At 34.5% G+C, this 57,671-nt stretch carries 53 protein-coding genes, 2 tRNA genes and 2 riboswitches (2 of these 57 only partly in view); of the genes, 26 read left to right on the forward strand and 29 right to left on the reverse strand.

The window, feature by feature from the left end:
* On the forward strand, positions 1-330 hold the 3' portion of the coding sequence (arfB, locus tag B0M43_RS08105) for an alternative ribosome rescue aminoacyl-tRNA hydrolase ArfB (protein ID WP_078006221.1). Its footprint begins 75 nt before the window's first position; 330 of the gene's 405 nt are visible here — the last part of the coding sequence; its start codon lies beyond the left edge, outside the window; its stop codon occupies positions 328-330.
* 124 nt (positions 331-454) lie between these two features.
* A riboswitch (TPP riboswitch) is annotated at positions 455-549 on the forward strand.
* 81 nt (positions 550-630) lie between these two features.
* Positions 631-2,820: a TonB-dependent receptor gene (locus B0M43_RS08110; protein WP_078006220.1), complete on the forward strand. Its 2,190-nt coding sequence runs from the start codon at positions 631-633 to the stop codon at positions 2,818-2,820.
* 54 nt (positions 2,821-2,874) lie between these two features.
* Here B0M43_RS08110 and B0M43_RS08115 read toward each other — a convergent pair whose 3' ends face one another.
* Positions 2,875-3,288 carry a hypothetical protein gene (locus B0M43_RS08115; RefSeq protein ID WP_078006219.1) on the reverse strand — a complete coding sequence of 138 codons (414 nt, stop codon included), beginning with the start codon at positions 3,286-3,288 and terminating at the stop codon, positions 2,875-2,877.
* 155 nt (positions 3,289-3,443) lie between these two features.
* Here B0M43_RS08115 and greA point away from each other — a divergent pair, with 155 nt between their 5' ends.
* Complete coding sequence (greA, locus tag B0M43_RS08120; protein ID WP_065448058.1) at positions 3,444-3,920, forward strand: transcription elongation factor GreA; 477 nt, start codon at positions 3,444-3,446, stop codon at positions 3,918-3,920.
* A gap of 67 nt (positions 3,921-3,987) precedes the next feature.
* The gene (locus B0M43_RS08125; RefSeq protein WP_078006218.1) at positions 3,988-4,377 is read left to right on the forward strand and encodes an HIT family protein; all 390 of its coding nucleotides are present in this window, start codon (positions 3,988-3,990) and stop codon (positions 4,375-4,377) included.
* A gap of 69 nt (positions 4,378-4,446) precedes the next feature.
* Here B0M43_RS08125 and B0M43_RS08130 read toward each other — a convergent pair whose 3' ends face one another.
* Complete coding sequence (locus B0M43_RS08130; RefSeq protein WP_078006217.1) at positions 4,447-5,595, reverse strand: PAS domain-containing sensor histidine kinase; 1,149 nt, start codon at positions 5,593-5,595, stop codon at positions 4,447-4,449.
* A 161-nt stretch (positions 5,596-5,756) separates the two neighbouring features.
* On the opposite strand from B0M43_RS08130, the gene B0M43_RS08135 reads away from it, so the two are divergent.
* From B0M43_RS08135 to B0M43_RS08150, 4 genes are all read left to right on the forward strand, one after another.
* On the forward strand, positions 5,757-6,632 hold the full coding sequence (locus B0M43_RS08135; RefSeq protein WP_078006952.1) for a flavin reductase family protein: 876 nt from the start codon (positions 5,757-5,759) through the stop codon (positions 6,630-6,632).
* Positions 6,633-6,661: 29 nt separating this feature from the next.
* A complete protein-coding gene (locus tag B0M43_RS08140) occupies positions 6,662-7,033 on the forward strand; it encodes a DUF3127 domain-containing protein (RefSeq protein WP_065448055.1) in 372 nt (123 codons plus the stop codon).
* A 192-nt stretch (positions 7,034-7,225) separates the two neighbouring features.
* Positions 7,226-7,867 carry a leucyl/phenylalanyl-tRNA--protein transferase gene (gene aat / locus B0M43_RS08145; RefSeq protein ID WP_078006216.1) on the forward strand — a complete coding sequence of 214 codons (642 nt, stop codon included), beginning with the start codon at positions 7,226-7,228 and terminating at the stop codon, positions 7,865-7,867.
* Positions 7,867-8,661: an MOSC domain-containing protein gene (locus tag B0M43_RS08150; RefSeq protein ID WP_078006215.1), complete on the forward strand. Its 795-nt coding sequence runs from the start codon at positions 7,867-7,869 to the stop codon at positions 8,659-8,661. The genes aat and B0M43_RS08150 overlap by 1 nt, the downstream gene beginning before the upstream one ends.
* Here the strand turns inward: B0M43_RS08150 and B0M43_RS08155 are convergent.
* From B0M43_RS08155 to B0M43_RS08210, 12 genes are all read right to left on the reverse strand, one after another.
* Positions 8,658-9,368: a HesA/MoeB/ThiF family protein gene (locus B0M43_RS08155; protein ID WP_078006214.1), complete on the reverse strand. Its 711-nt coding sequence runs from the start codon at positions 9,366-9,368 to the stop codon at positions 8,658-8,660. The two genes, B0M43_RS08150 and B0M43_RS08155, sit on opposite strands and share 4 nt — an antisense overlap.
* Before the next feature lie 64 nt (positions 9,369-9,432).
* A complete protein-coding gene (thiH, locus tag B0M43_RS08160; protein WP_078006213.1) occupies positions 9,433-10,545 on the reverse strand; it encodes a 2-iminoacetate synthase ThiH in 1,113 nt (370 codons plus the stop codon).
* A 37-nt stretch (positions 10,546-10,582) separates the two neighbouring features.
* Positions 10,583-10,960 (reverse strand): GxxExxY protein, encoded by a 378-nt coding sequence (locus B0M43_RS08165; RefSeq protein ID WP_078006212.1) that lies wholly within the window; start codon positions 10,958-10,960, stop codon positions 10,583-10,585.
* 157 nt (positions 10,961-11,117) lie between these two features.
* Positions 11,118-11,894: a thiazole synthase gene (locus B0M43_RS08170; protein WP_078006211.1), complete on the reverse strand. Its 777-nt coding sequence runs from the start codon at positions 11,892-11,894 to the stop codon at positions 11,118-11,120.
* Complete coding sequence (locus B0M43_RS08175) at positions 11,875-12,513, reverse strand: thiamine phosphate synthase (RefSeq protein WP_078006210.1); 639 nt, start codon at positions 12,511-12,513, stop codon at positions 11,875-11,877. Before B0M43_RS08175 ends, B0M43_RS08170 begins: the two co-directional genes overlap by 20 nt.
* Positions 12,506-13,258, reverse strand: coding sequence for a hydroxymethylpyrimidine/phosphomethylpyrimidine kinase (locus tag B0M43_RS08180; protein WP_078006209.1), 753 nt, complete (start codon positions 13,256-13,258; stop codon positions 12,506-12,508). Before B0M43_RS08180 ends, B0M43_RS08175 begins: the two co-directional genes overlap by 8 nt.
* Complete coding sequence (locus B0M43_RS08185) at positions 13,225-13,815, reverse strand: thiamine phosphate synthase (RefSeq protein WP_078006208.1); 591 nt, start codon at positions 13,813-13,815, stop codon at positions 13,225-13,227. Before B0M43_RS08185 ends, B0M43_RS08180 begins: the two co-directional genes overlap by 34 nt.
* 72 nt (positions 13,816-13,887) lie before the next feature.
* On the reverse strand, positions 13,888-15,711 hold the full coding sequence (gene thiC / locus B0M43_RS08190) for a phosphomethylpyrimidine synthase ThiC (RefSeq protein WP_078006207.1): 1,824 nt from the start codon (positions 15,709-15,711) through the stop codon (positions 13,888-13,890).
* 283 nt (positions 15,712-15,994) lie between these two features.
* Positions 15,995-16,201 (reverse strand): sulfur carrier protein ThiS, encoded by a 207-nt coding sequence (gene thiS / locus B0M43_RS08195; RefSeq protein WP_078006951.1) that lies wholly within the window; start codon positions 16,199-16,201, stop codon positions 15,995-15,997.
* Positions 16,202-16,287: 86 nt separating this feature from the next.
* Positions 16,288-16,385, reverse strand: a riboswitch (TPP riboswitch).
* 119 nt (positions 16,386-16,504) lie between these two features.
* On the reverse strand, positions 16,505-17,071 hold the full coding sequence (locus B0M43_RS08200) for a DNA-3-methyladenine glycosylase I (RefSeq protein ID WP_078006206.1): 567 nt from the start codon (positions 17,069-17,071) through the stop codon (positions 16,505-16,507).
* Positions 17,071-17,745, reverse strand: a complete 675-nt coding sequence (locus B0M43_RS08205; protein WP_078006205.1) for a hypothetical protein — start codon at positions 17,743-17,745, stop codon at positions 17,071-17,073. Before B0M43_RS08205 ends, B0M43_RS08200 begins: the two co-directional genes overlap by 1 nt.
* Positions 17,746-17,759: 14 nt before the next feature.
* Complete coding sequence (locus tag B0M43_RS08210; RefSeq protein ID WP_078006204.1) at positions 17,760-18,422, reverse strand: queuosine precursor transporter; 663 nt, start codon at positions 18,420-18,422, stop codon at positions 17,760-17,762.
* Between the two features lie 180 nt (positions 18,423-18,602).
* On the opposite strand from B0M43_RS08210, the gene B0M43_RS08215 reads away from it, so the two are divergent.
* Positions 18,603-20,720 carry a M3 family metallopeptidase gene (locus tag B0M43_RS08215; RefSeq protein WP_078006203.1) on the forward strand — a complete coding sequence of 706 codons (2,118 nt, stop codon included), beginning with the start codon at positions 18,603-18,605 and terminating at the stop codon, positions 20,718-20,720.
* A 559-nt stretch (positions 20,721-21,279) separates the two neighbouring features.
* Here the strand turns inward: B0M43_RS08215 and tsf are convergent.
* From tsf to B0M43_RS08245, 6 genes are all read right to left on the reverse strand, one after another.
* On the reverse strand, positions 21,280-22,242 hold the full coding sequence (gene tsf, locus B0M43_RS08220) for a translation elongation factor Ts (protein WP_065448040.1): 963 nt from the start codon (positions 22,240-22,242) through the stop codon (positions 21,280-21,282).
* 136 nt (positions 22,243-22,378) lie between these two features.
* Positions 22,379-23,179, reverse strand: coding sequence for a 30S ribosomal protein S2 (gene rpsB, locus B0M43_RS08225; protein ID WP_065448039.1), 801 nt, complete (start codon positions 23,177-23,179; stop codon positions 22,379-22,381).
* Between the two features lie 173 nt (positions 23,180-23,352).
* Entirely contained in the window at positions 23,353-23,739 is a 387-nt protein-coding gene (rpsI, locus tag B0M43_RS08230; protein WP_007808909.1) for a 30S ribosomal protein S9, read from the reverse strand.
* A complete protein-coding gene (rplM, locus tag B0M43_RS08235; RefSeq protein ID WP_065448038.1) occupies positions 23,739-24,194 on the reverse strand; it encodes a 50S ribosomal protein L13 in 456 nt (151 codons plus the stop codon). Before rplM ends, rpsI begins: the two co-directional genes overlap by 1 nt.
* Positions 24,195-24,386: 192 nt before the next feature.
* Positions 24,387-25,199 (reverse strand): ferritin-like domain-containing protein, encoded by an 813-nt coding sequence (locus B0M43_RS08240; RefSeq protein WP_065448037.1) that lies wholly within the window; start codon positions 25,197-25,199, stop codon positions 24,387-24,389.
* Positions 25,200-25,225: 26 nt separating this feature from the next.
* Entirely contained in the window at positions 25,226-25,972 is a 747-nt protein-coding gene (locus B0M43_RS08245) for a ferritin-like domain-containing protein (protein ID WP_078006202.1), read from the reverse strand.
* A 195-nt stretch (positions 25,973-26,167) separates the two neighbouring features.
* Between B0M43_RS08245 and B0M43_RS08250 the strand changes: the two genes are divergently transcribed.
* Positions 26,168-27,193 carry a LacI family DNA-binding transcriptional regulator gene (locus B0M43_RS08250; RefSeq protein WP_065448035.1) on the forward strand — a complete coding sequence of 342 codons (1,026 nt, stop codon included), beginning with the start codon at positions 26,168-26,170 and terminating at the stop codon, positions 27,191-27,193.
* A 46-nt stretch (positions 27,194-27,239) separates the two neighbouring features.
* Here the strand turns inward: B0M43_RS08250 and B0M43_RS08255 are convergent, their stop codons facing one another.
* Together B0M43_RS08255 and polA are read right to left on the reverse strand one after the other, a co-directional pair.
* The gene (locus tag B0M43_RS08255; RefSeq protein ID WP_123921765.1) at positions 27,240-28,373 is read right to left on the reverse strand and encodes a hypothetical protein; all 1,134 of its coding nucleotides are present in this window, start codon (positions 28,371-28,373) and stop codon (positions 27,240-27,242) included.
* A 9-nt stretch (positions 28,374-28,382) separates the two neighbouring features.
* Entirely contained in the window at positions 28,383-31,229 is a 2,847-nt protein-coding gene (gene polA / locus B0M43_RS08260) for a DNA polymerase I (RefSeq protein WP_078006200.1), read from the reverse strand.
* 326 nt (positions 31,230-31,555) lie between these two features.
* Between polA and B0M43_RS08265 the strand changes: the two genes are divergently transcribed.
* From B0M43_RS08265 to B0M43_RS08295, 7 genes are all read left to right on the forward strand, one after another.
* A complete protein-coding gene (locus B0M43_RS08265) occupies positions 31,556-31,753 on the forward strand; it encodes a hypothetical protein (protein WP_078006199.1) in 198 nt (65 codons plus the stop codon).
* Positions 31,754-31,804: 51 nt separating this feature from the next.
* The gene (locus B0M43_RS08270) at positions 31,805-31,987 is read left to right on the forward strand and encodes a hypothetical protein (RefSeq protein ID WP_065448031.1); all 183 of its coding nucleotides are present in this window, start codon (positions 31,805-31,807) and stop codon (positions 31,985-31,987) included.
* A gap of 188 nt (positions 31,988-32,175) precedes the next feature.
* The gene (locus tag B0M43_RS08275) at positions 32,176-32,850 is read left to right on the forward strand and encodes a response regulator transcription factor (protein WP_065448030.1); all 675 of its coding nucleotides are present in this window, start codon (positions 32,176-32,178) and stop codon (positions 32,848-32,850) included.
* A 10-nt stretch (positions 32,851-32,860) separates the two neighbouring features.
* Positions 32,861-34,198, forward strand: coding sequence for a cell wall metabolism sensor histidine kinase WalK (locus B0M43_RS08280; RefSeq protein WP_246860210.1), 1,338 nt, complete (start codon positions 32,861-32,863; stop codon positions 34,196-34,198).
* 106 nt (positions 34,199-34,304) lie between these two features.
* Positions 34,305-34,493 (forward strand): hypothetical protein, encoded by a 189-nt coding sequence (locus B0M43_RS08285; protein WP_065448131.1) that lies wholly within the window; start codon positions 34,305-34,307, stop codon positions 34,491-34,493.
* Between the two features lie 172 nt (positions 34,494-34,665).
* Positions 34,666-35,901, forward strand: coding sequence for a metallophosphoesterase (locus tag B0M43_RS08290; RefSeq protein ID WP_078006197.1), 1,236 nt, complete (start codon positions 34,666-34,668; stop codon positions 35,899-35,901).
* 74 nt (positions 35,902-35,975) lie between these two features.
* Positions 35,976-36,278 carry a co-chaperone YbbN gene (locus B0M43_RS08295; RefSeq protein ID WP_026728605.1) on the forward strand — a complete coding sequence of 101 codons (303 nt, stop codon included), beginning with the start codon at positions 35,976-35,978 and terminating at the stop codon, positions 36,276-36,278.
* 25 nt (positions 36,279-36,303) lie between these two features.
* Here B0M43_RS08295 and B0M43_RS08300 read toward each other — a convergent pair whose 3' ends face one another.
* Positions 36,304-36,939 (reverse strand): polysaccharide deacetylase family protein, encoded by a 636-nt coding sequence (locus tag B0M43_RS08300; protein ID WP_065448024.1) that lies wholly within the window; start codon positions 36,937-36,939, stop codon positions 36,304-36,306.
* 95 nt (positions 36,940-37,034) lie between these two features.
* Positions 37,035-40,313, reverse strand: coding sequence for a DUF2723 domain-containing protein (locus B0M43_RS08305; RefSeq protein WP_078006196.1), 3,279 nt, complete (start codon positions 40,311-40,313; stop codon positions 37,035-37,037).
* Between the two features lie 245 nt (positions 40,314-40,558).
* On the opposite strand from B0M43_RS08305, the gene B0M43_RS08310 reads away from it, so the two are divergent.
* Both B0M43_RS08310 and B0M43_RS08315 read left to right on the forward strand, forming a co-directional pair.
* Positions 40,559-40,629 (forward strand) — tRNA-Gln (locus tag B0M43_RS08310).
* 97 nt (positions 40,630-40,726) lie between these two features.
* A tRNA-Gln gene (locus B0M43_RS08315) sits at positions 40,727-40,797 on the forward strand.
* Between the two features lie 319 nt (positions 40,798-41,116).
* Here B0M43_RS08315 and B0M43_RS08320 read toward each other — a convergent pair.
* The 4 genes from B0M43_RS08320 to B0M43_RS08335 form a co-directional block, all read right to left on the reverse strand.
* The gene (locus B0M43_RS08320; protein ID WP_078006195.1) at positions 41,117-42,154 is read right to left on the reverse strand and encodes an IS110 family transposase; all 1,038 of its coding nucleotides are present in this window, start codon (positions 42,152-42,154) and stop codon (positions 41,117-41,119) included.
* A 766-nt stretch (positions 42,155-42,920) separates the two neighbouring features.
* Positions 42,921-43,727: an AraC family transcriptional regulator gene (locus B0M43_RS08325; RefSeq protein ID WP_078006194.1), complete on the reverse strand. Its 807-nt coding sequence runs from the start codon at positions 43,725-43,727 to the stop codon at positions 42,921-42,923.
* Between the two features lie 64 nt (positions 43,728-43,791).
* On the reverse strand, positions 43,792-45,207 hold the full coding sequence (locus tag B0M43_RS08330) for an aldehyde dehydrogenase family protein (protein WP_078006193.1): 1,416 nt from the start codon (positions 45,205-45,207) through the stop codon (positions 43,792-43,794).
* A 186-nt stretch (positions 45,208-45,393) separates the two neighbouring features.
* Positions 45,394-46,218, reverse strand: coding sequence for a universal stress protein (locus tag B0M43_RS08335; protein WP_078006192.1), 825 nt, complete (start codon positions 46,216-46,218; stop codon positions 45,394-45,396).
* A 175-nt stretch (positions 46,219-46,393) separates the two neighbouring features.
* On the opposite strand from B0M43_RS08335, the gene rimP reads away from it, so the two are divergent.
* The 4 genes from rimP to B0M43_RS08355 all read left to right on the forward strand — a co-directional run bounded on the left by rimP (position 46,394) and on the right by B0M43_RS08355 (position 51,720).
* Positions 46,394-46,858: a ribosome assembly cofactor RimP gene (gene rimP, locus B0M43_RS08340; RefSeq protein WP_065448130.1), complete on the forward strand. Its 465-nt coding sequence runs from the start codon at positions 46,394-46,396 to the stop codon at positions 46,856-46,858.
* A gap of 13 nt (positions 46,859-46,871) precedes the next feature.
* Positions 46,872-48,119, forward strand: coding sequence for a transcription termination factor NusA (nusA, locus tag B0M43_RS08345; RefSeq protein ID WP_065448016.1), 1,248 nt, complete (start codon positions 46,872-46,874; stop codon positions 48,117-48,119).
* 48 nt (positions 48,120-48,167) lie between these two features.
* A complete protein-coding gene (gene infB, locus B0M43_RS08350; RefSeq protein WP_078006190.1) occupies positions 48,168-51,053 on the forward strand; it encodes a translation initiation factor IF-2 in 2,886 nt (961 codons plus the stop codon).
* Between the two features lie 157 nt (positions 51,054-51,210).
* Positions 51,211-51,720, forward strand: a complete 510-nt coding sequence (locus B0M43_RS08355) for a DUF4920 domain-containing protein (protein WP_078006189.1) — start codon at positions 51,211-51,213, stop codon at positions 51,718-51,720.
* Positions 51,721-52,007: 287 nt separating this feature from the next.
* On the opposite strand, the gene B0M43_RS08360 is transcribed toward B0M43_RS08355, so the two are convergent.
* A complete protein-coding gene (locus B0M43_RS08360) occupies positions 52,008-52,397 on the reverse strand; it encodes an SPOR domain-containing protein (RefSeq protein WP_078006188.1) in 390 nt (129 codons plus the stop codon).
* A gap of 219 nt (positions 52,398-52,616) precedes the next feature.
* On the opposite strand from B0M43_RS08360, the gene B0M43_RS08365 reads away from it, so the two are divergent.
* The 3 genes in view from B0M43_RS08365 to nrfD are tightly spaced (at most 34 nt apart) and all read left to right on the forward strand, a layout consistent with a single transcriptional unit that may run on beyond the window.
* Positions 52,617-53,945, forward strand: coding sequence for a c-type cytochrome (locus B0M43_RS08365; protein WP_078006187.1), 1,329 nt, complete (start codon positions 52,617-52,619; stop codon positions 53,943-53,945).
* 32 nt (positions 53,946-53,977) lie between these two features.
* The gene (locus B0M43_RS08370) at positions 53,978-57,043 is read left to right on the forward strand and encodes a TAT-variant-translocated molybdopterin oxidoreductase (RefSeq protein ID WP_078006186.1); all 3,066 of its coding nucleotides are present in this window, start codon (positions 53,978-53,980) and stop codon (positions 57,041-57,043) included.
* Positions 57,044-57,077: 34 nt separating this feature from the next.
* A protein-coding gene (gene nrfD / locus B0M43_RS08375; protein ID WP_055096849.1) for an NrfD/PsrC family molybdoenzyme membrane anchor subunit crosses the window boundary here: on the forward strand, positions 57,078-57,671 show its 5' portion. The gene runs 807 nt beyond the window's last position; only the first 594 of its 1,401 coding nucleotides appear in the window; its start codon is at positions 57,078-57,080; its stop codon lies beyond the right edge, outside the window.

Below are 57,671 nucleotides of genomic sequence, written 5' to 3' on the forward strand. Positions count from 1 at the left end.
AATAAAGTTTCTTCGAAAGTAGTACTGACTTTTGACCTGAATACTTCTCAGGCTTTGTCTGAAGAAGAAAAATTACTTTTGCTAACGAATATTTCCTCCCGATTAACAACAGAAAACGTCTTGATTTTAAACTGTGATGAAGACAGAAGCCAGATTAAAAACAAAGATATTGTGATAAAACGCTTTCTGGAAATCATCAAAAAAGGATTATTCGTTCCTAAAATCCGTAAAGCAACCAAAATACCAAAATCGGTAATTAAGAAAAGAATAAAGGACAAAAAGAATATTTCTGAGAGAAAGCAATCTCGTAGGAAACCTGATTTAGATTAAAATTCCAATTTTTTAAATTCCAAATTCCAATTGCAAACTATACATGACGTGAGTTTTTGGAATTTGGAATTTTAGTTTTTTGGAATTTCATTCTTGTAATTTGATTTTTAAAGTTTACATTTGCACTGTCTCAAAGGGGTGCTCTAAATAACGAGCTGAGATCATACCCAACGAACCTGAGCGAGTAATGTCGCTAAGGGAAATAAACGACAATTTTGGCGTGCACACTATATTTTGTCGTGAAACATTTATTAATTTTAACAAAGAATAATTCCCCCTTTTATTCGTAATTCTTTACGAATGAAAACTATTATTAAAGGTACTGAGGTACTAAGTTGCAAAGGTTCTAAGGCTCAAAAAATGCGCAGAACCAAATCTATTTTCTTTATTCTATTTTCTTTACTCTATTCTCTTTCTTCTATTTCACAGGAACAAGATTCAACCAAAGTCAATAAACTTGACGATGTGTTAGTTTCGGCGGTTCGTGTTACTACAAAAACTCCGGTTACTTTTAGTAATATGGATAAAAAGGAAATTAAATTTAGAAACTTAGGACAGGATATTCCTGTTTTAATGAACTATTTGCCATCTGTTGTTACTACTTCTGATGCAGGAGGTGGAATAGGGTATACTGGAATCAGAGTCCGCGGAAGCGATGCTACAAGAGTAAACGTAACCATCAACGGAATTCCGTATAATGATTCTGAAAGCCAGGGAACTTTCTGGGTAAACATGCCGGACTTTGCTTCGTCTGTAGAAAGTTTGCAGTTGCAGCGTGGTGTAGGAACTTCTACAAATGGTTCAGGAGCTTTTGGTGCGAGTTTAAACATGCTTACAGATAGTTACGCTTCAAAACCAACCGGAGAAATTTCGAGTTCTTTCGGAAGTTTCAATTCAAATAAAAACACGGTAAAATTCAGCACAGGTTTATTAAACGATCATTTTGAATTGGCGGGACGTTTGTCTACCATTAAATCTGATGGTTATGTAGATCGTGCCAGTTCTGATCTTAAATCCTATTTTCTGCAAGGAACTTACGTAGGAAAAACAACTTTAATTAAAGCATTGGTTTTTGGTGGAACTGAAAAAACCTACCAATCCTGGAACGGAATTGATGCTGAAACTTTAAATTCAGATCGAACTTACAATTCTGCAGGGAAATATAAAGATGAAGCAGGAAATGTTCATTTCTACGACAATGAGACCGATAATTACAAACAAAACCATTATCAATTACATTGGAGCGAATCATGGTCTGATAAATGGAGCAGCAACTTCGCTCTTCATTATACAAAAGGACAAGGATTTTATGAAAATTATAAATACAATGAACCAGTAGAAGGATACGGACCAATTCAGCCAACAAAAATGGTTGAAAATGATTTGGGTGAATTAGTTCCCGGAACAGATTTAATTCGTCAGAAATGGTTAGACAATGATTTCTACGGAACAACTTTTTCTGTAAAATACAAAGAAGAAAAGCTGGATGTTATTCTTGGTGGAGGCTGGAACAAATATGAAGGCGATCATTACGGAAAAGTAATCTGGGCAAGAAATTCTGATCTGTCGGAATTAGGCGATCATTATTATGATGATTATTCAACCAAAACAGATGGAAACATCTTCGCAAAAGCCAATTATCAATTTACAGAAAAATTTAGCTTTTACGGGGATTTACAATATAGAAGAGTTCAGTACAAAGCCAATAGTGCCGAAACAGGTTTAGTAAACGATACTTTTAATTTCTTTAATCCAAAAGCGGGTTTAAATTACGAAATCAATCAAAAAAACACACTTTATTTTTCATACGCCCGTGCGAATCGTGAACCCAACAGAACCGATTACGAAGGCGGAAATGTAAAACCTGAAAAATTAAATGATTTTGAATTAGGATGGAGATTCAATTCAGAGAAATTTCAACTGAATTCTAATTTCTACTATATGGGTTACAAAGATCAATTGATTTTAACCGGAAGATTAGATGATGTTGGAGCGCCAATTCGTGCCAATACTGAAAAAAGCTACCGTTTAGGTTTTGAAGTAGATGCAACGATCAAGCTTTCTGAGAAATTTCTTCTTAGACCTAATTTTACTTTAAGCAGCAATAAAAATGTCGATTTAGCTGTTGAAGGACAATACTACGGAACAACAGATATTGCTTATTCGCCAAATGTGATTGCCGGAAATATTATTGTGTACAGCCCAATGGAGAGTTTACACATTTCGTTATTGCAAAAATTTGTTGGAGAGCAATACATGAACAATATCGAATTGCCCGAAGCGAAGCTGGCGGATTATTTTGTAAACGATTTGAATATTTCTTACGAAATAAAACCAAAATCAGTTTTCAAATCGATTATGATTACCGGTTTAGTAAACAATATTCTGGATAAAAAATATGTTTCAAACGGAGCCATGTGGGATATTTATCCTTACTACTATCCGCAGGCAGGAATTAATTTCCTTGCCGGACTGACATTGAAATTTTAATAAGCGTAAAAGTAAAAAAGCCTGAAAATGTAAACTTTCAGGCTTTTTTTTATATTAATTATAAACGTGAATTACACTTCCGCTTACTTCAACTCGATATTGTTTTAATGGATATTCTTGTCCTCCAAGTCCCGTAAATAAGCTATACTCTGTTTTGTCGCAGGAACAAACCGCATTGATGCCATTAATTGTCATAGCAATACATGAAGTCACAGCTTGATTAGGACAAGCAGCATCAAATGCATTATAGCCACTTCCGGCATTAAAAATGATAATTCCTTTTGCTCCGTAATTAGGAACGATAACGCCGTTACTTACAAATTTAAGATTAGAATAAGCAGGTAAATTCATGTCAACGGTCAGGTTGACAGGGTAACTTGGTATGTTTGGGTTTTTGTTGCTGTTATTATTATCACTGCAGGAAATAAGTAGCGAAACAAAGACGATTAATAGCCAGAATTTTTTCATTATTTTAATAAGAATTAGTGAAACAAAAATAATTTATTTAGATTTGATTTTTATATGATTAACATATAATTATGTACTATAAAAAATAATAGTATATTTGTAATACAAAATCCCGTCCCGATGGGATTTTTTGTATTTATATAAACGACGAAGTTATGAGTAAAGTATCTTATTATACAGCAGAAGGATTAAAAAAATTAAAAGATGAGTTGGAGCATTTAAAAAGTGTAATGCGTCCAAAGGCATCTCAAGATATAGCAGAAGCAAGAGACAAAGGTGATTTATCTGAAAACGCCGAATATGATGCCGCAAAAGAAGCACAAGGTTTACTTGAAATGAGAATTTCTAAGCTGGAGGAAGTATATTCTAATGCAAGATTAATAGACGAATCGCAATTAGACGTTTCGAAAGCGTTGGTACTTTCTAATGTGAAAATTAAAAACCAAGGCAACGGAATGGAAATGAAATATACGCTTGTTGCTGAAAGTGAAGCCGATTTGAAAACAGGAAAAATCTCTGTAACATCTCCTATAGGGAAAGGCTTACTGGGAAAATCTGTTGGAGAAGTAGCTGAAATCACAGTGCCAAACGGAGTTTTGAAATTTGAGATTCTTGAAATTACAAGAGACTAATTTTTTTAAAAGTTTAATGTTTAATCGTTAAATCGGTTAAACGATTAATCAAATAAACGAATAAACGATGAGTTCAATATTCACGAAAATAGTAAACGGAGAAATTCCTGCATATAAAATTGCTGAAGACGACAATTACCTGGCTTTTTTAGATGTAAATCCAAATGCAAAAGGACACACGCTTTGTATTCCGAAACAAGAAATCGATAAGATTTTTGATATGGATGATGAGTTGTATTTAGGTCTAATGAAGTTTTCTAAGAAAATTGCAATCGCTTTAGAGAAAACCGTTCCCTGCAAAAGAGTAGGAATGGCCGTTGTAGGATTAGAAGTTCCTCATGCGCATGTACATTTAATTCCATTAAACCATATGGATGAAATGCGTTTTCATGATAAAGTATCACTTTCTAAAGAAGAATTTGAAGCTTTGGCTAAAAGTATTCAGGCAAATTTGTAAAACATAGAGGCTTCGATTTCGCTCAGCCTGACATTCAAACATAAAAAAAGTGTAGTAAAGTAATTTTTGCTACACTTTTTTATTTAGAGAAATCTGAAATGTAGTGCCTTTTCCAATTTCAGAATGTAGGACTTTTATTTTTCCGCTATGATATTCTTCAACGATTCTTTTGGTTAAGGAAAGCCCCAATCCCCAACCACGTTTTTTTGTAGTGAATCCTGGTTCGAAGATAGTTTTAAATTGATTTTTAGCAATCCCGGTTCCGGAATCTTTTACATTTATTTTTACATGATGTGCATCCTGTTCAATTTGAAGATCTAAACTTCCTTTCCCTTTCATGGCATCAATAGCATTTTTAACTAAATTTTCAATCGTCCAGCTGTGCAGCGTTGGATTTATCATTACCATAATAGGTTTTTCTGGCGCATTATAAGAAAAAGTAACTTGTTTAGAAAAACGGGATTGCAAATATTCATAAATATGCAGCGTTTCAGTAATAATATTATGTTCTTCTAAAACAGGAACCGATCCAATTTTAGAAAAACGATCTGTAATGGTTTGCAATCTTTCGATGTCTTTTTCTATTTCTACTGTTATCGATTGATCAATATCTTCTGTTTTTAATATCTCAACCCATCCAATTAGAGATGATAAAGGTGTGCCAATTTGATGAGCAGTTTCTTTTGCCATCCCTGCCCACAGCTTATTTTGAGTGGCCATTTTGGTACTTTTGTAAAAGTTGTAAATCAAAGCACCAAACAAAAAGATAATCAGCAATAAAGCAACCGGATAATACTTGAGTTTCTTTAGTAATGCAGAATTTCCATAGTAAACCTGCTGTTGCTTTCCCGGAGCATATTCAATGAGAATAGGTTCATTCTCATTTTTTAAATTGGCTAAGTACGCTGACAATTTATCTTTATCTTCAATAATTTCATCAGGGATATTCTTTGAGCTAATTACTTTGCCATACATCGTGAGCATAACAGGAACAGAACTATTGTTGTTTATTATCTCAAGCGGTAAATCCAAGTCGGTATTTTCATCAGCATTGATAAGCGTTTTTGAAGCATTGGCCCAAAGATTCATCTTTATTCGCTCTTCATTTTTGAAAATTTGGAAAAAAGTATAAGTGTTCCAAAGAATCAAAGAAATGATTAAAAAGGAAATGAAAATAATAATCCAACGAGTAGTATTTCTTCTTTCAGAAAAAGACATAAATTATTTTTTGAGGTATAAATATAACGAAATAAACACATTTAATATTTTATAAACGGCTAAAGATTTTTTGTTTTTAAATCTAAAACTATTTCTTTGACAAAAACGATTTCTCTACTTTTGCATTAACAGAAATGAGATTTGGTCAAAAAGAAAAATCTATGATTAGCATCGATCCAAAAGAAATTCCAACGGCAAAACTGCAGGGCTATTTGCAAAGCGCGGTGGGACCAAGGCCTATTGCCTTTGCAAGTACTATTAGTGCAAAAGGAATCCCAAATTTGTCGCCATTTAGTTTCTTTAATGTGTTCAGTGCCAATCCGCCAATTTTGGTTTTTTCGCCGGCACGCCGCGTACGGGATAATACTGTAAAACACACGTTGATCAATGCAGAGGCAACTCGCGAAGTGGTGATAAATGTTGTCAATTATGATATGGTGCAGCAAACCTCCTTGGCAAGTACCGAATATGGAGAAGGTGTAAACGAGTTTATCAAAGCCGGATTAACGCAAATTCCGTCAGATTTTGTTAAACCGTATCGTGTAAAAGAGTCGCCGGTACAGTTTGAGTGCAAAGTCACGCAGATTATTCCGTTAGGAGATCAGGGCGGAGCGGGTAATTTGATTCTTTGTGAAGTGGTAAAAATGCATATTCACGAAGCAATTTTAGATGAAAACGGAGCTATCGATCAGCATAAAATTGATCTGGTTTCGAGATTGGGAAGTAATTGGTATTCAAGATCTAATCAGGGACTTTTTGAAGTGCCAAAACCTCTTACAACATTAGGTGTTGGTGTAGATGTAATCCCTAATTATATTAGGGAAAGCCCCGTTTTTAACGGAAATGATCTCGGGAAATTAGGTAATATTGAAGCCTTGCCTACAACGGAAGAAGTTAGTATATTTGTGAAAGAAAACTTTTCGGTGAAAGGAGTATTAAGTTCCGATGATCAGGAAAAGGTACATTTAGAAGCCAAAAAATATTTAAATAAAGATGATATTTCATCGGCATGGAAAGTACTTTTAGCAAAAAAATAAAAAAGAAACAATAATTAATATAGAAGAAGATGGAAGTTACAGGAAAAGTAAAAGTGGTGAACCCAGAGCAACAAGTTAGTGCTGCATTCAAAAAAAGAGAGTTGGTTGTTACCACAGATGAGCAGTATCCACAGCATATTTTGATCGAATTTACACAAGATAAATGCGATTTATTAAGTAGCTACAAACAAGGAGAGGCAGTAAAAGTTTCTATCAATTTAAGAGGAAGAGAATGGGTTAATCCACAAGGAGAAACCAGATATTTCAATAGTATTCAAGGTTGGAGAATCGAAAGATTAGCGCCAGAAGGTCCTGGACAAACTCCGGCAATGCCAACTGCTGAAACTTTTGCTCCGGCAACAAACTTAAACGAAGACGAACCAGACGATTTACCTTTCTAAGCGTTTAAAATTCAAAAAATAAATTCCAAATTCCAATTCATAAAATATGCAATTGGAGTTTGGAATTTTGTTTTTGCACGCTTTTTAGTGCACATTAATCGTGCAGACCTTTGTCAAAGTTTTAAACTTTGACAAAGGTTTTCTAATCAGCACTTGGAATTTGGAATTTAAAAAATTGGAATTTTTAAAAATATGTATTACGTATTCAACGATTTATTTTTCCCTCCCGTTTCAGAAACCGATGAAGAAGGCATTCTGGCCATTGGTGGTGACTTAGATCCGGAACGATTAAAGTTAGCTTACAAAAGCGGAATTTTCCCTTGGTTTAATGAAGGAGATCCAATTCTTTGGTGGTCGCCGGATCCTAGAATGGTTTTGTTTTTGGATGAGTTGATTGTATCTAAAAGTATGCGGAATATTTTGAATAGAAATCAATTTAAAGTTACGTTGAATCAGAACTTTAAAGAGGTTATTTCGAATTGCCAGAACATAAAACGAGATGGTCAAAACGGAACCTGGATTTCAAACGAAATGATCGATGCCTATTGCAAACTGAATGAACAGGGAATTGCAAAATCTGTTGAGGTTTGGCAGGATGAGGTTTTGGTTGGCGGTTTATATGGGATCGACTTAGGACATGTTTTTTGTGGAGAAAGTATGTTTTCGAAAGTATCAAATGCTTCAAAAGTTGCTTTTATTGCTTTGGTAAATTATTTACAAAAAGAAAATTACAAACTTTTAGATTGTCAGGTTTACAATCCGCATTTAGAAAGTTTAGGTTGCCGCGAAATCGATCGTGAAGAATTTATGTCTATTATAGAAAATAAGGAATAATGAGTGCAATTTATAGTGTAAAAGAAATCTATATCTACCCGATAAAAAGTTTAGCCGGAATTAGTTGCCAAGAAGCTTTGGCTGAAGAAATGGGATTCGAAAACGATCGAAGATGGATGTTAATTGATGCGGATAATCAAATGATTACGCAGAGAGAACATCGTATTATGAGTCAGTTTTATCCGCAGATTTCAGGTGAAAAAATCAGCATTACTTTTAAGGATCAAAAGCATGAATTTTCTATTCAAGAACATTTAGATCATTCGATAGAAGTGAATGTTTGGGATGATAAAAGCGAAGTTATAGAAGTGAATGAATCAACTTCAAAATGGTTTAGCGAACATTTGGGTTTTGAATGTAAATTGGTTAAAATCATCAAAAACGGAGATCGTAAACATGAAAGTTCAAAATTAAAAGAAACTTTCAATGTAAGTCTTGCTGATGGTTATCCGTATTTAATGATAGGAAGTCAAAGCATGGATTTTCTAAACGAAAAATTAACAGATAAAATTACCGTTTTAAGATTTCGCCCTAACTTCGTAATAAGTACAGAAACTCCTCATGAAGAGGATGATTTTACCACTTTTAAAATTGGAGAAGTAAATTTTAAAAATATAAAAACATGCGAAAGATGTATTATGGTGAATAATGATCCTGATAATGGTAAATTAAAAAAAGAACCTCTCAAAACCTTAAGTAAATATCGAGTAGTGAATAATTCTGTTTTATTCGGAACCAATGTTGTGAGTTTAAATTCAGGAATTATCAGTGTTGGCGATGAAATTGTCTTCTAGAAATTCAGTTTTGTAAAGTTCCAGTTTAATGTATTAAAAAGTACCAATTCATTTTTTAAAGCAGGTAATTCCAGAATTAATTTTAAGGTTTCGTGCGCCATCATAGTTCCAATAATTCCCGGAAGAGTACCCAAAACGCCATTCAAATTACAATTCGGAACATCTTTTGGATCTGGCATTTCAGGAAATAAATCACGTAAATTTTTACTGCCATTGTGATTGAAAACCGCAACTTGACCTTCAAATTTTAGAATACTTCCGTAAACCAATGGTTTTTGTAAAGCAACACAAGTATCATTTACCAGATATCGCGTTGCAAAATTATCCGAACCATCTACGACAATATCATACTGCTGAATTATTTTTTCTGCATTTTCAGCAGTCAGTTTTTCTCTAATTGCAATTACTTCGATCAAAGGATTTAGCTTTGAAATTACATATTTTGCAACAACCGCTTTTTCCTGACCGATTTCATTTTCAGTATATAAAATCTGGCGGTGTAAATTGTGAATTTCAATAGTATCGAAATCCATAACTCCTATAAATCCAACTCCTGCAGTCGAAATATATTGTAAAATTGGACAGCCTAAACCGCCTGCACCAATTACTAAAACTTTTGCTTTTTTGAGTTTTTCCTGACCTTCGTCAGCAATTTCAGGCAATATAGTTTGTCTGTTATAACGGAGAAATTCTTGTATAATGCTCATTTTGGAAATTTTAGATTGTTGATTTTAGATTGTTGGAATTTGAAATTTAAAAATTGGAATTTCTTTACCCATAACATTTATCCCAATCCTTCCAAACCGGTTCGTAACCTGAATTTGTTATGACTTGCGCGATTTCTTTAGCCGATCTTTCGTCGCTAATTTCAAATTGTTCCAAAGATTGCGGATCAACGACATAGCCTCCGGGATTTGTTTTAGAACCGGCACTCATACTTGTAACGCCAATCGGGATAATGTTGTTTCTGAATTTTTCATTTTCTCGTGTCGAAATCGAAATTTCAAGATCTTCATTCCACAAACGATAGACACAAATCAATTGGGTCAAATCTTTATCGTCCATAATAAAATTGGGTTCGATAATACCTTCGGCAGGACGTAATCTGGGAAAAGAAACGGAATATTTCGTTTGCCAGTATTTCTTTTGGAGATAATCCAGATGCAAAGCATTAAAAAAACTATCCGTTCGCCAATCTTCCAAACCTAATAAAACGCCTAAACCTATCTTATGTATTCCGGCGGTTCCAATTCGGTCAGGCGTTTCGAGTCTATAATCGAAATTTGATTTTTTACCTTTGGTATGGTATTTTTTGTATACTTCCTGATGATACGTTTCCTGATACACTAAAACGGAATACACACCTGCTTCATGCAAACGTTTATAATCTTCGGTAGAAAGTGGCTGAACTTCTACAGAAATAATCGAAAACTCTTTTCGTATTAAGTCAATTGCATTCAGGAAATAATTAATGTTTACAGTATAATTTGCTTCGCCCGTAACCAATAAAACGTGATCGAAACCTGTATTTTTTAGTGCTTCGACTTCGAGTTTTATTTCAGCATCAGAAAGCGTTTTCCGTTTGATTTTATTATCTAAACTAAAGCCGCAATACGTACAAATGTTTTGACATTCGTTGCTTAAATAAAGTGGTGCATACATTTGGATGGTTTTGCCGAAACGTTTTTTAGTGATTTCATGGCATTGCTGTGCCATTTGCTCTAAATAATTTTGTGCTACAGGAGAAATCAAAACTAAAAAATCATCGAGATTGCGTTTGGTTTTTGCCAAAGCTCGTTCGACATCCTGAGAAGTTATTTTGTATATTTTAGATTGAATGGTATTCCAATTATATTGCTCAAATATTGCTTTAAATGTTTTCATTGGATTGTGGTTTTTTCACGCAGATTTATCAGATAGATTAGATTTTATTTGCGACTCGATGTATATTATCTAGAATATTTGTGCAATTAAAATTGACTAATAACCCGAGTTTTTTATTTGTTAGTTTTAAATAAGTATTTAATTGTTTAAAGTGAATGGATTTCAATTCATCAACAGATTTCAATTCAACAATTACTTTGTCTTCAACCAATAGATCTAATCGAAAAGTGATATCTAATTCTACGTTATCATATTTAATGGGTAGATTAACTTGTTTGATGGTGTTTAATCCATCCTTATTTAATTGATAGTATAAAGCGCTTTCGTAAATTGATTCTAATAATCCGGGACCTAAAGTATTATAAACTGTAAAAATAGCACCTCGTATTTTATATGAAATTTCATTTTCGGACATAATAATGATTTTAACTTTAAATCAAATTTAATGAAATTTCCTACTTTATATAAAAAAATAATTTTCTCGCAGATTTGGCAGATTGAGCAGATTTTTTTTGCATTTTGCTAAATTTTATAAATCTGCTCAATCTGCCAAATCTGCGAGAGATTAAAAACTAGTCATATAAAAAAGAAGTCAAAGGACTAGAAGCCACGGCATAATTTTGTTGATGAGCAATTCGGGCTTCAAAAGCCTTTCTACCCGCAATAACAGCTTCCTTAAAAGCTTCTGCCATTAATTTTGGGTTTCCTGGAACGGCAATTGCAGTATTCACCAAAACAGCGTCGGCACCAATTTCCATTGCTTTTGCAGCGTCAGATGGTGCGCCAATTCCGGCATCAACAATTACAGGAACATTGCTTTGTTCGATTATAATCTCCAGGAAATCTATTGTTTTAAGACCTTTATTACTGCCAATTGGCGATCCTAAAGGCATTACGGCAGTTGTTCCTGCGTTTTCTAAATGTTTACACAAAACAGGATCGGCATGAATATAAGGCAAAACAAAGAAACCAAGTTTAGCCAGTTCTTCGGTTGCTTTTAAAGTTTCGATAGGATCCGGCATTAAGTATTTTGGATCGGGATGAATCTCTAGCTTTAACCAATTTGTTTCTAAAGCTTCTCTGGCCAATTGAGCAGCAAAAACAGCTTCTTTGGCATTTCTCGCGCCCGAAGTATTCGGTAATAAATGCATATTAGGATGTTGTAAATGCGATAAAATAGCATCGGTTTCTGTTTCTAAATCGATGCGTTTTAGGGCAACGGTAACTAATTCACTTCCTGATGCTAAAATAGCTTCTTCCATTTCAAGGTTCGAACCAAATTTTCCGGTTCCTAAAAATAGGCGGGAGGTTAAGGTTTTATCTCCAATTTTAAACAATGACGTTTGCATATAACTTTTCGTTTAGTTGTTGAATTAATCTCTTTTTTTGATCATTATTGGTGATCATCCCGGAAACGGCAATACCATGAATTCCTGTTTCCATTAACGGATTTATATCATCTAATGTAATTCCTCCAATGGCGTAAATGGGAATTTGGATTTTATTATCTTTTAGTTTGTGAATGATTTTAGAATAGCCTGATAATCCTAAAATCGGACTTAGTTTTTCTTTGGTTTCTGTAAATCTAAAAGGTCCCAAACCAATATAGTTACAGCCATTTTTTACATGATTTTCAATGTCTTCAAAAGTATTTGCCGTTCCTCCAATGATTTTACTGTTGCCTAAAATAGCTCTTGCTTCTGCAATATTCATATCGGTTAAGCCTAAGTGAACTCCATCAGCGGCAATTTGCTGAGCGAGATAGAGATTGTCGTTTACAATAAAATTGGCGAGATATTCTTCGCATAAAAATTTTACCACTTCGGCCAGAGCGAATGTATCTTTTTCAGTTTGTTGCTTAAATCGCATTTGCACCCAATCGCAGCCTGCGTCCAGCGCCTGATGAATATTGTACAATTGTTCTTCGATTGTATTGCCTTGTGAGATGTATTGTAATTTGTTATACATAATGATGTCCGATTAAAGTAGAATTTGAACTCAGGAATTTTTCTATGTAGGTCTTGGCATTTTTACAAGCTTCTGTTAGAGTTTGGTCTAAAGCCAGATTTGAGGTGATGGCAGAGGATAAAACACAGCCGGAACCGTGTTTTTCGAAGCATCTTTTGTTAGACGGAAGGAGTTCGATAATTTCATCTTTTAGAAATAAACGATCTGTTCCAATTTCAATAGGATTGTGCCCGCCTTTTAATAAAACAGAAGTTGGGATTTCATTTTTAAGCCAAAGTTGATTCGAAATAAAACCAGGAAATAAGATTTCAGTTTCACTATAGTTGGGCGTAATCAAATCAATTTTGGATAGCATTTTATTCAAATCCAGTTGATCTTTCATATTCATGAATTCAAATTCTGTAGTCGATTTTAAAACGGGATCCCAAACAATTTGTGTAGTTGGCGATACTGCTTTTATTACTGAAAGAATTTGGTTTAAATAATCTAACGAAGGAATAATCCCAATTTTTACTGATTGAATATTATAGCTTTTAAACAATGTTTCAATTGATCGAATAACAAAACTCAAATCTGTCCATTCAATTTCAAAAAACTCATTTTCAGTCTGAATGGTATTCGCCGTTGTAATGGCAAATCCGGTAACCTGATGTTGTTCAAATGTTTTGATATCGGCCAAAACACCTGCGCCACCAATAGGGTCAAAACCTGCTATACTAAGTGCGAGTGGGCGATTTTTTGACATAATTTGAATTGTTTTATTGGATTTTCGTTATTCCAGATGGTTCCTAAAAGAGCGACATCATCAAAACCGTTTTCTAATGTTTCTTTGATGTTTTTAGCATCAATTCCGCCTAAAGCGATTACTTTTGTTTTGTGATTTGTTCTTCGTTTTAAAGCTTCAAAAAGGTTTTCTTTTGGATGATAATCTACTTTAGAAATACTTTTGTAAACAGGACTTAAAAAAGCATAATCAAAATCATTTTCTAAAGAATTGAAATCTTCAATAGAATGTGTTGATGTTGACAATATCTTTTGATCCTGACAAATTGAAAAAATACTTTTTCTGTCTTTTTCTGAAAAATGAATTCTGTTAATGCCAAAATCTTCTGCTAATTCATGATGATTGTGCAAAGCCAATTTAGAGCGGAATTCCAATCTTATCTGATGAATAAATTGCGCCATTTCAAGCTCAGAGAAATCAGGTTTCCGAATATGAAGCAAAGACAATCCTTCTTCAAATAAAGATTCAATAATGCTGATTTCATTTGCAATCGAAGAAGGATTTGTAATTACAATCATATCTTTTTTCTTTACTCTTTACTCTTTACTCTTTATTCTTTACTCTTTATTCTTTACTCTTTGTTCTATTTTCTAGATATAAATCTCTTTCCCTTGCTCAATAAACTCTTCTGATTTCTCCTGCATACCTTTTTCGGCCGCAGCGACATCACGAATTTCCTGAGATATTTTCATCGAACAGAATTTTGGCCCACACATCGAGCAGAAATGAGCGACTTTTGCGCCATCTGCAGGAAGGGTTTCGTCATGAAATTCTCTTGCTGTATCAGGATCTAAAGAAAGATTAAACTGATCTTCCCAACGGAATTCAAAACGTGCTTTACTTAAAGCATTATCACGATATTGTGCTCCCGGATGACCTTTGGCTAAATCTGCAGCATGAGCGGATATTTTATAAGTGATTACGCCATCTTTTACATCTTTTTTATTGGGTAAGCCAAGATGCTCTTTTGGTGTTACATAGCACAACATCGCACAGCCGTACCAACCAATCATTGCAGCTCCAATGGCCGATGTAATATGATCGTAACCTGGTGCAATATCAGTCGTTAAGGGTCCTAAAGTGTAAAATGGAGCTTCATGACAATGCTCTAATTGTTTGTCCATGTTTTCTTTGATCATATGCATCGGTACGTGACCCGGGCCTTCGATGAAAACCTGAACATCATGTTTCCATGCAATTTTGGTTAGTTCGCCAAGCGTTTCTAGTTCGGCGAATTGTGCAGCGTCATTGGCATCGGCAATAGATCCGGGACGCAAACCATCTCCAAGAGAAAAAGCAACATCATATTGTTTCATGATTTCGCAGATTTCCTCGAAGTGGGTGTATAAGAAGTTTTCTTTATGATGAAATAAACACCATTTTGCCATGATTGATCCACCTCTGGAAACGATTCCGGTAACACGATCAGCGGTTAAATGAATGTAACGCAATAAAACTCCGGCATGAATGGTGAAATACGAAACACCTTGTTCTGCCTGTTCAATTAAAGTATCGCGGAAAACTTCCCAAGTTAAATCTTCGGCGACTCCTTTTACTTTTTCTAAGGCCTGATAAATTGGAACTGTACCAATAGGAACCGGAGAATTACGAATAATCCATTCTCTTGTTTCGTGAATGTTTTTTCCGGTTGATAAATCCATAATGGTGTCTGCACCCCAACGGCAAGCCCAAACTGCTTTTTCGACTTCTTCTTCGATACTTGATGTTACTGCGCTGTTCCCGATATTGGCGTTTATTTTAACTAAAAAATTACGACCAACGATCATAGGCTCGCTTTCTGGGTGGTTAATGTTATTTGGGATAATGGCTCTTCCGCAGGCGACTTCGCTGCGAACAAATTCGGGAGTAATTTTGCTTTTTGGTGTGTTGGCTCCAAAACTATGTCCGCTGTGCTGGCATTTCATAGCTTTGGTTTGCTCGTTCAAAAGTTCGATGCGCTGGTTTTCACGAATCGCAATGTATTCCATTTCCGGCGTTATGATGCCTTGTTTGGCGTAATATAGTTGTGTTACGTTGGCTCCTTTTTTGGCACGTTTTGGCTGGTGTAAATATTCGAAACGAAGGTGATCTAAACTTTCGTCTTTTAATCGGGTTTGTCCGTAATCTGAGGTGATTTCGTTTAGGATTTCGACATCATTTCTGTTTAAAATCCATTCTTCTCTTAGTCTGGGTAATCCTTTACGAATGTCAATTTCGATATTGGGATCTGTGTACGGACCTGAAGTGTCGTAAATTGTTACAGGTGGATTTTTTTCGATTCCGCCATTAGAAAGTTTGGTATCGCTCAGGATTACTTCGCGCATGGCTACTTCTATGGAATGAATTTCGCCTTTTACATATACTTTTTTGGAGTTAGGAAAAGGGGTTCTGGAGATTTGTTCTTCTGTAGTCATAAGATTTTTTGTTTCAAGTTTCAAGTTTCAGGTTGATGAAGATTATGTTTTATGTAGAGACGCACAGCAGTGCGTCTTTTTTTGGTGTTTCTTGAGTAATTGGAATTTGGAATTTAATTTTTGGAATTTATTTTTCTGCCAGGGATAGAAGTGGAAAGCCCGTAAAGGAGGAAACCGTAAAAAATAAGGATTAGGAAAGCGACCAGCGGAAGCTTTACTAAGACTATATTTTTTTGGTTGACGACTGCGGACTTGCAACGGATAGCCCGTTTAGGCAGCCTTATTATCCGCCTTGCGTTGCTGAAATAATTAAAATTTCGTCGGTTTCGTGTACGAGATGTTCGTTCCAGTTTATTTTTGGAACAACGGTATTGTTAATGGCAACGGCGATTCCGTTTTGTTTGTGGGGAATTTCGAGATCGAGCAATGATTGAACGCTTAGCGATTCAGCATTGAATTGTTTGATTTGTTGGTTGATTTTTAGTTCCATTCCTTCTGAATTTAGAGTTTTTTGATGATACACAATAGTGCGTCTCTACTCTAGGAATGGCTACAATTGCGCATAAAAATGCGCGCAGAAGTCATCTTACTTTTCCCTACGCTAGTATGAACTAGATCAGGTTCAGAGGGTAAAATCTCAGCCTGCTTATTAGCAGACACCCCTAAAGTGTGAAGCAAATATAATGTTTTTTTTAAAGTTTTCAGTCTCGGTTTTCAGTTTTCAGTCCTTAACTTAAAAAATTAAGCTCTAAAAGCTGAAAACCGAGACTGTGACTGAGACTAAAAACTGCGACTATTTTCCCTTTCGGGTAAAGCAATCTTCGACGTGATCGTTGACCATTCCGGTGGCTTGCATTTGAGCGTAAATTACGGTCGAGCCTACGAATTTAAAGCCTCTTTTTTTTAGGTCTTTGCTAATTTCGTCTGAAAGTGGAGTAGTGGCAGGGACGTCTTTTAGTGTTTTAGGGTTGTTGTCGATTGGTTTTCCGTTGGTGAATTTCCAAATATAATTGGAGAAACTTCCAAATTCTTCCTGCACTTTCATAAAGGCATGTGCGTTTGAAATGGTGGCGCGAATTTTAAGTTTATTGCGAATGATTCCGCTGTCTTGCAAAAGGGATTCAATTTTTTCTTCGGGATAATTGGCTATTTTTTTATAATCGAAATGATCGAAAGCGGCTCTGAAATTCTCTCTTTTATTTAAAATAGTGATCCAGCTTAAACCCGCCTGAAAAGTTTCTAAAATTAAAAATTCGAATAATGACGCATCGTCGTAAACAGGTCTTCCCCATTCTTCGTCATGATATTTTTTGTACAAATCGCTGGCAGAACACCAACCGCATCTTATTTTGTCTTCCATTATTTTCCTATTTGCCAGCTGTATCCTTTTACGCCGGGAATGTAAGCAGAACGGCCAATGATGACCAGCTCATTATAAATTTTTTTGTCGTATTTGATGCCTATTGCAGTTCCTGAAGTATATAATTTATTGGCTTTGAAAGTGATTTTCATGAGGCCATCCTTGAATTTAGCATCGGAGACTTTTTCTATAAACCATGTCGAACGCCATTTTACGGCAATTTCGTCATCATCGGTTTTTGTGATGCTTTTTACCAGTTTAACGGCTTCTTGCGGAATTTCGAATTGTTGAGTCAGTTGTTCCTGGGTTAAAGTTTGTCCAATTTTACTTCCGGAAAGTATTTTGCGTAAATTCACAAAAGTCATTAAGGTTTTGTTTGCTTCTTCGCTGAAATCTAATGTATTATTATTTGCAATGTGCTGATTGTGAATTTGCGGTTTTAATTCATTTTCTTCTTCAGAAAGAATATTCTTTTTAGAATTGGTATGTTTTTTTTGGGAATTTGGAAGAACTGCCGTTTTGAGTGCTGTTTTCTTAAAGATTTTTGCCGAAACTGGTTCTAATTTATTTACAGGATAGGTTTTTTCTTTTTTAGATATGTTTTTTGCGTCGTTGCCACAGCCTGTAAAAAAATAGGCTATCGAAAAAAGTAAGATGGCAATTGTCATTTTCATACTACAAGGTAGTTTTATTCTTTATTATTAGGGTCCTCTTTAAGATATTTTTTTATTAAATGATGTCCCAGATAAATTAGTGGAGTTAACAAAACAGCGACTGAAAGTTTAAAAATATAGCCTGTTAGTCCGGATGATATAAAAGTTTGGAAGTTAATTTTTCCGGGTAACCAAAAGGCGATTCCAAGAACGATAAAAGAGTCAAATAGCTGCGAAATTACAGTTGATCCTGTTGTTCTGAGCCATATCTTTCTTTCTCCTGTTCGTCTTTTAAAGAACCAAAATATCCACACATCTATTAGCTGAGATGCCATAAAAGCAATTAAGCTACCTACTATAATCCACATACTCTGACCAAAGACAGCCTGAAATTGTTCGTCGTTTACAGGGCTAATTCCTTTTGCAGCCGGAATTACAATGGCCATAAATAATAGTAGGAAAGCATAGGCAATTAAGCATGCTGTTATGAAAGACAGTTTTTTTACACCTTTCTCGCCAAAATATTCATTGATTAAATCTGTGGTTAAAAAAACGATTGGCCAGGGCAAAATACCAATGCTCATAACAAATGGACCAATTTGAATTAATTTTCCTCCAATGAGTTCAGCTACAACGGCATTGGTTATAAAAATGCCTGCAAGGACTACAAAAACAATTTCTTTTCGGGTTTTAAACATGTGATGTGGTAAATGATGGGTCAAATTTAAACTATTTCTTTAATAACAGGAAATGGATAATTATTAATTAAGTTGAGTAAGATGCTAATCTGAAAGTTAAAATTTTACTTCGAATGCTGATTTTTGGTTACATTTGAAACAATAACATGTTTTATTTTATTTTAAATCAAATTAATGATAATGAAAAGATTAATGACAATTTTTCTCATGGGAACAACTTTATTTACGGCCACTGCGCAAAACAATTCTGATAATCCATTGCTTAAAAAATGGACTGGACCTTACGGAGGAGTTCCTGCTTTTAATGAATACAAGGTTTCTAATTTTAAACCGGCACTTGAATTTGCGATTCAGGAAAAACTAAATGAGGTTGATGCTATCGCAAATAATCCAAAAGCGCCAACTTTTGATAATACTATTGCTGCTTTAGAGCGTTCAGGTAAAACAATATCCCGAATTTATACGGTTTACGGAATTTATGGCTCTACTTTAAGTACTCCTGAATTTGATGCAGTTGAAACAGAAATGTCTCCTAAGCTGTCTGCTTTCAATGATAAAGTTTTGCAAAATAAAAAATTATTTGCCAAAATAGAGACGTTGTATAACTCAAAAGAAAGCAAAAAACTTACGAGTGAACAACAACGTTTAATTTGGTTGTATTATACTGATTTTGTTCGTGAAGGAGCAAAATTAAATGAAAAAGACAAAGAAAAAGTTGCGAAGATTAATCAGGAATTAGCAAGTCTTTTTACAAAATTCAGCCAAAATTTATTGGCAGAAGAACACAATCAATATGTGGCTTTAAAAACAGAAAGCGATTTTGATGGTCTTCCGGCTGAAGTAAAAAATGCTGCAATGGCTGAGGCAAAAAGCAGAAAATTGGATGTAATGGGCTGTGTGGCAAATACACGTTCTTCTATTGAGCCGTTTTTAACTTTCTCAACTCGTAGAGATTTAAGAGAAAAAGCATTTGATATTTTTGTAAAACGTGGTGATAATGGTAATGCAAACGATAACAATGCAACACTTGTATCTATTTTGCAATTGCGTACCCAAAAAGCAAACCTATTAGGATTCCCAACATTTGCTGACTGGAGTTTGTCTAACAAAATGGCAAAAGATCCTAAAAAAACTTTAGATTTAATGCTGTCAGTGTGGGAGCCTGCTGTAGAAAAAGTACATCAGGACGTTGCTGAAATGCAGAAAATTGTGGATGCTGAAGGTGGTAAATTTAAAATTCAGCCTTGGGATTACCGTTATTATGCTGAAAAAGTTAGAAAAGCAAAATACGATTTAGATCAAAATGAAGTTAAGCCTTACTTGCAGTTAGAAAACTTACGTGAAGGTATGTTTTGGGTTGCGGGTGAATTATTTAATTTAAGCTTTAAACAAATTACCAATGTTCCTGTTTATCACCCTGACGTTCGTGTTTGGGAAGTAAGTAATAAGATTACGGGTAAAGTGGTTGGATTATGGTATTTTGATCCTTATGCTCGTGCAGGAAAACGTTCTGGTGCCTGGATGAATGCTTACCGTGATCAGCAAAAAATGGATGGTGAGGTTCTTACAATCGTTTCTAACAATTGTAATTTTATAAAAGGAACTGCCAACGAACCGGTTTTGATTTCGTGGGAAGATGCTACGACTTTGTTTCATGAATTCGGACATGCGCTTCACGGATTATGTTCTAATGTAACGTATCCTAGTTTGGCAGGAACATCTGTTGCAAGAGACTATGTAGAATTCCCGTCTCAGTTGTTGGAGCATTGGCTGGCTACTCCTGAGGTATTGAATAAGTTTGCTTTACATTATAAAACAAATCAGCCATTGCCGCAATCATTGGTAGACAGAATTGAAAAAGCTTCTAATTTTGGTGAAGGTTTTTCTACTGTAGAAACCATTTCGAGTTCATTGATTGATATGAAGCTTCATTTAACGACTTCACCTATTGATCCTCATAAATTTGAAAAAGAGACTTTAGAAGCGCTTCATATGCCATCTGAAATTGTAATGCGTCACAGAATTCCTCAGTTTGGGCATATTTTCTCTGGTGATGGATATGCTGCCGGATATTATAGCTATTTATGGGCAGATGTAATTAATGCAGATGCTTATGAAGCTTTTACAGAAGGTAAAGGGCCTTATGATAAAGAAGTGGCAAAACGTCTTTATGATAATGTTTTTAGTATCGGAAATACTATTGATCAGGAGAAAGCTTATGAAAACTTTAGAGGAAGAGCTCCTAAATCTGATGCTTTAATGCGTGCTAGAAATTTCCCGATAAAGGATAAAAAATAATAAGATTAAATTTTAAATTGAAATCCCCGGATAATGTAATTATTCGGGGATTTTTTTTTGGAGTTGGGAGTTGTTTTTTTTGCTACAGATTTGTGGATTATAAAGATTTTAGTAGCAAGTTTATCAGGTTTGTTAAGCTTTGTAAAAGTTTTAAATCAAGAGTGTAAGCAACTTTGTGAAAGCTCAATTTTAAAGTTTGTATGCGCATTTTTGTCATTTCATAAATGACAAAGTTGTAACCTAATTTAATTTCTATCTTCAAACATAGCCCGTGGTTTCAACCACGGGAGCACAATACGAGGCGTGATAATATTGCACCCCGTGGTTGAAACCACGGGCTATGTTTGGCAAGTTTAAAAGTGAAAAAACTTTGTCAAAGATTAATTACAAGTTCCTTGCACTATTTGTTTAAAACTTTGGCAAAGTTCTCCTGTTCTGATGTAAACCTTAAATGACAGGCTTTTGATTAATCTTATAAACCTAAGCGAAGACAAGATTATTAAAACAAAAAAAAGCCCGAATAAATTAATATTCGGGCTTTTTATATTGAAATAATATATTAACCTAAAGTAACTCTTTTGAAACCTGTGATTTCAACGTTGTATCCTTTAACGTAATCACCAACTTTTTTACTATCGTCTTTGATAAAGTTTTGATCTAACAAAGCTTTCTCTTGATCTAAAGTAGTATTGTCAGAGATGAAACGTTGAACTTTTCCTGGGATAATTTTGTCCCAAATTTGCTCTGGTTTACCTTCAGCTTTTAATTCAGCTTTAGCATCTTCTTCAGCTTGTTTTAAAACTTCTTCAGTCAATTGAGAGTAAGAAATATATTTAGGAACATTTTTTAAAGTTTTTCCTAAACGTTTTGCTTCTTCGTTATCCTTTTCGATTACAGCAATACGAGCAGCAAGTTCAGATTCAACAAAAGCAGGATCAAAATCTTTGTAAGATAATGTATCAGCTCCCATAGAAGCAACTTGCATTGAAACATCTTTAGTTAAAACGTCAGCATTAGGAATTGCAGCAGAAATTGCAGTTAATGCAGCAATTTTGTTAACGTGAACATAAGATCCAACGAAAGCACCTTCTAAAATTTCAAAACCACCGATTTCGATTTTTTCACCGATAACACCAGTTTGCTCGATTAATTTTTCAGCAACAGTAATTCCGTTGAAATCTGAAGCTAAGAATTCTTCTTTAGAAGAGAAGTTAATAGCTCTTTCTACTAATTCTTTAGCCAAAGTTACGAAAGCTTCATTTTTACCTACGAAATCAGTTTCGCAGTTTAAAGTGATGATAGCTCCTTTAGTATTGTCAGCATTGATAAAAGAAACAGCAGCTCCTTCAGATGAGTCACGGTCAGAACGGTTAGCAGCAACTTTTTGTCCTTTTTCTCTAAGGACTTGTATAGCTTTATCGAAATCTCCATCAGCTTCAACTAAAGCTTTTTTACAGTCCATCATTCCGGCACCTGTAGATTGTCTTAATTTATTTACGTCTGCAGCAGTAATTGTTGCCATAATATTTTGAATTTTAATGTTAAAAGTAAAAATTCCATCTTTTAAATTCTAAATTCCAATTTTATTAAATTATCAACATAACGTTTTTAATTTGTGGTTGGATTTTAGAATTTAAAATTTGGAATTTAAATTTGATTTATTCTTCAGTTGCAGGTGCAGCAGCTTCAACAGCTGGCGCAGCAGGAGCAGCTTCTACAGCAGCAGGAGCCGCAGCTTCTTCTGTTGTAGCTTCAGTTTCTTTTTCAGAACCTCTGTCAGAAAGACCGTCGATTACAGCAGCAGTAACTAAAGATAAAATTTTGTCAATTGATTTAGAAGCATCATCATTTGCAGGAATAACGTAATCAACCTCTCTTGGGTCAGAATTCGTATCAACCATTGCGAAAACTGGAATGTTTAATTTTTGTGCTTCTTTTATTGCGATATGTTCAGCTTTGATATCTACTACGAACAATGCAGCTGGTAGTCTAGACATGTCAGCGATTGAACCTAAGTTTTTCTCTAATTTAGCACGTAGACGATCAACTTGCAAACGCTCTTTTTTAGATAACGTCATGAAAGTACCATCTTTCTTCATTTTATCAATAGAAGACATTTTTTTAACTGCCTTTCTGATAGTAACAAAGTTAGTTAGCATTCCACCAGGCCATCTTTCAGTGATGTAAGGCATGTTTGCAGCTTTTGCTTTTTCAGCAACGATGTCTTTTGCTTGTTTTTTGGTAGCTACGAATAAGATTTTTCTACCTGATGCAGCGATTTTTTTCAAAGCTTCATTAGCCTCTTCAATTTTTGCTGCAGTTTTATATAGATTGATAATGTGAATACCATTACGCTCCATATAAATGTAAGGGGCCATATTTGGGTCCCATTTTCTAGTCATGTGTCCAAAGTGAACACCTGCTTCTAGTAAGTCTTTTACTTCTATTTTGTTTGCCATTTTTGTACTAGTTTACGTTCTGTTGATTAGCAATGTATAAATGGCGGTTTCCCAGGCTTTATACATTTAGATGCTAAACTATTTCCTACCTCGGTAGGAGAGCAACAACAACTGTGTTTTTTAATTTCAATAAATAATTGAGAGTCTTGTACCATTGTACAAGACAGGTAATATTAACGTTTAGAGAATTGGAATCTCTTACGAGCTTTCTTCTGACCGAATTTCTTACGTTCAACCATTCTTGGATCTCTTGTTAATAAACCTTCTGGTTTTAAGATAGCTCTGTTTTCAGCATTTACTTCACACATAACGCGTGCTAATGCCATTCTTACAGCTTCTGCCTGACCAGTTGAACCACCTCCGTAAACGTTTACTTTAACGTCAAAGTTGTTTACATTTTCTGTCATAGACATTGGTTGTAAAACTTTGTATTGTAAAGTTGCAGTTGGAAAGTAAGTTGCGAATTCTTTTTTGTTTACAGTGATTTTTCCTGTTCCTTCAGAAACATATACACGTGCAACAGCGGTTTTTCTTCTACCGATTTTGTGAATAACTCCCATTACTTAAGATCGTTTAGGTTAACAGTTCTAGGTTTTTGAGCTCCTTGTTTGTGCTCAGGTCCTACAACAACATTTAGATTTCTAAAAAGTTCAGCTCCTAATTTGTTTTTAGGTAACATTCCTTTTACAGCTTTTTCTACTAGTAATGCAGGGTTTTTAGATTGCAATACTTTAGCAGTTAAAGTTCTTTGTCCTCCTGGGTAACCTGTATGACGCATGTAAATTTTGTCATTCATTTTTGTACCTGTAAGGTTAATTTTTTCTGAGTTGATAACAATTACGTTATCTCCACAGTCAACGTGCGGTGTGTAACTAGGCTTGTACTTACCTCTTAAGATCATTGCAACCTTTGAAGCAAGACGTCCTAAGTTATGACCTTCAGCGTCAACAACAATCCACTCTTTAGTTACAGTGGCTTTGCTAGCTGAAACCGTTTTGTAGCTTAATGCGTCCATAATATTATTTTAATTAAACATTCCATCCCCAATAAAGGGGATGCAAAAGTACAATTAATTATTTTAAAACCAAATACCTGAAAAGAATATTTTATCTGCTGAAAATCAGGGCATCAGTTTTATATTTAAAACAATAAAAAAAAACCACCTCCACAATAACGCGAAGGTGGTTCAATATTTAGAATTATTTTGTTAAACAATAAATAAATTTGCAATGTCAACAACTTGTTGTGTCGTAAGTGGCTCATCATAAGCTTCTGATCCTGCTGCGGCTCCAAATGCTGCGGCTGTATTAAATCCTGCCTGCATGGTTACTCCTTCGCCAGCGTAGACAGCTTGAGTTGCGGCTGGCATTCCTGCGCCTCTTTCGTCATTTGAAATCCATCCTTTTAATCCACGTAACCGGCGTACCTCTGATGCATGACGTGCTTCTACAGAATGTATTTGTAATGCGGCAGTTAATAAGTCAGGTGTAGTAATTAAATTTCCTGCCTGACCTTTGTAGGCTCTTACGCCTGTATCTTCAAAAGCCTGAGCCAATGCTAAAAAGGTTGGATAGTCACCAAACGGATCAAATGTACCGCCAACGGTAAAGTCAAAAGTAGGCTTTGGAACAAAATTGGCGCTTGCTGTTCCGCCTAGTCCTGCAATTAAAAATTTAACATGACTGGATTCGTGTGCTGCTATTTGCTGGAAAACCTTTAAATCCCTGCCTCCGTTTTCTGATGCGGGAATTACTCCTGAATCTAATGCCATAGCGTAAAATTCGTTTTCCAGATATTCTAAAGTCAAAGCAAACTGCAAAGCTCCTATTGGGGTTGCAGGTGTTGCTGTAATATCTTTTGCTAATGCTTTGTTTGCCATTGCAGATAATCCGAATGGTATTGATGCATATGCCAATGTTTTTCCTATGTTTCCAAACTGATTAAAACTGTCTCTTCTTGATCCAGTGCTTCTCATTAAACTATCATCAGTAAAGGTTTCTATAAATTTTAAAATATTCATAATTTCTAAGTTTTAGCTAGTTAAGATTAAGGTAAATATTTGGCAGAAAATTTTGTGGTAATAAATCCTCCGGCAATTGGAAGAATTTTTGAAGGATCTTTAGCAACATCTAAACCATTTGATGCCGTAACAATATCATCACCGGCAAAATCCTTAGAATTAGGATTGATTAAACTTCTGATAGCCGAAGCATGTCTGGCTTCTACCGAAACAATTTTCCCGGCTAATAATAAGTAGTCAGCACTTTTGATTAATTTTCCGGCTCCATTATAGGCGGCAACTCCGGTATCTTCAAGAGCTTTGGCTGTTGCCAGAACTTCGGTGCGGCTGTTGAAATTAAGAGATCCGTAATTAAAAGCTAGAGTAGGAAGTAATTGGGAGCTCGGATCCGGAAGTGCTCCGGTTAAAGCAGCTTTAAAAAAATCTCTATGAACTACTTCGTGATGATACAAGTCGGTTAAAACCTGACGTTCAATAGGATTGAAAGTTGCATTAAAACTTGTTGCATTTACAACTTTAGTATAAAAATCGGCTTCAAGTTGTTCAAGAGCATAAGCATAAGTTAATACTCCAAAATCTCCAGAGCCTAAATCAAAGACACCATTTCTAACTCCGGGTAACGATGTATCTTCCATATCGTTATCATTGTCATTATCGCTGCAACCAGCTAAAACCAAACCTGCACTAACTAATGTTAGCCCGCTGAGCTTAAGGAAGCTCCTTCTGTTATTCAATGAAGGGTCAACTTCATGAATTTTAACGTCGTTTTTCATAATCTAGGTTTTTTAAAAAGGTTAATAACATGTATTAAGTTATTAACGAAATTTTATGAGATGCGGTTTTAAAAAATCGCAGTATTTTAAAATTATTTTAAAAAGACCTTGTAAATTGAAATACTGGTGGGTGTTTTTTGTTTTATTTTAGGTAATTCTACTATATTTGTATTAATTACATAAAATTATTTTTAAATGAAAGCTAAAGCAACTCTAAAACAAATTGCGAAAGAATTAGGCGTTTCTGTATCTACGGTTTCTAAGGCGTTAAATGACAGTCCGGAAATTAGTGAGCAAACGAAGGTGAAGATTAAGGAGTATGCCAAACTCAAAAATTATAAACCGAATGTTATTGGTCTGAATTTAAAGAATCGTAAAACCAAAACAATAGGTGTAATTATACCTAATATATTAAACTCCTTTTTTGCAAAGGTTTTTAGTGGTATCGAAAAAGTGGCCGATAAAAAAGGATATAATGTGATTACGTGTATTTCGAATGAATCTTTAGAAAAAGAAATTCATACGCTGGAAATGCTGAGCAACGGAACCATCGACGGATTTATTCTTTCGGTTTCTCAGGAAGCGCAAAAACTTCAGGATTATAGTCATTTCTCTGCTATTATAAATGACGGAACTCCAATTGTAATGTTTGACCGTATTGCTGATGAAGTAGAATGTGACAAAGTGGTAGTTGATGATTTCGATTCGGCTTTGAACTCAACACAGCATTTAATCAATTTAGGATGTAAAAATATTGCCTTAATTTCTTCTGTTGATAATTTAAGCGTTGGAAAATTGAGAGCAGATGGATATTTGAAAGCTTTGGCTGATAATAATATTCCTGTAAATGAGAAAATTATTCTTCGTACGGATTCTGAAGATGATATGAAAGCTAAAATTGATGCCATTTTCGACAACAAAATCGATGCTATTTTTGCTTTGGATGAAAATGATTCAGTTGCCGCTTTACGTGTCAGCTTGAAAAAAGGATATAAAGTGCCTGAAGATATTTCGATTATAGGATTTGCTGACGGAATTTTAGCTTCAAGACGTCTGTCACCAAGTTTAACAACTGTAAGTCAACACGGAATTGAAATTGGAGAAGTTGCTGCCAAACAATTGATCAAACGTTTAGAAGAAAAGGAAGATGAGACTTCTGATTATGAAACTATCGTTATTAAGACGAAGTTGAAAGAACGAGAGTCTACAAGAAAAAAATAAAAACAAAAAACCATTCGCCGCAACGAATGGTTTTTTTTATAATACTTTATTTTGTTTTCTTAATAAGGTATAAGCTATTGTCTTTTTTATCTTGGAGCAAAGTAAATTGTAAATCAGTATTAGTATAAAACCCATATTCTGATTTTAAACTTTTTTCCAGTTCTTTTTGCTTGTCTTTTACAGTATCGTAGATTGATTTTTCTTTGGTGTCATAATCATCGATAAAAACATCTTCTTTTTTGAATTTTAGCGTGTCATTCGCAAAAGATATATCAATATAGGCGATCCCATTCCAGTAATAGTATGTATAAGTATCATTCGCTTGGGTTCGTCCCATGACATTTGAATTGTAATCTAATTTTTGGAAATATTTAAACAGTATTTTATCGTTTGGTATTTTGCCGAGTGCATTTTCGTTGGCAACTTTTTTGTTTAGATTAAAGCTTTGTTTTTGTGCATCATCAGATATTTTAGATTCCACACCATATAATATATACCAATGATTGTTTGCAAAATAAATGATAGACGATCTTTTGTCAACAGGTATTAACTTATCTCTCCAGGCGTAAAAATTGTCTAAGTAAATACAATTAGGTAAAACAGTATCGTGATAATATTTTGATAGTTTTTCCGCGTCCCACGTTAGGTCTTTGTTTATAGGGATAAAAGCTTTTTTTGCTTTGTTTTCATCAGTTGGCCAAGTTTGGTAATAGAGCAGATCTTTGTTTACTATTTGTTTATTGAGTAAAACAACATCGCCAAACTCGGATTGATTTGACGATGAAGTTTTATAATTTAAAGTATCTGAAATGTTTCCGTAGGAGTCCATTTTAAATACGGTGTTTAAAAAATTATCACCTTTATTTCCTCCTCCATGATCGTAAGGTTCTGTTTTGGTGATGAGTTTAAGTATGATTTCTCCTTTCGAAATTTCAAGTATTTGAAAGTCGATATTGGGATAATATCCTTTGCTTTTTCCAAATAGTATTATTTTATGATTACTAAAGTTCTTAACCTCATGTAAATTTTTATACTCTTTATATTTGGAAGGCAATTCTTTAGAAGGCAAACTGTTTATTAAAAAAGTATCCATGCCCAATGCTAAGCTAACATTGAGCTTGTATATTAAAAACAAGACAATCGCTGTTATAATGGAATACTTTATTGTCTTCTTTTTCATTTTGGTTTTTTAATGCGCCTCTAGCCAATCTTTACCCAAACCAAGTTCAACATCTAAAGGAACACTCATCATAAATGCATTTTCCATTTCGTGTTTGATCATAGGCTGAATTTTTTCGAGTTCATCGTTGTGAACATCGAACACAAGTTCATCATGTACCTGAAGCAACATTCTTGATTTCCAGTTTTCCTCTTTTAATTTTTTATGGATGTTGATCATCGCGATTTTAATCACATCGGCAGCACTTCCCTGAATTGGTGCATTTACAGCATTTCTTTCGGCAGCACTTCTCACTACGGCATTCGCTGAGTTGATATCTTTTAAATATCGGCGACGGCCTAAAATTGTTTGTACGTATCCTTTTTCGCGTGCAAATTCTATTTGTTCGTTAATATAAGATCTTAATCTTGGATAAGTTTTGTAATAAGCTTCGATTAAGGCAGCACTTTCGCTGCGTGATAATGAAGTTTGATTGCTTAACCCAAAAGCAGAAACACCATATATGATTCCGAAGTTTACTGTTTTAGCGTTGCTTCTTTGTTCGCGTGAAACTTCATCCAAAGGAACATCAAAAACTTTTGCTGCAGTTGCCTTGTGAATGTCTTCTCCGTTCTGGAAAGCGGCAATCATATTTTCTTCGCCACTTAACGCAGCAATAATTCTTAATTCTATCTGAGAGTAATCCGCAGAGATTAAAGTATGGTTTTCATCGCGGGCTACGAAAGCTTTACGAATCTGACGACCTCTTTCTGTACGAATTGGTATGTTTTGCAAGTTCGGATTATTAGAACTCAAACGTCCCGTGGCGGCAACAGTTTGCATATAATCCGTATGAACGCGTAATGTTTTTTTGTCTACTTGTTCTGGCAAAGCCAAAATATAAGTGCTTTGTAGTTTTACCATTTGGCGCCAATCGAGAATTTGTTTTACAATTGGATTGTCATTGGCTAAATAAGTCAAAACCTCTTCGCCAGTGGCATACTGACCGGTTTTAGTTTTCTTTTGTTTTGCTCCGCCAATTTTTAATTTGTCAAATAAGATATCTCCTAATTGTTTTGGAGAGGCTAAGTTGAATTTCTCGCCGGCAGTTTCGTATATTTTTTCTTCGAGAGATTTAATTTCGATGTCCATTTCTTTAGACATGATGCTTAAAAACTCCACATCTAAACGAATTCCTTCTGTTTCCATATCAGCCAGAACGCTTACTAATGGAATTTCGATTTCATCAAATAACTTCTTAGTTTCGGTTTTGTCTAATTCGGCAGTAAAAAGTTCTTTTAATTGTAATGTAATATCGGCATCTTCTGCAGCATATTCCTTGATTTCTTCAAGAGCAACGTCACGCATCGTGATTTGATTTTTTCCTTTTTTACCAATTAATGTTTCAATTGATTTTGGTGAATATTTCAAATACGTTTCTGCTAAAATATCCATATTATGACGCATATCCGGATTTATCAGATAATGCGCAATCATGGTATCAAAAAGCTTTCCTTTTACAACAACGCCATAATTAGAAAGGATCTTTAAATCATATTTTAAGTTTTGACCAATTTTTTCGATATTTTCATTTTCAAAAAACGGTTTGAATTTATCTACTAAAATCTGAGCTTCTTCCTGGCTTTCCGGAAACGGAACGTAAAATGCTTTTCCTTTTTCATAAGCAAAAGACATTCCTACCAATTCAGCATGTAGAGCATCCAGACCGGTAGTTTCAGTATCAAAACAAACAGCAGTTTGCTTTTGTAGATTTTGGATCAATAATTTAATTCCTAAATCGCCTTCGACAGCTTGATAGGAGTGAGGTGTGTTTTCTAAAGTATTATAGAATGAAGTTCTTTCTTCTGTGTTTTCATCTGTAGTGGCGCCGCCTCCAAACAAATCAAACTGATCGTCGTTTTTAGGCTGCGGTTTTTTATACAACTTAGCATCCGAAGGCTGGCCTGCATTTGCCAGCTCATTTCCGCCACCTACTTTAAATAAATTATCAAATTGTTCGGCCATTCTTCTAAATTCCAATTCCTGAAAAATAGCGTCGGTTTTTTCGATATCAGGACGTGAAAGTTCGTAGTCATCTTCATTAAAAACAACATCGCAGTCACATATTATAGTAGCCAGTTTTTTAGATAAAATTCCTTTTTCTTTATTGGCTTCGATATTCTCTTTCATTTTACCTTTCAGTAAATGTGTGTTTTCAAGAAGGTTTTCCATCGAACCAAATTCTTTCAGGAACTTTTTGGCCGTTACTTCGCCAACTCCTGGTAATCCCGGAATGTTATCGACAGCATCTCCCATCATCCCAAGAAAATCAATTACTTGTTCCGGTTTTTCGATTTCAAATTTTGCCAAAACTTCAGGGACGCCCCAAATTTCAATACCATTTCCCATACGGGCTGGTTTGTACATGAATATATTTTCAGAAACCAACTGAGCAAAATCCTTGTCTGGAGTGACCATAAAAACTTTATAGTTTTCTTTTTCGGCTTGTTTGGCAATTGTTCCAATCAAATCGTCGGCTTCACAGCCTGCCATTTCGATAATCGGAATGTGCATGGCTCTCAATAAATCCTGGATATATGGAATAGCAATTTTAATTGCTTCGGGAGTTGCATCACGATTGGCTTTATAATCAGAATACATTTCGGTTCGTACCTGACTTCCTTCTTTATCAAAAGCTACGGCTAAATGATCTGGTTTTTCACGTTTTATAACATCCAAAAGAGAGTTCATGAATCCCATAATCGCGGATGTATCCATTCCTTTAGAATTAATTCGCGGATTTTTTATGAAGGCATAATAACCACGAAATATTAAAGCGTAAGCATCGAGAAGAAAAAGACGTTTTTGAGTTGACATAAAAAAAATATTAGTCTGTAAAAATAAACAATTGGGTATCAAAAAATAATCAAAAAAGAAATTTTTTACCATATAAGTAATATAAGTACATTTTAGTAGCGCGCGCTCAGCAGAGATGCACTGCATTGTAGAGAAGATAGCAATGTGTCTGACATCTCGTTGATAAAATTAAATGAACTTATATTACTTATATGGTGGAAAGGCACCCAATAGTTAATGTCAAGTTAAAATATTTATATGAAATGATTTCTTCATTTTATCTTCATATTACAGGGGTACATTTGATCTATAAAATAAAAGGTATTAATTTTTAAATAATAGAAATCATGAGAAATTTATTGATGTTATTAGTAGCGGTTTTTGGCACAAGTGTTATGGTAAGTGCTTTTCCTGCAAAAGATGTTAAAGCAGCTTCTGCAAAAGAAGTTAAAGCTGTAAAACACCCAAAAGCTAAATCTGATAAAAAAGTAAAATCAGAAAAAAGTGAAGCTACAAAGGTAGAGACAGCTAAAGTAAAAAAATAAGAAAAGGTTATTGTAAAATAAAAGGTTAATTAATTTTAAAATTTAGAAATCATGAAAAATTTATTGATGTTATTAGTAGCAGTTTTAGGAACAACTGCAATGGTAAGTGCACAAACAGCTCCAACTCAGGCAGCTCCTGCAAAAGAAGTTAAAGCTACAAAACACCACAAAAACAAAGCTGATAAAAAAGCAAAAGCAGAGGCTCCTAAAGCAGAGGCAGCTAAGGTGAAATAATGAAAGTTGTTTTTGTTTTGCTTTCAAAGAATTGTAAGGAGGCAAAACAGAAGTAATGATTATGAGAATGCAGATGGAGAAAGCTGGTAAAGAAATTTATCAGCTTTTTTTGATTCGTTAATTTTTTAATAATGCGCAATAATGTTTTTTAGAATTGCTTAAATTTATTTGCGCTTAAATGCTCAGTTATGAATATTTTAATTGTTGAAGATAATAAGGAACTAGCTGTCGAAGTTTATGATTTTTTATGCAACGTAGGTTACGTTTGCAAGATTGCTCATAATTGTGCCGATGCCCTTGAAGAAGTAAATAGTAACGATTATGATGCTATGCTTCTGGATCTTGGTTTGCCTGACGGAGATGGATTTGAGGTTTTGCAAACGGTTCGAAAAACAAAATCAAAAATTGCAGTTATTGTACTTACGGCGAGGGGAGAGTTGGATGACAGAATAAATGGACTGCATCTTGGTGCAGATGATTATTTGACTAAACCGTTTGCATTAACAGAACTTAGTGCTCGTTTATTTGCCGTAATTCGCAGAATTCATGGTTTTACTGTAAACAGTTTAAGTATTCATGGTTTTTTGTTGCAGCTTCAGGATTATAAAGTGAGTTATGATAATACTCCCATCAGTCTTACTAAAAAAGAATTTGATATTTTTCAGTATTTGGTTTTAAACAAAAATCGTGTAATCACCAGGCTGCAATTGACAGAGCATATTTGGGGAGATATTCTGGAGGTCAATTCAGATTCTAATTTTATTGATGTTCATGTTCGAAATCTTCGAAAAAAACTCGACAAACATACTGCTATCGATTGGTTCGAAACCGTTAGAAATGTTGGTTATCGTATTAATGAGTAAATAAAATATTGTGAAGATAAAGCATCAATTGGCTATTTTTAATGCACTAACAAGGTTGTTGGTGATTTTGGTTTTATGGTTGATGTTGCCCATTCTGGTCGAAAATGTTGTTTACAGGCATATTAATAACGGATTACTGGAAAAAAAACAAAAATTCATACAGCATTTAGATCAAAATGAGATAAATGATTTTATCGAAAATTCTGATGATTCGACAGAAACCTATTCGCAATTTTCTACACTACATAGTGAGTTTTTAGTGCTTTCTAAATCACCGGTAAAAATTGCCAAAAAGAAAGCTGTTTTTACTAATGAATATCGCATTATTGAAGGTGAAGAAAATGAATATAGAATTTTGCAATATCATTTTACTTTCGGTAATCAGGGATATAATTTAGAAATAGGAAGCAGTCTTGCTGAAATAAATGACCTTACATTTATTATTCGATTTTTTATTATAATTGTTTTTGTAGTTATCCTGCTGATTACGTTTTTGGCAGATACTTTTTATATCGAATATTTACTGAAGCCTTTCTATAAAATTATTGATACCAAAATAAGGCGCGTCAACGAACCAGAGGCTTTTGATCATACGCCAATAAAAGCGAGATCAAGGGATTTTAGGGAACTCGATTTTGTTTTAAATCAGATGATGGATCGTATTGCAGAGCTTTTTAAAAAAGAAAAACAATTTATATCGAATGTTTCTCATGAGTTGCTTACGCCTATTGCTTTACTTAAAAACAAGTTCGAGAATTTGCTTCAAAATGATTCTCTTGATGATAATGCTTTCGATAAAATCGCAGGTTCGTTAAGAACTTTAGATATGCTGAAAAAAATCATCAATAACTTATTGTTGATTTCCCGCATCGAAAACAATCAATACGAGGCAAATGAAGATGTAAAATTTCATGAAATAATTACGGATCTTCAGGAGGATTTACAAGATCGAATTGATGACAGGGAAATTCAGTTTGTGAATAAAATGGAACATGATTTTTTCTTCACAGGAAATAAAACACTGATTCATATTCTCATTTATAATTTGGTAACCAACGCCATAAAATACAATAAACAAAGGGGAAGTATTATTGTTACAGATGGTTTTTTAGAGGATCGTTACTTTATTTCGATCGCAGATTCCGGTATAGGAATGAATTCTTCTCAAATCGAAAATATATTCAACAGGTTTGCCAGAATCAGTTCAGACCAGGAAGGTCAAGGGTTAGGGCTTGCGATTGCTGATAGTATTGCATCTTTTCATCATATCGAGATAAAAGTTACTTCTGCTGTAAATGAAGGTACAACCTTTATGTTGCTGTTCCCGGAAGTTTTAAAACACAATTAAAAGTTAATTTTTTCAAAGTCCTTCAATCTTCATTTTGTCTTCATTTAGCGTATATATCTTTGAGGTATAATAAATGAAAATATTAATAATCATAAAAACTTCAATCATGAAAAAATTAGTAATGTTAGCAGTAGCTGTTTTAGGAACAACTGCAATGGTAAGCGCTCAAACAACTCCAGCTCAAACAACTCCGGCAAAAGAAGCAAAAGCTCCTAAAAAAGAGAAAAAAGCAGACAAAAAAGCGAAAAAAGCGGAAGTAAAGGCAGAAGCAGCAAAGCCAGAAGCTAAAAAATAAAACAATACTGGTTTGATGTAAACCGTGTTGTGGATTATAAAGGTTTTAAAAAATTTGGTAGAGAAAAAGCTGGTAGAGAAATCTATCAGCTTTTTGTTATTTGAGTTAAATTTTTGATAATAAAAAGCAATAGAAATTTCATTCTTTGTTACTTTGCTTAAAACTATTAATAATGATCATTCGTTTTGTAATTCTATGTGCTCTTTTTTTATTTATTGAGTTCTATTCTTATCAAGCCTTTCGTACCTTAGTAAAATTGAGATGGGTTTTGATTAGTTATCAAATTATAAGTTTACTGCTTTTAATTTTTATCATTTACTCTTTTACGCAATTTGATCGTTCTGTTGGGCAAACCAAGCAAACCATGTTTACAATGGGGTTGATGTTATTGGTTTATGTGCCAAAAATAGTTTTGACTCTTGTGATGTTTGGAGAAGATATTTTTAGAATAGGGGCAAGCATCCTGAATTATTTCATGTATAATATGCCTCGTTCAGAGATGATGCCAAACAGGCGAAAGTTTGTTAGCCAGATAGCATTGGGTTTGGCTGCCGTTCCTTTTTTATCATTGATTTACGGAATTTTTGAAGGTAAATATAATTTTAAAGTTTTCAGGCAGACGATTTATTTTCCTGATTTGCCGGATGCTTTTGATGGATTTAAAATTACTCAGATTTCGGATGTTCATAGCGGGAGTTTTGATAATCCTGATAAAATAAATTATGCTATTGATTTGATTAATGAGCAGGAAGCGGATATGATTTTATTTACAGGAGATATTGTAAACACCCATGCGAAAGAAATGCATCCGTGGTTAGAAACTTTCAACAGAATAAAAGATTTTAAATATGGGAAGTTTTCAGTTTTAGGAAATCATGATTATGGCGAATATGTTACCTGGCCTTCTGAAAAAGAAAAAGACGAAAACTTCAAAGAAATAAAAAGTCTTTACGGACAAATTGGATTTGAACTTTTATTAAACGAACATACTTATATTCAAAAAGGTGATGATAAAATTGCACTTATTGGAGTAGAGAATTGGGGGCATAATTTTAAAAAGGCAGGAGATTTAAACAAAGCGTCTCAAAACGTGCATCAGGACGATTTTAAGGTATTAATGAGTCACGATCCGAGTCATTGGGAATATGAGATTAAAAATCATCCTAAAAACTTTCATCTAACTTTGGCAGGCCATACACATGGTATGCAATTTGGAATCGAAATTCCGGGATATTTTAAGTGGAGTTTAGCTCAGTACATTTACAAACAATGGGCAGGATTATACGAAAATGTTGGCCGTTACGTTTATGTAAATCGCGGATTTGGTTTTCACGCTTATCCGGGACGAGTGGGTATTATGCCTGAAATTACAGTGATTGAACTAAAAAAAGGGAACAATGTGGCTTAATTCGTTAAAAATGCTACATTTGTATATAATTATCTCTTTTTAACAGAATAAAAAAGAATTAAATTTTTGGTTTTATGTCAAAATTTGGAGAACTTATAAATGCTCAGGTTCCGGTGTTAATTGATTTTTACACCGATTGGAACGAATCATCTGTATCGATGCATCCTGTTATTAAGGATGTTGCAGCTGCACTAGGCGATAAAGCCAAAGTGATTAAAATTGATGTGGATAAAAATCAGGAATTAGCAGAAGCCTTGCGTATCAAAGGATTGCCTACTTTGATGATCTATAAAGAAGGGCAAATGATCTGGAGACAATCAGGTGAGCTTGATGCAAATACAATTATTGGAATTGTCCAGGAACAATTCAATCAATAAAACACTACTTTTTATTTGATGTTATTTAGTGAATAATGTCAAATGTATAGCCGTTTTCCTTTAAAAAATGTAAAGTTTTAGGTAAGGCAAATTTTAAATTAGGTGAAGCTTTAATGCTGTCATGAAATACAATCACACTTCCTGATTTTACATTTTTAGTAACGTTTTCAAGGCATTTTTCAGGCGTAATCGTCTGGTCAAAATCGGCGCTCAAAACATCCCACATAATAATCTTATAGCCTAATTTTCTCAGAATTTTAGATTGTGCTTTTTTGATTTTCCCGTAGGGCGGGCGAAATATCATATTGCATGTTTTTTCTTCTTCCAGAACAGCAGCACAATTCTTTACGTTTTCTATATAATCGTCATTGTTACTTTTCCATCCATTTACATGATTCATGGTATGGTTGCCTATAGCATGTCCGTCTGTGAGCAGTTTTTCGAATAAAGCTAAATTGGCTTTTATGTTTTTTCCTATGCAAAAGAAAGTCGCCTTTGCATCAAACTTTTTCAATTCAGATAAAACCCAGTCTGTAATCTCGGGAGTTGGGCCATCATCAAAGGTGAGGTATATTTTCTTTTCGTTATTTGGGATGTCCCAACAGTACTTAGAAAATACCCTTTTGATGAATGAATTTGTTTTTACCCAATAAAAGCTCATTTTAATTTGTTTTACAGATATGTAAAAATAAAAAATGCAGCGCTATTTATCAAGTTGCGCTGCATTTTTTTAATTGCTATGTTTTTCGTATATTATTATTCTTTTTCTCTTCCAAAACGTTCAAAAACATTTACATAAGTATTAAATGTTACTTTATGTTTCTCGTAGAAAGCGAGATCTTTATTTTCTTTCATCACTTGCAATAAACTTCTGTAACGCTCAATATCAGTAATGATGTCAATTGCTAAGTCAGTTTGGTCGCCAGGTGTAAGTGTTGCGTAATAGTTTAGTTCTTCTTTGTATTTGTTAACTAGTTTATTCAGCAAATCTTGTGCTTTTGCCGTTTCGCCAACTTTATAATATCCTCCTGCAAATGGTTCTACTAACGAGTAATATCCAAATTTGTCTAAAGGCATTTTTGTTATCGCAAGGTTGATAATATTCTTCGCTTTATCAATTTTACCTTCTGCGATAAGCTGGTTCATTAAACGCGATAAATTGGTGCGGTATGTAATACTGTTTCTTCTGGTTTCAGGATCGTGATAAATATTACCATTACTGTTTCCCCAATCCCATTTCATTACAATGTCGTACATTTTATCAGCGTCAATTTGTCCCATGTCCATAGGTCCGCCATCTTTTGAAGGTGTGTTTTTAATAGGAACTAATTTGTACACCATTCCGTCCAGCTGTAAATAGTCTTTTAGCCATAAATAATCTTCATCGTCAAAAGCACCTCCACTAAAATAAATTGGTCTTTTCCAATTGTTATTCGCTAAAATATCCAGCATCATTAGGCGGTTTTTATATAACGCACTTCCTTTGATGTCAATGTCCATATAAGGGACAATAGAGTCGTTGTATTTACTATTAACAACTTTATTTTTAATGATGGCTTCTTTATCAACATTAAGTCTGATTTTATTTGTTGGATAAAAATGAATTGTTTGTCCGTTTTGTAAACCTACAGTCGATTTTGGATTTTTAATAAAATCAATAAAATCTTTAATGTTCCAACGGGTCTCAATTTTTGGTATATGCGCTACGTAATCCAGATTATCACCCACATATTGATCGTGTGTAAAAGATATTGGTAAAGGATCAGACTCGTAAGCTTTTGCTTTCATTTGATCGATGTACCAATCTGTCATAAATAAACTTGTATTTACAATTTTAACATCGGTTCTAATGCCTTCAATTTCCTGAGCATACCATAATGGGAAAGTGTCATTGTCGCCAATTGTAAATAAAATAGCATCTTTATCGCAGGAATTTAAATAAGCTTTTGCCATTGCAACTGCTGTGTATTTTCCTGATCTGTCGTGATCGTCCCAGTTTTGAGCCGCCATTAAAACAGGAGCGGCTAATAAACTTGCAGCAATGATAACCGGGCCTGCAATTTTAGGAGCAATGTATTTTTGAATAGTTTCATATAGTGAATAAACTCCAAAACCTATCCAGATGGCAAACACATAAAAAGATCCTACAAGTGCATAATCTCTTTCTCGCGGTTCAAAAGGTCGCTCGTTTAGGTATATTTTCAATGCAATACCAGTAAATAAGAACAGCGCTAAAAGAACATAAAAGCTCTTAAGGTCTTTGTTGGCATGATACATTAATCCAATAAGGCCTAAAATAAAAGGCAGGAAGAAATAAACGTTTCTTCCTTTGTTGTTTAACACGTCTGATGGCAAATTGTCCTGAGAACCAAGATGCAAAGAATCAAGAGCTTTGATTCCGCTAATCCAGTTTCCGTCAAGATTGTCATATTTACCCTGAACATCACTTTGGCGTCCAACGAAATTCCACATTAAATATCTCCAGTACATATATCCAAATTGGTATTCGAACATAAAGCTGAAATTATCTATTGCAGTTGGTTTTTCGATGATTAAATAATCGCCATAGCTTTTTAAAAATTTAACGTAACCTTCGTTGTCAATTTGTTTTTGAGCATAAGCGTTTCTGAATTCAGAAATTGTTTTTTCGACTTCATTACGCAATTGTGCTGTAGCCTTGTTGTATTCCTCTTCGCTTAATTGGCTGGCATCAATTCCGTATTTTCCTAAATCCTGTTCGTAATCATAATTAGGATTTATTTTAAATTTAGGAGGATTTGTAAAGCTGATATAGTTTTGAATGTGCCCTGTTTCAGTACTCCACATTCTCGGTAAAAGCGCTTTTTGATTGTCGTCTGAATTTTGACTGGCGTTTTTAAAATTATTGGTAATGATATATTTACCGGTTTTATAATCTCTTTCGTAGTTAGGTTTTTTATCTGAATAAGGATTTTTTGCATCAAGACCAGCAAAAACTTCTGTGTATTGAGGGCCGTAAAACAAAGGATTTACACCGTATTGTTCACGATTATAATAAGCTAAAACTTCTGCAGCATCCGATGGTTTGTTCTCGTTAATTACAGGATTTGCATTAGCACGAACCGGTAACATCATCCAGGTTGAGAAACCAATAAAGATAAATAAGATGCAAAGTATAATGGTATTATAGAAAACTAATCCTTTTTGTTTCGTGTATTTTAATCCAAAATAAAAGAAAGCAATTAAAATTAGGGCAACAAATAGGGTTCCTGAATTAAATGGTAATCCAAAGTTATTTACCATGAAAACTTCAGTATCAGCAAATGCTTCCATAGTTAATGGTAAAAGCAATTTGAAAATGAATAATAAAATCCCAATTACCACCACATTGGCAATAAGAAAGTTTTTGATGGTAACTTTTTCGTAATGTTTAAAGTAGTAAAGAAAACCTATTGAAGGAATAGTCAATAAAGCCATAAAGTGAACTCCAAACGAAAGCCCTACAACTAGTGATATAACTAATAACCATTTGTTTCCTTTAGGTTTGTCCATGTCTTGCTCCCAACGAAGGCCAAGCCAGAAAAGTAATGCGATCAATAAAGAAGCCATGGCATAAACTTCGGCTTCAACGGCATTAAACCAGAAACTGTCGGAGAAAGTATAGGCTAGGGCTCCAACAAAAGAACTTCCTAATATAACAACTGAATTGTTTTGGTTAATTTCTGAAAAACGTTCTATAATCTTTTTCAAAATCATAGACGAAGACCAAAACATAAACAGAATAGTAAATGCACTTGAAAAAACTGACATCATATTGACCATTACTGCAACATGTTGTGCATCAATGGCAAACATGGCGAAAAATGCGCCCATCATCTGGAATAAAGGAGCTCCGGGTGGGTGACCAACTTCTAGTTTCGCTGCTGTGGCAATATATTCGCCACAATCCCAAAAGCTCATAGTTGGTTCAACAGTTAGTGTATAGGTAGTTAAAGCGATTGCAAATGCAAACCAACCAATAATTGTATTCCATTTATTGAAATTGAATTGTGCCATATTTAGGTGTTATAATTATATATGTTTTCTATCTTACAAAGAAAATGTTTTTTTGTTGAAAGCGAAGAGCATTAACATAAAAATCTACAAAAGTATTTGTTGTAAGTAATGTGTTGTTTGTGAAATACTTGTAGAAATATTAGGAGTTGAAGAGAAGAAAAAACGAAAAAAAACGAATTTTTTTTATCAAAAAGTTTGCGCAAACTAAAAAAAGCTTTAAATTTGCACTCGCTTAACAGCAACGCTGGTCTATGGTGTAATGGTAACACAACTGTTTTTGGTGCAGTCTTTCAAGGTTCGAGTCCTTGTAGACCAACATAAAAAGCCTCTCAATCGAGAGGCTTTTTTATTCAAAAAAAAAGTTGTGCAAACTAAAAAAAGCTTTAAATTTGCATTCGCGTAAGCATTCTTACTGGTCTATGGTGTAATGGTAACACAACTGTTTTTGGTGCAGTCTTTCAAGGTTCGAGTCCTTGTAGACCAACATAAAAAGCCTCTCAATCGAGAGGCTTTTTTTATGCGTTAAACTTTTTTGGAAATTCCAATTTTGAAAATTCCAAATTCCAATTTCTGGAATAGATAGGGAATAGGGATCAACGCTAAATGTTGTGGAGTAGCTTACAAGTGCTGACTGTTTTTACCGCAGAGAAACAAAGATTTTATCTAATAATGTCTTAACACAGAGATTCTGTGTTGATTTCCTAATAAATATAAATTTTATTTTTAGCTGTCTTGGTTATTTATCTTTTATATTATTAAATTTGTAGCCTTAGTCAGCCATAGCGCTAGACTGTATAGCGTGTTTATGCATTTTTATGCTGGCACGCTATTTTTTTTGATTCAAAATCTTTATCATATACTGCTTTATTTTTGTAGAGAATATAAATCAGTTCCAATAATTTTCTCTGTACCGCTACACATCCTTTCATTTTGATGCCATGTTTTGCTACTATTCTACTGTATTGGTCGCGAAAATTATCATCCCATTTTATGCTGCTTAGAGCTGGCAGATGCAGGCAGCTTCTTAAATATCTATTACCCCTTTTGGAAATTGACGGCTTGCCTTTTACTGATGTTCCTGAGAGTTTTTCTTTTACATCCAGTCCTGCATAACTTGTAAGCTGTTTTTTACTGCGTATAAGCTCAAATCCGTTTGTTTCGCCAATAACAGTTGCTGCAGTCAAAATTGAAATACCCGGTATTGTACAGATATTACTGATGTCTTTACTAAGTTCTTTGTTCTCTTTTATACTACTTTCGATCTCATTCTTAATTTCTTTCTCAAGGGTGTTTAAAAAATGTATCCTTCTATTTGAACGTTCAATACTTGAAATATGAGGCATTGCTTCTGCCTCTTCGGCATGCAGTTGGTTTTTTACTATGGTTCTCTCATCTGTAATTTGACGGCGTTCACGTGTAAGTTGTTTTAAGGTTCTGTAGATCGCTTTTGGTTTTTTCCAATTATCGAGTTTTCTTTCCAGTCCAAATCTGGCAATGGCCTCAGAACACGTTTTATCTGTAATTGTTTTGATCTCAAGAGTTCGTATATAATTACTGATTTTGTTGGGCAGTACAATACTTAAATCCTCTTTTTTTTCATCTAAATAATGGGCGAACTTCTCATGGTAAACACCTGTAGCTTCCATTACATATCGAACTTTGGTCGTTTTATCTGTAAGCTTATCAATCCATTGAGAAAGTTTTAAAAAACCTTTATCTGTATTTTTAAAAACAGAATAAGCACACAGTTCAATCGATAAATCATCATTGAGTCTTCCTAAAGTAACTACCAATTCTTTTTGCGCTACATCAATTCCTAATACCTGTTTCAATACTTTCATAACTCCTTAATTTTAAATAATATTATAAAGTGATGAATCTTCCTTCGTCTTTTCTCCTGGTTGGATATTCTGGATAATACGACCTGCGTAGTTCCTTACATTCTGTTCAGACTCTAAAAGATAAAAAAGAATGAGGCGGTATCTCTGCGTCAATGTACTTCCTGAGTCATTTAGTCGCGAATCGACTCTCACCCTTTTTCACTTTATGATATCCAAATATAGATATTTGAAAGATTGATTTTCTAACTATGCAAACATAGGAGTTCGCAAAGCTAAATCAATATACAGCTTTGCGAACTTTGCCTTTTATAAAAAGCTAAGAGTATAAAAACTTAGCGATCTTTGCGGTAATTTTTTTGCTTCAGAGGTTTTAGGATTGACGTATCAACACTGAATGTTGTGGAGAAACATTAAAAATTTTATATTCCCTAATTATTTTTTAACGCAGAGAACGCAATCCCGATAGCTATCGGGATTCGCAACCTTCACTAAGATTTAAGTAGTGTTTACACAATCAAAGTCCACAAAGCTTTGTGAACTTTGTGTTTTTTCTAAACTTAGTATATTTAAAAAACTTTGCGTTCTCCGTGGTAATTTTTTCTATATCCACAGGTTTTCGTGTTGATCCGGGAATAGGTGAGTATTGTGAAATTTGTGTTTTATTAATAGCCCGAGGTTTTGATCTTAAGAACAAGGGTCATGATTGTTTCTCAATTTATATATTTTGGAATTTGGAATTTTAAAAATTGGAATTTGTATAATAGTTTTATTTCAACGATAAAGAAGACGGAACAACTCCAAATTTCTTTTTAAAGGAAAATGAAAAATGAGACAAGTCCTCAAAGCCTACTCCAATATAAACTTCAGATGGTGATTTTCCTTGTTTAATTAAATAATAGGCTTCTTGTAATCTTTTGTTGAGTAACCACTTTCCGGGTGTTTCCTGAAATACTTTTTGAAAATCTCTTTTAAAAGTTGCTAAACTTCTTCCGGTGAGATAAGCAAAACGAGTAAGGTGTACATTAAAATGGAAGTTCTTGTTCATGAATGCTTCAAGGTCAATTTTGCCGGGCTCATTAAAATCGAATAAAATATCTTTCAGTTCCGGATTTACTTTAAGCAAAAGATGTACAGCTTCTTTTATTTTTAAATTAAATAAAGCTTCGTTTTTTTCTTGTTCAACTTCAAGATAAGAGATCAGCGATTCCATGAAAGATTTATAAAGTGGATTTGGAACTAATGAAATCATAGCTTCAGAATCGGATCTTTTGTTGATTTTGAAATTGTATTCGGTACTTATTTCGCGTAAAATTTCCTGATCTAAGAAAAGGGATATTGTTTTGAATTCTCCTCCTTCGGGCGGAATTTTAACGAATTTTGCCAAATGATTTCTTCTGCTAAAACGAAAATCACCTTCTTTTGAAATGTAAGTATTCTTGCTATCAGAAGCGATCATTTCTCCTGAAATTTGGTAGCTAAATACATGTTCCGGTATGAAATTCTCTCCTTCCCGGCTACGTGAATAATAACAGGAGTACAGTATTTGAGGTTTTGTATTTGATTTTGCTGTCATAACGTAAAGTTACTAAAAGATCCGGAAATCTTTATCAAAGAAGATGTTCCGGATCCTGGATTATTTATCGAATTAAAGCTTTTGGTTCAAGATAAGCTTCAAGGCCTGGTATTCCAAATTCCCTGCCTATTCCGGATTGTTTAAATCCGCCAAACGGAGCCATAGGATCATGTCCGATTCCGTTTATTTGCACACGTCCAGCATTTATTTGCGAAGCAACTTTGTGGGCTCTTTTTTCATCAGATGAACTTACATAAGCTTGTAATCCGTATGTAGTATCGTTGGCTATTTCTATTGCTTCTTCTTCGGTTTTATATGTTATAATAGATAAAACAGGACCGAAAATTTCTTCTCTTGCAATTCGCATCTGATTGTTTACGTTTATAAAAACAGTTGGTTTTACAAAGTTCCCTCTTTCTAATCCTTCAGGTTTTCCTAAGCCTCCAATCAAAACTTCTGCTCCTTCGTTAATCCCGGTTTGGATATAATTTTGAACACGTTCGAATTGTTTTGCACTGACCATTGGACCAACAGCGGTTGTGTCGTTTTTTGGATCGCCAACAATAGTATTAGATACTACTTCTTTTATTATTTTTTTGACATCTTCAAGTCGGTTTTCAGGAACTAGTAATCTTGTTCCGGCAATACATGCTTGTCCGCTATTCATGTAAGCAGCGATTACGGCAAGCGGAATTGCTTCTGAAAAATTAGCATCATCGAGAATGATATTAGGAGATTTTCCGCCAAGTTCAAGAGTAACGCGTTTCATGGTGTTTACGGCTTCTTTTGCGATAATTTTTCCAACATTGGTAGATCCTGTAAATGAGATCTTGGCAATATCAGGATTGCGGCTTATTTCTGCTCCAACTATTTCGCCTAATCCGTTAACGATATTAAAAACACCTTTTGGTAATCCTGCTTCATGAAGGCATTCGGTAATCAGTTGAGTTTGTTGTGCGCTCATTTCGCTCGGTTTTATTACAGTTGTGCATCCTGCTGCTATCGCTGTCGATAGTTTACTACAAATAAAGCCATTACTTGAATTCCACGGAATAATGATGCCAACAACGCCAAGTGGTGTCATTTGAACTTCGGAATTTCCCATTGTTTTGGTAAAATCGTAGGTGTTTAATAATTGAATTGCGGACTCAAAACTTTTTAGCATATAAGCGTAGCTGGTTGTTGCAAATTGCTTTGTTCCTCCATATTCCTCAATCATTACGCTAATGAATTCTTCTTTTCTTTTTTCGATCGAAGTCTGTATGTTTTGTAAGTAGTGAATTCTTTCTGTGGCTGTGGTTTTAGAGAAGGTTTTAAAGGATTCTTTGGCGGCAGCTATGGCATTTTGTGTGTCTTTTTCATTTCCTAAAAGTACTTTTCCTAGTTGTTCGTTTGTTGTTGGGCTTATTAAGTCAAAATATTCGGTTCCTTCAGGAGTAATAAATTCTCCGTTAATGTAAATCTTGTCTATTGTTTTCATGTTGTATTATTAATGATTTTTATTTGACAAAGATCTGGATTAAGAATGGCGCTGACTTTGTTGTAAAGCTCAAAGTAACTTTGTTGAAAAGCTCACGAAAAAGTTTTTTATTAGAAAATAAATTGATGTTTATAAAAAAAAGCCTCTCGATTGAGAAGCTTTTGGATGAAATATGATAATTTTTTTTTAAATCTTAAATGTGATTACAGGTCTTACGGCATGATTTACCAGACCTTCACTGATGCTTCCGTTAAAGAAGTGTGCGAAACCTGTTCTTCCATGTGTGCTCATCCCAATAATGTCTGCGTTTATACTGTTAGAGAAATTGATAATTCCTTTTTCGATGTTAGTATCGTTATAAATATGTGTTTGATAATCTGTCAGGTTAAACTCAGAAGTAAAATCTGTCATCGCTTTTTCTGCTGCATGGGTTGGTTTAAAACTGTTGGGTGTGCAAATTGTAACAAGATGTATTTTTGCTTCAAAAAGTTTAGTGATGCTTACGAATTTTTCAAAGGTTTTTTTTGTTTCGTCGGAAAAATCAGACGCAAAAACAATATTGGATATATTAAAATTTGGAATGTCTTTTTTGATCACTAAAACTGGGATTTCTGAGTTGCGAACTACTTTTTCAGTATTAGAACCAATTAGTAATTCTTCAATTCCTGATGAGCCGTGAGATCCCATAACAATTAAATCGATGTTATAGTCTTTGCTTACTTGTGAGATGCCATGGATAGGTTTGTCCATTTTTACAATTTCAGTTATCGAAATTCCGTCTAAATACGGTTTTGATGAGACTTCGTCAAGCATTTCATTGGCTTTTTTCATAAAAAGCATTGTTTCAGGAATGCTTGCTCCGCCTAATATTGCATCGTTCATTTGGCTTGGTAATTCAAGCATATGCAAAATGATAATTTCAGAATCGTTTTTTTTGGCAATTTGTGCAGCAACTTTTAAGGCATTTTCTGCGTGATCAGAAAAGTCGGTAGGTACTAGAATTCGTTTCATAGTTTTTTGGGTTAAATAATGTAAAATTCTGTTGTTTTAATGCTATTATAAAGATAAGAAATATTTTTAGAGCAATCTATTTATTTTGATTTATAAAAAAAACACTATATTTGCACCGTTATTTATTAAAATCTAAATAATGAGGGGACTAAGTGTCCCCTCTTTTTATAAAATTATGACATTTAAAGAAAAAGTAAACGGATTAATAGCAGAGGCTCTTTTAGAAAAGCCCTCAATCTTTTTGATTGATCTGGCTATCTCAGACTCTTTCAAGATTAGTGTAGGTTTAGACGGGGATAATGGAGTGGCGTTGCAGGATTGTATTGATGTAAGTCGTGCAATCGAGAATAATCTGGATCGTGAAGAACAGGATTTTTCGCTTGAAGTAGCATCGGTTGGAGTAGGATCGCCATTGAAAATGACAAGACAATACATAAAAAATATTGGTAGAACATTGATTGTTACTACAAATAATGAAAAAATTGAAGCAGAATTAGTAGAAGCTAACGATGTTTTTATAATTTTGTCTTGGCAGGCAAGAGAACCGAAAAAAGTAGGAAAAGGAAAAGAAACAGTTCAAAAAGAGCAACAAATACCTTATACAGAAATTAAAGAGGCAATTGTTACAGTAACATTTTAATTAAAGAATTCGCATGGAAAATTTAGCATTAATCGATTCATTCTCAGAGTTTAAAGATAATAAACTTATTGATCGTGTAACGCTTATGGCAATTTTAGAGGACGTGTTTAGAAATGCATTAAAGAAAAAATACGGTTCTGATGATAACTTCGATATTATCATAAATCCTGATAAAGGAGATATGGAAATATGGAGACGAAGAGTAATTGTTGCTGACGAAGATCTTGATTTTGAAAATGAAGAAATTACTTTGACTGAAGCAAGATTGATCGAAGCGGATTTTGAAATTGGAGAAGAAGTTTCTGAAGAGGTTAAATTGATTGATTTAGGAAGAAGAGCTATTTTAGCTTTGCGCCAAAACTTAATATCTAAAATTCACGAACACGATAATACCAATCTTTACAAGCAATTTAAAGATATTATTGGTGATATTTATACTGCCGAAGTGCACCATGTTCGCCCAAGAGTTGTAATTTTGGTCGATGATGAAGGAAATGAAATTGTGCTTCCAAAAGAAAAACAAATTCCATCTGATTTTTTCCGTAAAGGAGATAACGTTCGCGGAATCATTGAAAGCGTTGAATTAAAAGGAAATAAACCTCAAATTATTATGTCAAGAACTTCTGAGAAGTTTTTAGAGAAATTATTTGAACAAGAAATTCCTGAAGTATTTGACGGTTTGATCACTGTTAAAAACGTAGTGCGTATTCCAGGTGAAAAAGCAAAAGTAGCGGTAGATTCTTATGATGATAGAATTGATCCTGTTGGAGCTTGTGTTGGTATGAAAGGATCTCGTATTCACGGAATTGTTCGTGAGTTAGGAAATGAAAATATCGATGTAATCAACTATACAAGTAATATTCAATTGTTTATTACAAGAGCATTGAGCCCTGCAAAAGTTTCTTCAATCAAAATTGATGAAGAAAATAAAAGAGCCGAAGTTTTCTTGAAATTAGAAGAAGTTTCTAAAGCAATTGGTAGAGGTGGTCATAATATAAAATTAGCGGGTCAGCTAACAGGCTACGAGCTAGATGTTATCAGAGAAGGTGATGTTGCTAGTGGCGAAGATGATGACGTTGAATTAACTGAGTTTTCAGATGAAATTGAAGGCTGGGTTATCGAAGAATTTGCAAAAATTGGTTTAGATACAGCTAGAAGTATCCTGAAGCAAGAAGTAGAAGATTTAGTAAGAAGAACAGATTTAGAAGAGGAAACGATTCTTGATGTTATGAAAATACTAAAAGAAGAGTTTGATAGCTAGTTATCTACTCTAACAACACAACGAAAAAGGTAATAATAAAAAGGTTATATGTCTGAAGAGAGAGTAATAAGAATAAACAAGGTTTTAAGGGAATTAAATATTTCGTTAGAAAGAGCTGTTGATTATCTAAAAGATAAGGGAATTGCTATTGATGCAAATCCAAATGCGAAAATTTCTGATAGCGAATTTAATATCCTACAAAGCCAATTTGCGGGCGATAAGGGGAACAAAGAAGCTTCTAAAGAGGTGGGTGAAGAGAAAAGAAAAGAGAAAGAAGCTTTGCGTGTAGAGCGTGAAAAAGAAATTGAAGACAAACGCAGACAAGACGAAGAACGTCAAAAACAGCAAGAGGTTATAAAAGCGAGAGCAGTTGTAACCGGACCTGTTCAAGTTGGAAAAATTGATTTAAATCCAAAGAAACCTACTGTTGTTTCTCCTCCTGCTGAAGAACCAGTTAAGGTAGAGGAGCCAAAAGTTGTTGTTGCTCCAACTCAACCAGAAAAACCTGTTCAGAAAGAAATTGTACAACCTGAACCAGTGGTTCCTGTTGTTTCTGAAGAGAAAAAGGTGGAAAAGCCTATTATTACAGAGAAAAAAGAAGTAAAAGAAGTGAAAGCAGAAACTCCTAAAGTAGCTCAGGAACCAGTTGTTTCAACTGATCCGGCAACTGCCGAGGAAACGATCACTACACAATATCAAAAATTATCTGGAACTACTCTTACAGGTCAAACAATTGATTTATCTCAATTTAATAAACCTAAGAAAAAGAAAGAAGATCCAAAAATAACTCCTAATAAACCAGGAGCCCCAGGTGCAAATAATAACGCTAATAAAAATAAGCGTAAAAGAATTGCTCCTAAACCAGGAACTCCAGGTGCGCCAAAACCTGCTACAGGTCATGCGCCGGGAACTCCAAATCCTAATAAAATTACACCTAATGCCGGTGGTGGAGGTTTTAATGCAAACAGAAGTGCAAGACCAGGTTTTGTAAAAGGTAACCGTCCTGCAATTGTTGCTAAAGTTGAGCCAACTGAAGAGGAAGTAAAAAACCAAATTAGAGAAACTCTTGAAAAACTTCAGGGTAAAGGTGGGAAATCAAAAGCTGCTAAATACAGAAGAGACAAAAGGGATACACACCGTCAGAAATCTGATGAAGAGCAAAGAGCTATTGACGAAGGAAGTAAAACTATTAAAGTTACTGAATTTGTTACTGTAGGTGAAATTGCAATCATGATGGATGTGCCAATTACTAAAGTAATTGGAACTTGTATGTCTCTTGGAATCATGGTTACCATGAATCAACGTTTAGATGCTGAAACATTAACTATTGTAGCAGATGAATTTGGTTACGAAGTTGAGTTTATTACAGTTGATATCGAAGATGCTATTGAGGTAATTGAAGATAAAGAAGAAGATTTAGTAGTTAGAGCGCCAATTGTTACTGTAATGGGTCACGTCGATCACGGTAAAACATCTTTGCTGGATTATATTCGTAAAGAAAATGTTATCGCTGGTGAGTCTGGAGGTATTACACAACATATTGGAGCATACGGAGTAACTTTAGATAACGGTCAAAAAATCGCGTTCTTAGATACACCAGGTCACGAGGCGTTTACCGCGATGCGTGCACGTGGAGCTCAGGTTACCGATATCGCTATTATTGTTGTTGCTGCGGATGATGATATCATGCCACAAACAAAAGAAGCAATTTCTCACGCACAAGCTGCGGGAGTGCCAATTATATTTGCAATCAATAAAATTGATAAACCAAATGCGAATGTTGAGAAAATCAAAGAGCGTTTGGCTAGTATGAATTTACTTGTTGAAGATTGGGGTGGAAAAATTCAGTCACATGATATTTCTGCAAAAGTCGGAACAGGTGTAAAAGAATTATTAGAGAAAGTTTTATTAGAAGCTGAAATTTTAGATTTAAAATCGAATCCAAATAAAGCAGCTCAGGGAACTGTAGTTGAGGCTTTCTTAGATAAAGGAAAAGGATATGTGTCAACAATTTTAGTTCAACACGGAACTTTAAAAGTTGGGGATTATATGTTGGCTGGTAAGCATCATGGTAAAATTAAAGCTATGCATGATGAACGCGGACATATTGTTAAAGAAGCAGGTCCTTCGACTCCGGTATCCGTATTAGGTCTTGATGGCGCTGCAACTGCGGGTGATAAGTTCAATGTATTTGAAGATGAAAAAGAAGCAAAACAAATTGCATCTAAACGTTCTCAATTAATGCGTGAACAATCTGTACGTACACAACGTCATATTACACTTGATGAAATTGGACGTCGTATTGCACTTGGTCAGTTTAAAGAATTGAATGTTATTCTTAAAGGAGATGTTGATGGATCTGTTGAAGCATTATCAGATTCGTTCTCTAAACTTTCTACAGAAGAAGTTCAAATTAATATTATCCATAAAGGTGTTGGAGCAATTACTGAAACTGACGTTATGTTGGCTTCTGCTTCTGATGCGATTATTATCGGATTTAACGTTCGTCCTGCAGGAAATGCTAGACAACTTGCAGATAAAGAAGAAATCGATATCCGTTATTATTCTATTATCTACGCTGCTATCGATGACTTGAAAGATGCGATGGAAGGAATGTTGGCTCCAGAGATGAAAGAAGAAATTTTAGGAACTGCTGAGATCCGTGAGATCTTCAAAATTTCTAAAGTGGGTTCAATCGCAGGTTGTATGGTGATGGATGGTAAAATCATGAGAAGTTCTAAAATTAGAGTTATCAGAGAAGGAGTAGTGGTGCATACAGGAGAACTTGTTGCATTAAAACGTTTCAAAGATGATGTTAAAGAAGTTTCTAAAGGATACGATTGTGGTATTCAGATCAAAGGTTACAATGATATCGAAGAAAGAGATGTTATTGAAGCGTACCATGAAGTTGCAATCAAAAAGAAATTGAAATAATATTCAATAAATATATTTTAAAGTCCCAATGAAAATTGGGACTTTTTTTGTGGTTATATTTGTCTGTGAAAAGGCTTGCGTAGCTAATTTATATTTAAGAATAAGATATTTAAAATGTTTCAAATTTTAATATTATTTTTGGGAAAACTATTTTTGTATGAAACGATTAATATATGCTGTTGTTATTTTTATAAGTATTTCGAGTCAGTCTTTCTCTCAGGAAGCTGTAGAGAAAAAAGGACCACCATCGGGTAATGCTTTAGTTGGGGATTATTATGGTGCTGATGTGTCTAAAATATCTGAAGGTAAAGCAATTTCGATTAATGAATTAGAAAATAAACTAAAACGAGATAAAAAGGCAGATAATGTTACTGTAAAAGGAGTCGTTACTGATGTTTGTCCGAAAAAAGGATGTTGGGTGACTCTTAAAACAGTTGATGGTTCTTCGTTTTTTGTAAAAATGAAAGATTATGCTTTTTTTGTTCCTACAGCATTGAAAGGAAAAAATGTTATTTTAGAAGGGAATGCCGAAAAAGAAATAACATCTGTAAAGGAACTTAAACACTATGCTAAAGATGCTAAAAAATCGCAAGCAGAGATAGATGCTATTACGGTGCCAAAAGAAGAAATAAGGTTTCTGGCAAATGGAATAAAGGTGGTGAATTAGCCTTTGTATAGTAAAGCTTCAATGAAAATTGGAGCTTTTTTTTTTGTTGTTAATTGATGTGTGTTTTTTAAAGTTTCATATGGGTGTCTTAAGTATTGTATTAAGTTTTTAAGGGGTATTTTTGACTCCTGTGAGGATATTGCCGAGAAATTAATATTGGGTGTATTGTTTGAGTTAGCAAGGATAGGGGCTTGAGCTTTTTGTTCTTGTGAAATTAAAGACTTTGTATAGAATAAATAAAAAAAAGCGAGATATAATCTCGCTTTTTTTATGTTTGATAATTGCTTTTACTTGCCTGGTTTGATTAAAAAGACACTTTTGAATCTCTTTTTAATTTCGGCTAAATTACGTTCGGCCTCTATTCTTGTTTTGAAATTTCCTACCATTACTTTGTAGTTTGGTGTATTGAAAATTATTGTTCCGTCAATAGCACTAAATTCTCTTTTAAAATCCGATAACGTTTTCTTTGCTTCTTCGCTTTTACCGCTAAAGATTTGAATTTTGTAAGTATCGTTTGTATTTATTGACGTGTTAATTTTTCGTTTTTCACTCAACAATTGCTCAAATTTGGGATCTTGATTTACTATTAAATTTTGGTCTTGAGCATGAATATTATATGCTAAAGTGATCATTGTTAATGTTAAGAAAACTCTTTTTGAAGGGGTTAAAATTCTCATAATGTGATGGTTTTTACGCGAAATTACTATTTAAAGTTTGTATATAAAATTTTAATATTATTTAGAATTGATATAAATTGATATTTAAGAGTATTTTAAGGTTTTGAGAATAGTTCATAAGTCGTATTTTTGTGCAAGTTTTAAAAGAAGGTATTAGTTTTTCGTTGATTTGATATAGAAAAAATCATACCAAAAATTAGTAGATAATTATTATACTATATGAAAAAGGTGGGTAACCATAATTCGATCTCAAGAAAATTATTACTTAGCTTATCGCTAACGTTAATTTTCTCCCTAACTTCATTTGCTCAAGAAGCTGCTGCTCCGGCGGCGCCTGAAGCTGCTGCTCCGGCTGCTGCTGCAGGTGGTGATCCAGTAAAAGGGAAAGAACTTTTTAATGCAAATTGCGCTGCATGTCACAAATTAGATGCTAAGTCAACAGGTCCGGCCCTAAGAGGGGTTGCTGCCAAACACGATATGGCATGGATTTACAAGTGGGTGCATAACAGCTCTGAAATGATTAAATCAGGGGATCCTGTTGCAGTTAAATTATTTGAAGAGCACAACAAGTCAGTAATGACTTCTTTTCCTCAATTATCAACAGGTGATATTGATAACATTATTGCTTATACTTCTGAAGTAAAAGCTGAGCCTGCGGCTGGTGCTCCTGGAACTGTTCCTCCTGGGGAAAAAGTTGAAGGCGGTGGAATTTCAAATAACATTATCTTAGGAGCTCTTGCTCTTGTAATGGCTATCTTAGTGGTTATGTTGTTCATGGTGAACAAAGTATTGACTAAAGTAGCAAGTAATAATGGTATTGTAGTTGCTCCAAAAGAAGCGAGAACTCCAATCTGGAAAGCTTTTGCTAAAAACCAATTCCTGGTTTTAGTTACTTCTATATTCTTGTTGTTGGCAAGTGGTTATTTTGTTTATGCATACTTAATGCAAGTAGGTGTTGATCAAAATTATGAACCAATTCAGCCAATTCACTATTCTCATAAAATTCACGCTGGTGATAACGAAATCAATTGTAAATATTGTCACTCTGCTGCTCGTGTAAGTAAAACAGCTGGTATTCCATCTTTGAATGTTTGTATGAACTGTCATAAAAATATTTCTGAAGTTGCTGAAACTACTGCTACTCCTGAGTACAGCAAAGCATTTTACGATGCTCAAATCCAAAAATTATATGATGCTGTTGGCTGGGATAAAGCTAAGCAGGAGTATACTGGAAAAACGCAGCCTGTAAAATGGGTTCGTATTCATAATCTTCCTGATTTTGTTTACTTCAACCACTCTCAACACGTTAATGTTGCAGGAGTTGAATGTCAAACTTGTCACGGTCCAGTGCAGGAATTTGAGATCATGAAGCAATATTCTAAATTAACAATGGGATGGTGTATTGATTGCCATAGAAAAACTGATGTTAAGATGGAAGGTAATGCTTACTATGATAAAATTCATGCTGAACTTTCTAAAAAATACGGTGTAGAAAAATTGACTGCAGCGCAAATGGGAGGTTTAGAATGCGGTAAATGCCACTATTAATCGAATTATTAAGATTTTAATATTTATATACAATGTCATCAAACAAAAAATACTGGAAAAGTGTTGAAGAACTAGAGAATAGTTCTATTGTTGAGGCGCTTAGAAATAACGAATTTGTTGAAGAAATTCCTACTGAAGAATTCTTAGGAAATGCAGATGCTTTAGCTCAATCTGGAACTTCACGTCGTGACTTTTTAAAGTACGTAGGATTTAGTACTGCAGCGGTTACGCTTGCAGCCTGCGAAGGTCCTGTTCACAAGTCTATACCTTATGTGTTACAACCAGAACAAATCATTCCTGGAGTTGCTGATTATTATGCAACAACTGTTTTTGATGGTTTTGATTTTGCTAACTTATTAGTAAAAACTCGTGAGGGTCGTCCAATTAAAATTGATAACAATACTATTTCTGGATCTAAGTTTTCAGCCAATGCTAGAATTCATGCGTCTATCCTGTCATTATATGACAGTATGCGTTTGAAAGAGCCTAAATTGGACGGAAAAAATGGTAGCTGGTCTGCTGTTGATTTGAGAATAAAATCAAGTCTTGCTGAAGCAAAAGCAAAAGGCGGGCAAGTGGTATTGTTGACAAATACTTTAGCGAGTCCATCTACTGAAAAATTAATCGGTGAATTTATCGCTAAAAACCCTAATGCAAAACATGTTGTTTATGATGCAGTTTCTTCATCTGACGCATTAGATGCATTTGAAACAGTTTACGGTGAAAGAGCTCTTGTTGATTATGATTTTTCAAAAGCTTCTTTAATTGTTTCTGTTGGTGCTGATTTCTTAGGAGATTGGCAAGGTGGAGGTTATGATGCAGGATATGCACAAGGTAGAATTCCTTCAGGACCTACCGGATCTAAAAAAATGTCTCGTCACTTTCAGTTCGAATCAAACATGACATTGTCTGGAGCTGCTGCTGATAAGCGTATTCCTATGAGTACTGCAAATCAAAAACAAGCTTTAGTTCAAATTTATAACATTATCACAGGTTCTTCTGTTGCTGTTTCTTTAGATGCTAAATTTAAAGATGAAGCAACTAAAGCTGCTCAGCAATTAAAACTTGCTGGTTCTAAAGGAGTTTTAGTTTCTGGGATTGAAGATAAAAATGCTCAATTATTAGTTTTAGCTATCAATCAGGTGTTAGCTAGTGAAGCTTTTACTACTGTAGGTACAAGACAAATTAGAAAAGGATCTAATGCGGTTGTATCTCAATTGGTAAAAGATATGAATGCTGGAAGTGTTCATACTTTAATCATGAGCGGAATTAATCCGGTTTATACATTAGCTGATTCAGCTTCTTTTGTATCTGGATTGAAAAAAGTAAAAACGTCAGTTGCTTTTTCTTTAAAAGAAGATGAGACTGCATCTATAACAACAATTGCTGCTCCGGTTCCTCATTATTTAGAGGCTTGGGGAGATGTTGTAATTACAAAGGGAACTTATAGTTTGACTCAGCCAACTATTCGTCCTATATTTAATACAAAACAATTTCAAGACGTTTTATTATCATTAAACGGAACTCCTGGAAACTTCTATGATTATATTAAAGCTAATTCGGCTTCAGTAATTGCAGGTTCTTCTTGGAATAAAGTTTTACATGATGGTGTTTTTGTAATTGGTTCATCGGCTTTATCTGCCGGATCTATTGATTATGCTGCTGCTGCAAGTGCCGTTGCAAATTCAAAATCTGCTGGAGAGTTCGAGTTAGTATTATATACTAAAACAGGTATGGGAGATGGACAACAAGCTAACAACCCTTGGTTGCAAGAGTTTCCTGATCCAATCACAAGAGTTTCTTGGGATAACTACGTAACTGTTTCTAATGCTGATGCTAAGAAGTACAACTTAACAAATGAAATTGTTGCTAACGGAGGTTTAAACGGAAGTTATGCTACAATTACTACTGCTGATGGTTTAAAATTAGAAAACGTACCGGTTATTGTTCAGCCAGGACAAGCAGTTGGTACAGTTGGTTTAGCTTTAGGTTATGGTCGTAAAGCGGCTTTAAAAGATGAAATGCAGGTAGGTTTAAATGCTTACGCTTTATATAAAAATTTCAAAAGTGTGCAATCTGTTACTATTGCGAAAGCAAATGGAGTTCATGAGTTCGCTTGTGTTCAGGGACAGAAAACATTAATGGGAAGAGGAGACATTATTAAAGAAACGTCTCTTAAAACCTTTAATTCTGAGGATCCGGAACATTGGAACGAACAACCAATGGTATCTTTAGATCACGAAGAAGTAAAAGCTACAACTGTTGATTTATGGGAATCATTTGATCGTTCTACAGGACATCACTTTAACCTTTCGATTGACTTAAACGCTTGTACAGGTTGTGGAGCATGTGTAATTGCATGTCACGCTGAAAACAACGTGCCAGTTGTAGGTAAAGCAGAAGTAAGAAGAAGCCGCGATATGCACTGGTTGCGTATTGACAGATATTATTCTTCTGAAAGTACTTTTGAAGGTGATAACGAAAGAAAAGAGAATATCGCTGGTTTGTCTAGTTCATTATCTACATTTAATGAAATGGAAAAACCTGGAGATAATCCACAAGTATCTTTCCAGCCAGTAATGTGTCAACACTGTAACCACGCACCGTGTGAAACAGTTTGTCCGGTTGCTGCAACATCTCACGGTCGTGAAGGTCAAAATCATATGGCATACAACAGATGTGTTGGTACTCGTTACTGTGCAAACAACTGTCCGTATAAAGTACGTCGTTTCAACTGGTTCTTGTACAACAAAAACAGTGAATTCGATTACCACATGAATGATGATTTAGGACGTATGGTATTGAATCCAGATGTAAACGTTCGTTCTCGTGGAGTTATGGAAAAATGTTCTATGTGTATTCAAATGACACAGGCGACTAAGCTAAAAGCTAAAAATGAAGGTCGTCCGGTTGCTGATGGTGAATTCCAGACAGCATGTTCAAATGCTTGTTCTTCTGGAGCAATGATATTTGGTGATGTTAATGATGCTGAAAGTAAAGTGGCTAAATTAGCTGCTGATGATAGATCATACCACTTATTAGAGCATGTTGGAACAAAACCTAATGTGGTTTACCATGTTAAAGTTAGAAATACTTAGAATAAATTATTAATTAAGAAACATATAAAGGATTATGTCGTCTCACTACGAAGCACCCATTAGAAAACCTTTAGTTATAGGTGATAAATCTTATCACGATGTAACTGTAGATGTAGCTGCACCTGTTGAAGGTCCGGCAAACAAACATTGGTGGATTGTATTTTCAATCGCATTAATAGCCTTCCTTTGGGGGTTAGGTTGTATTATTTACACCGTATCTACCGGTATTGGAACATGGGGATTAAATAAAACAGTTGGTTGGGCCTGGGATATCACGAACTTCGTTTGGTGGGTTGGTATTGGTCACGCCGGAACATTAATTTCTGCGGTATTATTACTTTTCCGTCAACGTTGGAGAATGGCGATTAACCGTTCTGCAGAAGCTATGACTATCTTCTCGGTAGTTCAGGCAGGTTTATTTCCAATTATTCACATGGGACGTCCATGGTTAGCATACTGGGTTTTACCTATACCAAATCAATTTGGGTCATTATGGGTAAACTTTAACTCACCATTGCTTTGGGACGTTTTCGCAATTTCAACGTATCTTTCAGTATCATTGGTTTTCTGGTGGACTGGTTTATTACCTGACTTTGCAATGCTACGTGATAGAGCAATAACACCTTTT

Source organism: Flavobacterium sp. KBS0721 (genome assembly GCF_002007065.3).
Taxonomy (GTDB): domain Bacteria; phylum Bacteroidota; class Bacteroidia; order Flavobacteriales; family Flavobacteriaceae; genus Flavobacterium; species Flavobacterium piscis.

Excerpts from the sequence above, each read along its gene's own strand:
- B0M43_RS08110 (WP_078006220.1), top strand. The coding sequence starts at position 631 with ATGAAAACTATTATTAAAGGTACTGAGGTACTAAGTTGCAAAGGTTCT.
- B0M43_RS08115 (WP_078006219.1), bottom strand. The coding sequence starts at position 3,288 with ATGAAAAAATTCTGGCTATTAATCGTCTTTGTTTCGCTACTTATTTCC.
- greA (WP_065448058.1), top strand. The coding sequence starts at position 3,444 with ATGAGTAAAGTATCTTATTATACAGCAGAAGGATTAAAAAAATTAAAA.
- B0M43_RS08125 (WP_078006218.1), top strand. The coding sequence starts at position 3,988 with ATGAGTTCAATATTCACGAAAATAGTAAACGGAGAAATTCCTGCATAT.
- B0M43_RS08130 (WP_078006217.1), bottom strand. The coding sequence starts at position 5,595 with ATGTCTTTTTCTGAAAGAAGAAATACTACTCGTTGGATTATTATTTTC.
- B0M43_RS08135 (WP_078006952.1), top strand. The coding sequence starts at position 5,757 with ATGATTAGCATCGATCCAAAAGAAATTCCAACGGCAAAACTGCAGGGC.
- B0M43_RS08140 (WP_065448055.1), top strand. The coding sequence starts at position 6,662 with ATGGAAGTTACAGGAAAAGTAAAAGTGGTGAACCCAGAGCAACAAGTT.
- aat (WP_078006216.1), top strand. The coding sequence starts at position 7,226 with ATGTATTACGTATTCAACGATTTATTTTTCCCTCCCGTTTCAGAAACC.
- B0M43_RS08150 (WP_078006215.1), top strand. The coding sequence starts at position 7,867 with ATGAGTGCAATTTATAGTGTAAAAGAAATCTATATCTACCCGATAAAA.
- B0M43_RS08155 (WP_078006214.1), bottom strand. The coding sequence starts at position 9,368 with ATGAGCATTATACAAGAATTTCTCCGTTATAACAGACAAACTATATTG.
- thiH (WP_078006213.1), bottom strand. The coding sequence starts at position 10,545 with ATGAAAACATTTAAAGCAATATTTGAGCAATATAATTGGAATACCATT.
- B0M43_RS08165 (WP_078006212.1), bottom strand. The coding sequence starts at position 10,960 with ATGTCCGAAAATGAAATTTCATATAAAATACGAGGTGCTATTTTTACA.
- B0M43_RS08170 (WP_078006211.1), bottom strand. The coding sequence starts at position 11,894 with ATGCAAACGTCATTGTTTAAAATTGGAGATAAAACCTTAACCTCCCGC.
- B0M43_RS08175 (WP_078006210.1), bottom strand. The coding sequence starts at position 12,513 with ATGTATAACAAATTACAATACATCTCACAAGGCAATACAATCGAAGAA.
- B0M43_RS08180 (WP_078006209.1), bottom strand. The coding sequence starts at position 13,258 with ATGTCAAAAAATCGCCCACTCGCACTTAGTATAGCAGGTTTTGACCCT.
- B0M43_RS08185 (WP_078006208.1), bottom strand. The coding sequence starts at position 13,815 with ATGATTGTAATTACAAATCCTTCTTCGATTGCAAATGAAATCAGCATT.
- thiC (WP_078006207.1), bottom strand. The coding sequence starts at position 15,711 with ATGACTACAGAAGAACAAATCTCCAGAACCCCTTTTCCTAACTCCAAA.
- thiS (WP_078006951.1), bottom strand. The coding sequence starts at position 16,201 with ATGGAACTAAAAATCAACCAACAAATCAAACAATTCAATGCTGAATCG.
- B0M43_RS08200 (WP_078006206.1), bottom strand. The coding sequence starts at position 17,071 with ATGGAAGACAAAATAAGATGCGGTTGGTGTTCTGCCAGCGATTTGTAC.
- B0M43_RS08205 (WP_078006205.1), bottom strand. The coding sequence starts at position 17,745 with ATGAAAATGACAATTGCCATCTTACTTTTTTCGATAGCCTATTTTTTT.
- B0M43_RS08210 (WP_078006204.1), bottom strand. The coding sequence starts at position 18,422 with ATGTTTAAAACCCGAAAAGAAATTGTTTTTGTAGTCCTTGCAGGCATT.
- B0M43_RS08215 (WP_078006203.1), top strand. The coding sequence starts at position 18,603 with ATGAAAAGATTAATGACAATTTTTCTCATGGGAACAACTTTATTTACG.
- tsf (WP_065448040.1), bottom strand. The coding sequence starts at position 22,242 with ATGGCAACAATTACTGCTGCAGACGTAAATAAATTAAGACAATCTACA.
- rpsB (WP_065448039.1), bottom strand. The coding sequence starts at position 23,179 with ATGGCAAACAAAATAGAAGTAAAAGACTTACTAGAAGCAGGTGTTCAC.
- rpsI (WP_007808909.1), bottom strand. The coding sequence starts at position 23,739 with ATGGGAGTTATTCACAAAATCGGTAGAAGAAAAACCGCTGTTGCACGT.
- rplM (WP_065448038.1), bottom strand. The coding sequence starts at position 24,194 with ATGGACGCATTAAGCTACAAAACGGTTTCAGCTAGCAAAGCCACTGTA.
- B0M43_RS08240 (WP_065448037.1), bottom strand. The coding sequence starts at position 25,199 with ATGAATATTTTAAAATTTATAGAAACCTTTACTGATGATAGTTTAATG.
- B0M43_RS08245 (WP_078006202.1), bottom strand. The coding sequence starts at position 25,972 with ATGAAAAACGACGTTAAAATTCATGAAGTTGACCCTTCATTGAATAAC.
- B0M43_RS08250 (WP_065448035.1), top strand. The coding sequence starts at position 26,168 with ATGAAAGCTAAAGCAACTCTAAAACAAATTGCGAAAGAATTAGGCGTT.
- B0M43_RS08255 (WP_123921765.1), bottom strand. The coding sequence starts at position 28,373 with ATGAAAAAGAAGACAATAAAGTATTCCATTATAACAGCGATTGTCTTG.
- polA (WP_078006200.1), bottom strand. The coding sequence starts at position 31,229 with ATGTCAACTCAAAAACGTCTTTTTCTTCTCGATGCTTACGCTTTAATA.
- B0M43_RS08265 (WP_078006199.1), top strand. The coding sequence starts at position 31,556 with ATGAGAAATTTATTGATGTTATTAGTAGCGGTTTTTGGCACAAGTGTT.
- B0M43_RS08270 (WP_065448031.1), top strand. The coding sequence starts at position 31,805 with ATGAAAAATTTATTGATGTTATTAGTAGCAGTTTTAGGAACAACTGCA.
- B0M43_RS08275 (WP_065448030.1), top strand. The coding sequence starts at position 32,176 with ATGAATATTTTAATTGTTGAAGATAATAAGGAACTAGCTGTCGAAGTT.
- B0M43_RS08285 (WP_065448131.1), top strand. The coding sequence starts at position 34,305 with ATGAAAAAATTAGTAATGTTAGCAGTAGCTGTTTTAGGAACAACTGCA.
- B0M43_RS08290 (WP_078006197.1), top strand. The coding sequence starts at position 34,666 with ATGATCATTCGTTTTGTAATTCTATGTGCTCTTTTTTTATTTATTGAG.
- B0M43_RS08295 (WP_026728605.1), top strand. The coding sequence starts at position 35,976 with ATGTCAAAATTTGGAGAACTTATAAATGCTCAGGTTCCGGTGTTAATT.
- B0M43_RS08300 (WP_065448024.1), bottom strand. The coding sequence starts at position 36,939 with ATGAGCTTTTATTGGGTAAAAACAAATTCATTCATCAAAAGGGTATTT.
- B0M43_RS08305 (WP_078006196.1), bottom strand. The coding sequence starts at position 40,313 with ATGGCACAATTCAATTTCAATAAATGGAATACAATTATTGGTTGGTTT.
- B0M43_RS08320 (WP_078006195.1), bottom strand. The coding sequence starts at position 42,154 with ATGAAAGTATTGAAACAGGTATTAGGAATTGATGTAGCGCAAAAAGAA.
- B0M43_RS08325 (WP_078006194.1), bottom strand. The coding sequence starts at position 43,727 with ATGACAGCAAAATCAAATACAAAACCTCAAATACTGTACTCCTGTTAT.
- B0M43_RS08330 (WP_078006193.1), bottom strand. The coding sequence starts at position 45,207 with ATGAAAACAATAGACAAGATTTACATTAACGGAGAATTTATTACTCCT.
- B0M43_RS08335 (WP_078006192.1), bottom strand. The coding sequence starts at position 46,218 with ATGAAACGAATTCTAGTACCTACCGACTTTTCTGATCACGCAGAAAAT.
- rimP (WP_065448130.1), top strand. The coding sequence starts at position 46,394 with ATGACATTTAAAGAAAAAGTAAACGGATTAATAGCAGAGGCTCTTTTA.
- nusA (WP_065448016.1), top strand. The coding sequence starts at position 46,872 with ATGGAAAATTTAGCATTAATCGATTCATTCTCAGAGTTTAAAGATAAT.
- infB (WP_078006190.1), top strand. The coding sequence starts at position 48,168 with ATGTCTGAAGAGAGAGTAATAAGAATAAACAAGGTTTTAAGGGAATTA.
- B0M43_RS08355 (WP_078006189.1), top strand. The coding sequence starts at position 51,211 with ATGAAACGATTAATATATGCTGTTGTTATTTTTATAAGTATTTCGAGT.
- B0M43_RS08360 (WP_078006188.1), bottom strand. The coding sequence starts at position 52,397 with ATGAGAATTTTAACCCCTTCAAAAAGAGTTTTCTTAACATTAACAATG.
- B0M43_RS08365 (WP_078006187.1), top strand. The coding sequence starts at position 52,617 with ATGAAAAAGGTGGGTAACCATAATTCGATCTCAAGAAAATTATTACTT.
- B0M43_RS08370 (WP_078006186.1), top strand. The coding sequence starts at position 53,978 with ATGTCATCAAACAAAAAATACTGGAAAAGTGTTGAAGAACTAGAGAAT.